The 57,671-nt window shown below is 42.1% G+C and carries 54 protein-coding genes; 33 read left to right on the top strand and 21 right to left on the bottom strand.

The window, feature by feature from the left end:
- Together GNF10_RS00005 and GNF10_RS00010 are read left to right on the top strand one after the other, a co-directional pair.
- Positions 1-824: helicase C-terminal domain-containing protein (locus tag GNF10_RS00005; RefSeq protein WP_369009404.1), on the top strand; the 824-nt coding region annotated here is incomplete at its 5' end.
- Between the two features lie 211 nt (positions 825-1,035).
- Positions 1,036-1,251 (top strand): DUF2839 domain-containing protein, encoded by a 216-nt coding sequence (locus tag GNF10_RS00010; protein ID WP_185585740.1) that lies wholly within the window; start codon positions 1,036-1,038, stop codon positions 1,249-1,251.
- A gap of 303 nt (positions 1,252-1,554) precedes the next feature.
- Here GNF10_RS00010 and GNF10_RS00015 read toward each other — a convergent pair whose 3' ends face one another.
- Both GNF10_RS00015 and GNF10_RS00020 read right to left on the bottom strand, forming a co-directional pair.
- The gene (locus tag GNF10_RS00015; RefSeq protein WP_185585741.1) at positions 1,555-2,607 is read right to left on the bottom strand and encodes a glycerate kinase; all 1,053 of its coding nucleotides are present in this window, start codon (positions 2,605-2,607) and stop codon (positions 1,555-1,557) included.
- Between the two features lie 44 nt (positions 2,608-2,651).
- Positions 2,652-2,984 (bottom strand): DUF565 domain-containing protein, encoded by a 333-nt coding sequence (locus GNF10_RS00020; protein ID WP_185585742.1) that lies wholly within the window; start codon positions 2,982-2,984, stop codon positions 2,652-2,654.
- A gap of 552 nt (positions 2,985-3,536) precedes the next feature.
- Between GNF10_RS00020 and GNF10_RS00025 the strand changes: the two genes are divergently transcribed.
- From GNF10_RS00025 to glmS, 3 genes are all read left to right on the top strand, one after another.
- Complete coding sequence (locus tag GNF10_RS00025; protein WP_185585044.1) at positions 3,537-4,160, top strand: hypothetical protein; 624 nt, start codon at positions 3,537-3,539, stop codon at positions 4,158-4,160.
- 435 nt (positions 4,161-4,595) lie between these two features.
- On the top strand, positions 4,596-4,841 hold the full coding sequence (psaC, locus tag GNF10_RS00030) for a photosystem I iron-sulfur center protein PsaC (protein WP_012411495.1): 246 nt from the start codon (positions 4,596-4,598) through the stop codon (positions 4,839-4,841).
- Positions 4,842-5,233: 392 nt separating this feature from the next.
- Entirely contained in the window at positions 5,234-7,114 is a 1,881-nt protein-coding gene (glmS, locus tag GNF10_RS00035; protein WP_185585045.1) for a glutamine--fructose-6-phosphate transaminase (isomerizing), read from the top strand.
- 277 nt (positions 7,115-7,391) lie between these two features.
- Here the strand turns inward: glmS and GNF10_RS00040 are convergent, their stop codons facing one another.
- The 3 genes from GNF10_RS00040 to GNF10_RS00050 form a co-directional block, all read right to left on the bottom strand.
- Complete coding sequence (locus tag GNF10_RS00040) at positions 7,392-7,838, bottom strand: hypothetical protein (protein ID WP_185585046.1); 447 nt, start codon at positions 7,836-7,838, stop codon at positions 7,392-7,394.
- Positions 7,839-8,147: 309 nt separating this feature from the next.
- On the bottom strand, positions 8,148-11,276 hold the full coding sequence (locus tag GNF10_RS00045; protein WP_185585047.1) for an efflux RND transporter permease subunit: 3,129 nt from the start codon (positions 11,274-11,276) through the stop codon (positions 8,148-8,150).
- Positions 11,277-11,281: 5 nt separating this feature from the next.
- Positions 11,282-11,569, bottom strand: a complete 288-nt coding sequence (locus GNF10_RS00050; RefSeq protein WP_260446038.1) for a hypothetical protein — start codon at positions 11,567-11,569, stop codon at positions 11,282-11,284.
- A gap of 13 nt (positions 11,570-11,582) precedes the next feature.
- On the opposite strand from GNF10_RS00050, the gene GNF10_RS00055 reads away from it, so the two are divergent.
- From GNF10_RS00055 to GNF10_RS00065, 3 genes are all read left to right on the top strand, one after another.
- Positions 11,583-11,969 carry a response regulator transcription factor gene (locus tag GNF10_RS00055; protein WP_260446039.1) on the top strand — a complete coding sequence of 129 codons (387 nt, stop codon included), beginning with the start codon at positions 11,583-11,585 and terminating at the stop codon, positions 11,967-11,969.
- On the top strand, positions 11,966-13,357 hold the full coding sequence (gene rppB, locus GNF10_RS00060) for a two-component system sensor histidine kinase RppB (protein WP_185585048.1): 1,392 nt from the start codon (positions 11,966-11,968) through the stop codon (positions 13,355-13,357). Before GNF10_RS00055 ends, rppB begins: the two co-directional genes overlap by 4 nt.
- 494 nt (positions 13,358-13,851) lie before the next feature.
- A complete protein-coding gene (locus tag GNF10_RS00065; RefSeq protein WP_185585049.1) occupies positions 13,852-14,166 on the top strand; it encodes a GIY-YIG nuclease family protein in 315 nt (104 codons plus the stop codon).
- 104 nt (positions 14,167-14,270) lie between these two features.
- On the opposite strand, the gene GNF10_RS38230 is transcribed toward GNF10_RS00065, so the two are convergent.
- Positions 14,271-14,570: a hypothetical protein gene (locus GNF10_RS38230; RefSeq protein WP_260446040.1), complete on the bottom strand. Its 300-nt coding sequence runs from the start codon at positions 14,568-14,570 to the stop codon at positions 14,271-14,273.
- A gap of 141 nt (positions 14,571-14,711) precedes the next feature.
- Here GNF10_RS38230 and GNF10_RS00075 point away from each other — a divergent pair, with 141 nt between their 5' ends.
- A complete protein-coding gene (locus tag GNF10_RS00075) occupies positions 14,712-15,071 on the top strand; it encodes a hypothetical protein (RefSeq protein WP_185585050.1) in 360 nt (119 codons plus the stop codon).
- 107 nt (positions 15,072-15,178) lie between these two features.
- Here the strand turns inward: GNF10_RS00075 and GNF10_RS00080 are convergent, their stop codons facing one another.
- The 3 genes from GNF10_RS00080 to serA form a co-directional block, all read right to left on the bottom strand.
- Complete coding sequence (locus GNF10_RS00080) at positions 15,179-16,474, bottom strand: hypothetical protein (protein WP_185607095.1); 1,296 nt, start codon at positions 16,472-16,474, stop codon at positions 15,179-15,181.
- Between the two features lie 214 nt (positions 16,475-16,688).
- Positions 16,689-17,609, bottom strand: a complete 921-nt coding sequence (gene prmA / locus GNF10_RS00085; RefSeq protein WP_185586471.1) for a 50S ribosomal protein L11 methyltransferase — start codon at positions 17,607-17,609, stop codon at positions 16,689-16,691.
- A gap of 102 nt (positions 17,610-17,711) precedes the next feature.
- A complete protein-coding gene (gene serA, locus GNF10_RS00090) occupies positions 17,712-19,292 on the bottom strand; it encodes a phosphoglycerate dehydrogenase (protein WP_114085299.1) in 1,581 nt (526 codons plus the stop codon).
- 624 nt (positions 19,293-19,916) lie between these two features.
- Between serA and GNF10_RS00095 the strand changes: the two genes are divergently transcribed.
- Entirely contained in the window at positions 19,917-20,657 is a 741-nt protein-coding gene (locus GNF10_RS00095) for a Uma2 family endonuclease (protein ID WP_185586472.1), read from the top strand.
- Positions 20,658-20,762: 105 nt separating this feature from the next.
- Here the strand turns inward: GNF10_RS00095 and GNF10_RS00100 are convergent, their stop codons facing one another.
- Together GNF10_RS00100 and GNF10_RS00105 are read right to left on the bottom strand one after the other, a co-directional pair.
- Positions 20,763-21,617, bottom strand: coding sequence for an HIT family protein (locus GNF10_RS00100; RefSeq protein WP_185586473.1), 855 nt, complete (start codon positions 21,615-21,617; stop codon positions 20,763-20,765).
- An 82-nt stretch (positions 21,618-21,699) separates the two neighbouring features.
- On the bottom strand, positions 21,700-22,503 hold the full coding sequence (locus GNF10_RS00105) for a Uma2 family endonuclease (protein ID WP_185586474.1): 804 nt from the start codon (positions 22,501-22,503) through the stop codon (positions 21,700-21,702).
- 149 nt (positions 22,504-22,652) lie between these two features.
- Between GNF10_RS00105 and GNF10_RS00110 the strand changes: the two genes are divergently transcribed.
- The 7 genes from GNF10_RS00110 to GNF10_RS00140 all read left to right on the top strand — a co-directional run bounded on the left by GNF10_RS00110 (position 22,653) and on the right by GNF10_RS00140 (position 28,105).
- The gene (locus GNF10_RS00110) at positions 22,653-23,213 is read left to right on the top strand and encodes a hypothetical protein (RefSeq protein ID WP_185586475.1); all 561 of its coding nucleotides are present in this window, start codon (positions 22,653-22,655) and stop codon (positions 23,211-23,213) included.
- 94 nt (positions 23,214-23,307) lie between these two features.
- Positions 23,308-24,408, top strand: coding sequence for a HEAT repeat domain-containing protein (locus tag GNF10_RS00115; protein WP_185586476.1), 1,101 nt, complete (start codon positions 23,308-23,310; stop codon positions 24,406-24,408).
- Positions 24,409-24,423: 15 nt separating this feature from the next.
- The gene (locus GNF10_RS00120; RefSeq protein WP_185586483.1) at positions 24,424-24,651 is read left to right on the top strand and encodes a type II toxin-antitoxin system HicA family toxin; all 228 of its coding nucleotides are present in this window, start codon (positions 24,424-24,426) and stop codon (positions 24,649-24,651) included.
- A complete protein-coding gene (locus GNF10_RS00125; RefSeq protein ID WP_163933256.1) occupies positions 24,648-24,872 on the top strand; it encodes a type II toxin-antitoxin system HicB family antitoxin in 225 nt (74 codons plus the stop codon). The genes GNF10_RS00120 and GNF10_RS00125 overlap by 4 nt, the downstream gene beginning before the upstream one ends.
- A 421-nt stretch (positions 24,873-25,293) precedes the next feature.
- Positions 25,294-26,379 (top strand): bifunctional DNA-binding transcriptional regulator/O6-methylguanine-DNA methyltransferase Ada, encoded by a 1,086-nt coding sequence (ada, locus tag GNF10_RS00130; RefSeq protein WP_185586477.1) that lies wholly within the window; start codon positions 25,294-25,296, stop codon positions 26,377-26,379.
- Positions 26,363-27,001 carry a DNA-3-methyladenine glycosylase gene (locus GNF10_RS00135; RefSeq protein ID WP_185586478.1) on the top strand — a complete coding sequence of 213 codons (639 nt, stop codon included), beginning with the start codon at positions 26,363-26,365 and terminating at the stop codon, positions 26,999-27,001. Before ada ends, GNF10_RS00135 begins: the two co-directional genes overlap by 17 nt.
- A 105-nt stretch (positions 27,002-27,106) precedes the next feature.
- Complete coding sequence (locus GNF10_RS00140; RefSeq protein ID WP_185586479.1) at positions 27,107-28,105, top strand: DMT family transporter; 999 nt, start codon at positions 27,107-27,109, stop codon at positions 28,103-28,105.
- A 340-nt stretch (positions 28,106-28,445) separates the two neighbouring features.
- Here GNF10_RS00140 and dapF read toward each other — a convergent pair whose 3' ends face one another.
- Positions 28,446-29,285: a diaminopimelate epimerase gene (gene dapF / locus GNF10_RS00145; protein ID WP_185586480.1), complete on the bottom strand. Its 840-nt coding sequence runs from the start codon at positions 29,283-29,285 to the stop codon at positions 28,446-28,448.
- Positions 29,286-29,354: 69 nt separating this feature from the next.
- Here dapF and GNF10_RS00150 point away from each other — a divergent pair, with 69 nt between their 5' ends.
- The gene (locus tag GNF10_RS00150) at positions 29,355-29,579 is read left to right on the top strand and encodes an RNA chaperone Hfq (RefSeq protein WP_185586481.1); all 225 of its coding nucleotides are present in this window, start codon (positions 29,355-29,357) and stop codon (positions 29,577-29,579) included.
- 143 nt (positions 29,580-29,722) lie between these two features.
- On the opposite strand, the gene GNF10_RS00155 is transcribed toward GNF10_RS00150, so the two are convergent.
- The gene (locus tag GNF10_RS00155; protein ID WP_185586482.1) at positions 29,723-30,925 is read right to left on the bottom strand and encodes a 3-dehydroquinate synthase; all 1,203 of its coding nucleotides are present in this window, start codon (positions 30,923-30,925) and stop codon (positions 29,723-29,725) included.
- Between the two features lie 474 nt (positions 30,926-31,399).
- On the opposite strand from GNF10_RS00155, the gene GNF10_RS00160 reads away from it, so the two are divergent.
- From GNF10_RS00160 to GNF10_RS00195, 8 genes are all read left to right on the top strand, one after another.
- Positions 31,400-32,263: an EboA family metabolite traffic protein gene (locus GNF10_RS00160; protein ID WP_185579895.1), complete on the top strand. Its 864-nt coding sequence runs from the start codon at positions 31,400-31,402 to the stop codon at positions 32,261-32,263.
- A 52-nt stretch (positions 32,264-32,315) separates the two neighbouring features.
- A complete protein-coding gene (locus GNF10_RS00165) occupies positions 32,316-33,281 on the top strand; it encodes a TatD family hydrolase (RefSeq protein WP_260445863.1) in 966 nt (321 codons plus the stop codon).
- 124 nt (positions 33,282-33,405) lie between these two features.
- Complete coding sequence (gene eboC, locus GNF10_RS00170) at positions 33,406-34,338, top strand: UbiA-like protein EboC (RefSeq protein ID WP_311774086.1); 933 nt, start codon at positions 33,406-33,408, stop codon at positions 34,336-34,338.
- A gap of 146 nt (positions 34,339-34,484) precedes the next feature.
- Positions 34,485-35,711 carry a metabolite traffic protein EboE gene (gene eboE / locus GNF10_RS00175; protein ID WP_185579898.1) on the top strand — a complete coding sequence of 409 codons (1,227 nt, stop codon included), beginning with the start codon at positions 34,485-34,487 and terminating at the stop codon, positions 35,709-35,711.
- A gap of 15 nt (positions 35,712-35,726) precedes the next feature.
- Complete coding sequence (locus GNF10_RS00180; RefSeq protein ID WP_185579902.1) at positions 35,727-37,100, top strand: alkaline phosphatase family protein; 1,374 nt, start codon at positions 35,727-35,729, stop codon at positions 37,098-37,100.
- A gap of 203 nt (positions 37,101-37,303) precedes the next feature.
- Positions 37,304-38,797 (top strand): catalase, encoded by a 1,494-nt coding sequence (locus tag GNF10_RS00185; protein WP_185579905.1) that lies wholly within the window; start codon positions 37,304-37,306, stop codon positions 38,795-38,797.
- A 255-nt stretch (positions 38,798-39,052) separates the two neighbouring features.
- Positions 39,053-39,325 (top strand): hypothetical protein, encoded by a 273-nt coding sequence (locus GNF10_RS00190; protein ID WP_221643387.1) that lies wholly within the window; start codon positions 39,053-39,055, stop codon positions 39,323-39,325.
- A complete protein-coding gene (locus tag GNF10_RS00195) occupies positions 39,322-39,498 on the top strand; it encodes a hypothetical protein (protein WP_185579908.1) in 177 nt (58 codons plus the stop codon). Before GNF10_RS00190 ends, GNF10_RS00195 begins: the two co-directional genes overlap by 4 nt.
- Positions 39,499-39,737: 239 nt before the next feature.
- Here GNF10_RS00195 and GNF10_RS00200 read toward each other — a convergent pair whose 3' ends face one another.
- The 4 genes from GNF10_RS00200 to GNF10_RS00215 form a co-directional block, all read right to left on the bottom strand.
- Positions 39,738-41,282 (bottom strand): tetratricopeptide repeat protein, encoded by a 1,545-nt coding sequence (locus tag GNF10_RS00200; protein WP_185607097.1) that lies wholly within the window; start codon positions 41,280-41,282, stop codon positions 39,738-39,740.
- Positions 41,276-42,715, bottom strand: a complete 1,440-nt coding sequence (locus GNF10_RS00205) for an ATP-binding protein (RefSeq protein ID WP_260446268.1) — start codon at positions 42,713-42,715, stop codon at positions 41,276-41,278. Before GNF10_RS00205 ends, GNF10_RS00200 begins: the two co-directional genes overlap by 7 nt.
- Positions 42,716-43,104: 389 nt before the next feature.
- Positions 43,105-44,280: an alpha/beta hydrolase gene (locus GNF10_RS00210; RefSeq protein WP_185579917.1), complete on the bottom strand. Its 1,176-nt coding sequence runs from the start codon at positions 44,278-44,280 to the stop codon at positions 43,105-43,107.
- A 155-nt stretch (positions 44,281-44,435) separates the two neighbouring features.
- Complete coding sequence (locus tag GNF10_RS00215) at positions 44,436-44,870, bottom strand: hypothetical protein (protein WP_185579920.1); 435 nt, start codon at positions 44,868-44,870, stop codon at positions 44,436-44,438.
- Between the two features lie 364 nt (positions 44,871-45,234).
- On the opposite strand from GNF10_RS00215, the gene psbQ reads away from it, so the two are divergent.
- The 4 genes from psbQ to hemJ all read left to right on the top strand — a co-directional run bounded on the left by psbQ (position 45,235) and on the right by hemJ (position 48,787).
- Entirely contained in the window at positions 45,235-45,690 is a 456-nt protein-coding gene (gene psbQ, locus GNF10_RS00220) for a photosystem II protein PsbQ (RefSeq protein WP_185579923.1), read from the top strand.
- Positions 45,691-45,823: 133 nt separating this feature from the next.
- Positions 45,824-46,933, top strand: coding sequence for an FAD-binding oxidoreductase (locus tag GNF10_RS00225; RefSeq protein WP_185579926.1), 1,110 nt, complete (start codon positions 45,824-45,826; stop codon positions 46,931-46,933).
- A gap of 174 nt (positions 46,934-47,107) precedes the next feature.
- Positions 47,108-47,959 (top strand): alpha/beta fold hydrolase, encoded by an 852-nt coding sequence (locus GNF10_RS00230; protein ID WP_185579928.1) that lies wholly within the window; start codon positions 47,108-47,110, stop codon positions 47,957-47,959.
- Between the two features lie 246 nt (positions 47,960-48,205).
- Entirely contained in the window at positions 48,206-48,787 is a 582-nt protein-coding gene (gene hemJ, locus GNF10_RS00235) for a protoporphyrinogen oxidase HemJ (RefSeq protein WP_114085322.1), read from the top strand.
- Positions 48,788-48,821: 34 nt separating this feature from the next.
- Here hemJ and GNF10_RS00240 read toward each other — a convergent pair whose 3' ends face one another.
- Positions 48,822-49,730: a peptidoglycan-binding domain-containing protein gene (locus GNF10_RS00240; protein ID WP_185579931.1), complete on the bottom strand. Its 909-nt coding sequence runs from the start codon at positions 49,728-49,730 to the stop codon at positions 48,822-48,824.
- Between the two features lie 247 nt (positions 49,731-49,977).
- Here GNF10_RS00240 and GNF10_RS00245 point away from each other — a divergent pair, with 247 nt between their 5' ends.
- The 3 genes from GNF10_RS00245 to GNF10_RS00255 all read left to right on the top strand — a co-directional run bounded on the left by GNF10_RS00245 (position 49,978) and on the right by GNF10_RS00255 (position 54,995).
- Positions 49,978-51,201, top strand: a complete 1,224-nt coding sequence (locus GNF10_RS00245; RefSeq protein WP_185579934.1) for a COR domain-containing protein — start codon at positions 49,978-49,980, stop codon at positions 51,199-51,201.
- A 457-nt stretch (positions 51,202-51,658) separates the two neighbouring features.
- Positions 51,659-54,670 carry a COR domain-containing protein gene (locus GNF10_RS00250; RefSeq protein WP_185579937.1) on the top strand — a complete coding sequence of 1,004 codons (3,012 nt, stop codon included), beginning with the start codon at positions 51,659-51,661 and terminating at the stop codon, positions 54,668-54,670.
- 115 nt (positions 54,671-54,785) lie between these two features.
- Positions 54,786-54,995 (top strand): hypothetical protein, encoded by a 210-nt coding sequence (locus GNF10_RS00255; RefSeq protein ID WP_185579940.1) that lies wholly within the window; start codon positions 54,786-54,788, stop codon positions 54,993-54,995.
- Between the two features lie 37 nt (positions 54,996-55,032).
- Here the strand turns inward: GNF10_RS00255 and GNF10_RS00260 are convergent, their stop codons facing one another.
- Genes GNF10_RS00260 through GNF10_RS00270 form a run of 3 tightly spaced genes read right to left on the bottom strand, consistent with a single transcriptional unit; the run spans position 55,033 to position 57,481 of the window.
- The gene (locus tag GNF10_RS00260) at positions 55,033-55,473 is read right to left on the bottom strand and encodes a type II toxin-antitoxin system VapC family toxin (RefSeq protein WP_185579943.1); all 441 of its coding nucleotides are present in this window, start codon (positions 55,471-55,473) and stop codon (positions 55,033-55,035) included.
- On the bottom strand, positions 55,470-55,766 hold the full coding sequence (locus tag GNF10_RS00265) for a transferase hexapeptide repeat containing protein (RefSeq protein ID WP_311774090.1): 297 nt from the start codon (positions 55,764-55,766) through the stop codon (positions 55,470-55,472). Before GNF10_RS00265 ends, GNF10_RS00260 begins: the two co-directional genes overlap by 4 nt.
- Positions 55,763-57,481: an NAD+ synthase gene (locus GNF10_RS00270; protein WP_185579948.1), complete on the bottom strand. Its 1,719-nt coding sequence runs from the start codon at positions 57,479-57,481 to the stop codon at positions 55,763-55,765. The genes GNF10_RS00265 and GNF10_RS00270 overlap by 4 nt, the downstream gene beginning before the upstream one ends.
- Between the last annotated feature and the right edge of the window lie 190 nt (positions 57,482-57,671).

A 57,671-nucleotide genomic window follows, 5' to 3' on the forward strand; every position in this document is an offset into this window, starting at 1 on the left:
CTGCTCCCCCTCCCCTCTTCTGGGCGACTATTGCCCATAGGCAAGGTTTATTTTCTTTGCACTATGCCCCAATGGAATTAAGGGAAATCCTCTCACCCTTGTGGCAGCGACAACCAGTAGTTTTAATTGGCAGTGCCATAGAACCGGAAACTGAGGCTCCTCTTTTTCGACAGCGCGTTGGTTTGGACGATTTAACTTGCCTGAAATTCTCCTCGGAGAGTCAAGCGGAAGCAATTCAACTGTATGTACCCTATAAATTACCTCTACCTAACACGCCAGAATTTCAAGCGGCATTTATTCACAAAGTCCGCACACTGGTTTGTCTAAGTGCTACAGCACCAGGATTAACAGTTGTTTTGGTGGGAGATGTTCCACTCAAGGCTCAAGTGGCGACAATTTTGGCTTCAGAATTTGGTTCGCGGGTGCAGGTAGAAAAAACTTGTTTAGATGAAAATGGTATTTTGATTAGCGGTTGGGAATTTTGGCGAGAACATCAACGAGTTTTGCCAGCACCCCATCTGTTAATTATTGCTACTTTACCTTTACCGTCTTTAGAAAATCCGCTTGTAGCTGGTAGGGTAGCTCTTTATAAGCGATCGCATCAAGATTGGTTTCGTTTATATTTATTGCCAGCAGCCTTGAATGAATTACAAAGAGCGATCGCGCCAGTCCGAGAAAGTCAAGGCATTGTTGCTTTACTTGATAGTCGTGTAGTTAATCGTAGCTACGGCGCTCAAATTCTCACCGCCTTAAGTCCTCTCGCCCGCATTAACTATCTCGATCCAAGTTTGTTTTCTAATACCGATGAGGAAAATTCTGCTTAAGGTCATTCTCATGAGTGCTGTTAGCGTTAGCGGGCTGTTTAGCCCGTACTGGGTAAGGAATCTTACTTTTTTACTCAGAAATCAGGACTTGGAACTATTTTGTCCAATTCCAATTTACATTTTATGAAGGTAATGCGATTCATTACCTCTCTATAGCCATGATTCCTGGCAAGATAAATTTAGAACCTAAGTAAAATTTGAGTTGCTGATTATGGGTGAAGCAAAGCGTCGTAAAACTACACAAGGGGAAACATACGGTCAAGAGACTCGCATCTTGCCTTGGGTTCCCATCACAAAAACTCAAGCCGAACAATTTGTTAGTTTGACAAGTCGTGGTGCCTGGATAGGTATTGGTCTTATGGTTGTAGGATGGGCAACTATTCGTTTTATCGGCCCAGCATTCGGTTGGTGGGAAGTAGTCTACTAAATTCTGCTGTTAATTTTCTCGCTCCAAGAAACCTTGAATCTTACTCCCCTTTCCTTGTGGGCTATCCATTAGTCTTATGTTTAAGTGAGTTGGGTTTTGTTGATAAAGATCCGCGTAATGGATAACCCGCAAGCAAGGAGGGCATTAAAAGGAGCTAGCGCGATCTTTCCCCAAATGCAGAGGCTAGCAATAAGGCGTTTGCCCAAGTGAGCAACTAGCATGAGGAATACATGACTTTGGGAATCATAACTATTACCCGCACATAATATTACGAATTACGTTAGCGTAGCGGGGCGTAGCCCATTACGAATTAGCCCGATCGCAATAAACTTCACCAAAGCTATGATCAGCATGAATTTCAACCACTAGATCAACTGCTGTTGCATCTTTTACCAACGGCTTGATAAATAATTCCGGGTGAAGCGATCGCCAAAAATAATTGACAAATTCTTCTATCTCTGCATTGCTCATTCCCGACTTACCCGCAGCGATCATTTGCTGTTCTGCCTGTTTGCGCCACTCCAAAGAACAGCGATAATCGGTTGGATATAGCACAATTAAGCCGTCCAATCGATCCCACAGTGGTAAATAATCGTGGAGGCGAAGATTCATATCACGAGCAAATGCTCTATCTTCATTTGTGACAATTGGCGGTGGTGCAGTATCAAATACATGTGGGTTAATTGGTCGTACACCCACAAACCAACCTTCAAATAGTACAATATCTATACCTGTAACCATTTCTGAAGTAGTGCGATCGCCAGCGCCTTTGTATGCAGATTTATCAAAGCGGGGAACCATAACTGAACTTTGCGACTGACGAATCTGATCTAGTACATCTAAGCCTAAATCTACATCGTGGGTTCCTGGTGGGCCGCGCCAAATCAAGCGGGGATCTTGCTGTGTTAAGACCAAGCGATCGCTGTAAGTTTTATATAAGTCATCCAAAGATAAACTCAGAGTCCGGTATCCCAACTGATTCAAAATCAAACTGAGAACCTTAGACATTGTAGTTTTACCAGTGCCTTGTCCTCCTAATATTCCCTGAATCAGAGGGCGTTCCAACTGTTGGCGCTGCGATGCTAGTTTGATCCCCAAAGGCAGCCACAAGTCCCACAGTACTTGTAACATTTTCTTGGGTTCGATTTGGAGGGTAGTTTGGCAGAATTGGCTAAAACCTGGGAAGACAGATTTTAGTAAATGCGATCGAAAAGCGATCGCTTCATCGACATTTTCCGGCGCGATCCCAAAAGCTTTTGCCCTTAACCTATCTGCTAGTGCTGCTTCTCTTGCTTGCTTCTGCCAAGTTTCACTTACAGTTTCTGAAATTAAAATTTCACCCAACCACAAACTCATAATTTCCCCTTATGCCCCTCTGTCCCCTGTCCCCCTGCCCATTCTCACGATCCCAACTTAAAGGCTTCGAGAAACAGGCTGTAGGTAAAACCAACTTTGAGGAGATTTAGTGAGTCTACGAAGAGCGATCGCCTAGTAAAAAAGCTCTGACTGTAAAATATCCTACTGGTAACTTCCGTTAACACTACTAAAAAACCAGCTACTACAATATCTAATTCTGCCCGCTGACCAGCTGTAGTGGAAGCTGCGTTTCCCAGAAAAAAACCAAACAAAAAACTAATTATCAGCAACGATAATCGCCGCCAAGGATTTAAAAACCATTGCCCTAAGCGTGTAGCAATGGCATCCAACAAGTTATTCAGACGAGTGTTTTGCATCAGATAGACTTCTGGGAAAAAGTCAAGATATCTTGAAATATCTTTATATTATTAAAGAATATGTTGATTGTAGCCTAAGCTTATTTGTTAATATTATAGATATATGCTGGGTTTCCAGCGTTGATTGAAATTTCCATATTTTATCATCTTTAAGGAAGTACAAGCGCTTTCAAGGCTGCTTGTTCTAACCCAAGATGAAATATATTTATCATCTGGGCTGGCAAAAGACACTTTGTTGTCTCTGGTAGTATTCTCACAATATTTTTATTTTTCTATACAAATACATTGGCTAGTTTGGTATCTAATTTTCTTGTTTTTATCCAAGCTTACGGTCAATACACAAAGTAATTAGTGTCTGGAACTGTTGTGTTTCGGACATCAATGAAATAATTTTCTCCAAATATTTTCTAATCAAAATGATACTTATAATACATTGATGTGCTTAATCTGAATAAAATCTATCTTAAGCTACTTTTCATAATTGTCTTTCGTGATAATAGGCTACTATTTGGTCAAGCCTAGACAAAATATTTATTTCTAAAAACTATCAATATGAAATCTTTAGTGTATCGTAACGTCGGTGTTACAGCTTGTTGCTTGGGACTGCTTGTTGCTCTGGTGGGATGCTTTGGAGTGAGTGTATCCTTTGAGTCCGCAAACCCAGATACATCTTCACAACTTCCAAGTGAAACTCAAGAGTGGGAAATAACTTCCTCTAAACCTCTTTCATCTGAAAAAGGCATTTCCGTTAATCTATCTACTCCAACCAATAAAGTAGAACATAGTAGTAAAGAGAATACTTATCCTGTCTTAGCAGAGCGTGATAAATCAGCAAGCAAAGCTAAGAATCAAGGGACTTTGCGGATGAGTAATCAAACCAATCAACCTGTACGCCTGGCTCTACTGGCGCGAGAGTCGGTAGCAAAAGGCTCTGGTACTAAACAGGCTAACTACGATGTACCAGCACATTGGGATTTTGCCCCCCAAGAAGGTAGTGAGAAGGGATTGGTTCTATCCCTACCTCAGAATAATTTAAAGCTGGAAAAGGGAGATATTTTAGTTGCCTTCGCACAAGATGGCTCCCGTCGTTATTGGGGCCCCTATGTTGTCGGTGAAACTCAATTACCTAAATGGAATTCGCAAAGCAGAGAATGGCAACTAGTGCTGAGTCCATAATCTATAGCAATCAGAATTGAATCTTTTGTTTGAAAATGTGCTTATTAAGAGTTATGAAAACCTAGAAGCTGTAGGGGCAATTTATGTATTGTTCCTACGCTAATCAAGTACAGCTTTACATAGAATCGGTATGAGGATTGCTAAATAGTTACCATAGATAACTTCTGCATTTAGTCTTGTAGATTGACTTTTGTTTAATTTACTTTTACTATTAAACCCCATTATGGTATAGGGCTAGAGTAAATACGCTCATCTGATGTTGCTAATAAATAGAGCAATCAGGGCAATCTCGGAAAAACGACTTATTAAGCGTGCTCATTACATTGTTTGAAGTTATGTAGCCTTTTGATTACGGCCTATCAAACACTGCGGTAAACTATGCGTTGATTATGATTCTTTCGCAGAGAAGAACACTCGAAAGGAGCGGTTTTTTCAATGTCTCACACCGTAAAAATCTACGATACCTGCATTGGCTGCACCCAATGCGTCCGCGCTTGCCCTACTGATGTACTTGAGATGGTTCCTTGGGATGGCTGTAAAGCTGCTCAAATTGCCTCTTCACCCCGTACAGAAGACTGCGTGGGCTGTAAGCGCTGCGAAACCGCTTGTCCCACCGACTTTTTGAGCATCCGGGTTTACCTGGGCGCTGAAACAACTCGCAGTATGGGTCTGGCTTACTAAAAAGCTGGTGCCGAGTGCTGAGTGCTGAGACAAAAAGAAGTAAATCAAAAAAGCTAATTTCTTGATTCTTCACTCAGAACTCGGAACTCGGAACTTAAGACTTTGAAGTGTGTCAATATCAAGCACCTTTAGCATCGTAGAGTGGACACTACCTGCTTTACGAAATTTTAATTTTAGATTGGGGATAAAAATCTCTGGGTACTTAAATCCTAGAAGCGTATTTGTACTGTCAGGTCAAAAGCTGACTGTGAATCTGCTTTAAAAGCCCAAAATCCATAGCAATACCTAGTGGTAGAGGGAGTAATATTACTCCCTTTTTTCTTTGCAAAACGTCGAGTTTGTGCTAAACACTATACTGGATTTAATTATCCTGAAAAAAAGCGGTGTGAACAATGTGCGGAATCGTTGGATATATAGGCACTCAAGCGGCGACAGACATTTTACTGGCTGGGCTGGAAAAACTAGAGTACAGGGGCTACGATTCTGCTGGAATCGCCACTGTTTGGGAAGGTGAAGTTAATTGTGTGCGGGCAAAGGGCAAACTCCATAACCTACGTTCTAAACTAGAACAAATAGAAACCCCCGCGCAGATTGGTATTGGTCACACTCGTTGGGCAACTCATGGTAAACCAGAAGAATACAACGCCCATCCCCATTTAGATACGGCAAAGCGAGTGGCGGTGGTGCAAAATGGCATTATCGAAAATTACCGCGACTTACGCGAAGAACTTAAAGCAAAAGGTCACAAGTTTGTTTCTGAAACCGATACAGAAGTAATTCCCCATCTCATAGCCGAATTTTTAAAGAATATTCCCCCCTCATCTTCCTCATCTCCCTTCTTGGAGGCAATTCGCCAAGCTGTTAACCACTTACACGGGGCGTTTGCGATCGCAGTTATTTCTGCTGACTACCCCGATGAATTGATTGTTGTTCGCCAACAAGCGCCTTTGGTAATTGGTTTTGGGCAAGGGGAATTCTTTTGTGCATCTGACACGCCTGCGATCGTTGCTTACACCCGTGCGGTGCTACCTTTAGAAAATGGCGAAATTGCCCGTCTCACACCTTTGGGGGTTGAGATTTACAATTTTGCTGGCGACAGGTTGAAAAAACAACCCCGCTTGCTCAACTTCAATCCTGCATTGGTAGAAAAGCAGGGATTCAAACACTTCATGCTCAAAGAAATCCATGAGCAACCAGGGGTAGTAAGAGCTAGTTTAGACGCTTACTTCAATCCAGCCGAATCTACCGAATCACCAATCAATCTTGGCTTACCTGCGGATTTATACACCGATTTAGAACAAATTCAGATCCTCGCCTGCGGTACAAGTTGGCACGCAGCATTAATCGGAAAATATTTACTCGAACAATTAGCAGGAATTTCTACTCAGGTACATTACGCTTCTGAGTATCGCTATGCACCATCACCCATGACGGCTAACACGTTGATTATCGGTGTTACCCAATCAGGCGAAACTGCCGATACCTTAGCAGCTTTAGCGATGGAAAAAGAACGTCGCCAAAATAGAGAACCTAAATATCAAGCGCGACTACTGGGTATTACTAATCGCCCCGAAAGTAGCCTTGGTCATTTAGTACCCCACGTTATCAGTACCTTAGCAGGAATTGAAATTGGGGTGGCGGCGACAAAAACTTTTACCGCTCAACTGATGGCCTTTTATGCTTTGGCATTGGATTTAGCAGCGCGTCGTCAGACTGTTTCAAAAGACACATTAGATAAAATTATTAACGGGTTGCGGCAGATTCCTAAAGAAATTGAGGCAACTTTGGAAAGTCAGGAACGTTTAACTGAACAGCTAGCCCACGAATTCGCCGAAACCCAAGATTTCATTTTTATAGGAAGAGGAATCAACTTCCCCATTGCTTTAGAAGGGGCGTTGAAATTAAAAGAAATCAGCTATATTCACGCAGAAGGGTATCCGGCTGGAGAGATGAAGCATGGCCCGATCGCACTTTTAGATGCGAAAGTACCAGTAGTTGCGATCGCAATCCCTGGTAGTGTGTACGAAAAAGTTATTTCTAATGCCCAAGAAGCCAAAGCCAGAGATTCTCGGTTAATTGGCGTGACTCCCGTCAACGATGGCGAAGCTGCGGAAATCTTTAATGATCTTCTTCCCATCTCTCATGTAGAAGAGTTACTTTCTCCAATTCTGACAGTAGTTCCTTTGCAACTATTGGCTTATCACATTGCCGCCCGTCGCGGTTTGGATGTCGATCAGCCTCGTAACCTTGCTAAAAGTGTTACCGTAGAATAGTATAATTCTATACATAATCATTAATGAATAATGGCTTCTGAAGAACTTCTATGGCTTGCAGAAGCCATTTTTATGGCAATTGTTATAAGTATAATATATTTATTAATACTTAAGTAAGTATTCGCTGGATTTGCAATAAAGGGTAAAATTATCCAAATGCGATCGTTTCATACTACACCTGGTTTACAAAGCCCTGCCAGAGAATTTTTTTAGCATATCATCTGATTTAAACCTAGTACAAATTGATGATATTCAATCTATGACCATTGAATTTAATCTAGCCTGCCAAACCAGGCAAACCCCGCATCTGACGCAGAGCATTTAAGCAGGGCGGGCAATCGCAGCCGAATAAAGCTATGGAAGTTTCACTCTCTTCATCAGTGAATTCTAACTCAGGAAGCTCTTGGATAGAGGCATAGGCTAACTCTACAGCACTACCCTGCTCTAGTTGGGCTTCGGGAGCGGTAAACTCTATAGCTCTATCCTCATTTTGTTGAGCTTGGGCTGGTTTCACTCTTGATGTAGATGCAGAAGCAATAGTATTGCTAACCCTTATGCAGACCATTTTCTTCGTTGCTGAGTGGGGGGATTGTATGCAAGAAAGACGGTTGCCTGCTGCATCCACTGTCTGATTTGCTTGAGATGGTTGAGTCATCATGACTATAGAGATCACAGACGCAAACAGTGCAGGGCTAGAAAATAAAGTGAGGAGAAATTTGTTCATTTATTTAAAAAATTTTGTGACTGCTCACACCTTTAAATTATTACTGAGTAATTTCTATATAAATATAGTTGATATCTCAATAAATAAAAATAATAATGGGCATTTTACCAGAGTTTGTTTATAACGTCTAGAGAACTTAGAGCTAGCGAGGCTTTACCAGGGGCGTGCGACTCACGCTCATGCACTGATGCTACTAATTTGTGTTTATAAACTTCCTCTGGCAATACCCACGAAAACTTTGCGGTCAACCCATCAATTTCTGCACTAGTCAAACCCGGTTGCAAACTTTGAGCAACTTAGGGTGCTTTATTAGTTTGACCATGTTTGGTTAATCAAAACAGGTTTCTGTTGAGGCATTAACTGTTTGCCAAATTTGGCGTAGAGAGCCGGAATAACTAATAAAGTCAAAGCTGTAGAAGTAAATAAACCGCCCAAAACTACAATTGCTAAGGGTTGCAGAATTTCATTTCCAGCTCCACTGGCGATCGCCAAAGGCAGCATCCCTAGCGCAGAAGTGAGTGCAGTCATCAGAATGGCGTTCACTCGTTCTAGAGAACCGTTGATAATTACATCTTTGAGGAGCATTCCCTGAGCAAACTTATTGTTGTAATTGTCTACCAGCAACAAGCCATTGCGGACAGCAACACCAAATAGGGTAATGAAACCGATTAGAGAAGCGATCGAAATCACACCGCCACTCAAGGCAATGGAGATAATACCACCCACCAAAGCCAAAGGCAGATTGAGCATGATGGTGATCGTGGCGGAAAGGGATTTAACGGAGAAGAACATCAACACGGCAATCAAGATCGCTGCCAAGATACTAAATACCAGTAGGTTATTAGTAGCACGCTGCTCTGACTCAAACTGTCCACCGTACTGGATGAAGTAGCCATTAGGGAGTTTGATTTTCTGTTGAATTTGGGATTGAATATCGCCGACAACACTGCCCAAATCGCGCTCGGCAACGTTTGCCGAAACGACAATCAGCCGTGACACATCTTCCCGATTTACAACATTCGCTCCCATACCGTAGTCTACTTTGGCTACAGCACCCAGTTGGATGGTTTGCCCAGTTGGAGTAATCAGAGGAATAGCGCGAATGGCATCTAAACTATTGCGGGCTTTCTCCGTCAAGGATATAGAAATATCAATAAGCTGCTGATTTTCTGCTACTTGCGACACTACACGACCATTCAGGGCAGTTTCCACCACGTTGGATAACTGCTCCATACTTAATCCATAGGTAGCGGCTGCCGCACGATTGTATTGAATTTGTACCTGACGAATGGGTAGTTGGGGTTCAAGCTGCAAGTCTACAACCCCAGCGATGGGCTGAATCACATCTCGCACTTGTTCACCAATCTTTCGCAGTTCGATTAAATCCGGGCCAAAGATTTTTACAGCGATCGCACTTCTGACCCCCGACAGCACTTCATCCATGCGGTGGGAAATAAACCCGCCAATGTTGGGAGCAACACCGGGTAATTTAGTGAATGCCTCACGCAATTGTTTGATGCTGGCTTCGCGGTCTTGGAGGGCGCGATCGCTCAGTTCTACATCCACATGAGCCATACTGACTCCAGCCCCATCTGCATCTCCTGGAGCGCGTCCTACCCGCAATTGCACCCATTCATATAGAGGATTATCTTTGAGCGTATTAGATAACGCTATCCCAGCCCGATTGGTCATATCCAGCGAAACACCCGGAAATAAAACCATTGAATTGACCAATGATTTCTCCTGAAATTCGGGGAGAAACACCCGTCCCAAGGAGGGAACGATGGCAAAAGCAGCAACCAAGGCTGCAAGTGCTACACCCAAAATAATTTGAGGCCATCGCAGCGATAGATTTAGCAATGGACGATACAACCGTTCTGCCCAACGCGAAATGAATGTACCTTCTTGCGGTAGGGTTTGGTTTGCCAGCAGAATTGCACAGAGGGCAGGCGAAAGGGTCATGGCCACCAAAGTAGACGCACAGATTGAAAGCAAATACGCCCAACCCATTGGTGCAAAAATGTTGCCCTCAACACCTGTCAAACTAAAAATTGGTGCAAACACGACTACGATGATCACCGTGGAAAAAATCACGGCTAATCGCACTTCCACTGAAGTGTCATACACCACCTCGGAGGGATGCTTCGGGTTGCCCTGTGCCTGATTAGTTCGGAGTCCGCGATAGCAGTTCTCCATGTCCACGATTGAGTCATCCACAACTGAGCCAATGGCTACGACTAAACCGCCCAAGGTCATGGTGTTAATGCCCAAGTCAAAAGCTTTCATGAACATTAAGCCAATCAACAGTGACAGAGGAATTGCACTTAAAGTAATTACGGCGGTGCGCCAATTCATTAGAAATAACAGCATAATCACCGTCACGATGATGATGCCTTGGATCAGAGAACTACTAACATTACCAATAGCAGTATCAATAAAGTTAGACTGCCGGAACGTCCGCGCCACTTGCACATCAGGGGGAAAGCTTGGTTGCAAGGATTGCAGCACCACTTCTACTGCTTTTGTCACCGTGGGAGTATCAACATCAGGCTGTTTGTTAATCATCATCACCACAGCCGGCTGCCCATTAAAACTAGCATCCCCTCGCTTTAGTGCTGCACCCGTTTTTACTTCCGCTACATCTTTGAGCAAAATCGGTTTACCATCTTGCACCTTTACCACAGATTGCTGCAAATCTGCAACTGATTTCACCTGCCCAATACCGCGTACTAACAGTTCTTGACCGCCGCCAATTAAGAATCCACCAGGAGCGTTGGAATTTGCGCCTCTGGCAGCATTGGTCACTTCGGTCAGGGAAACATTGAGCGATCGCAATTTCTCTGGATCAACTAGCACCTGTTCCTGTCGTTCATCACCGCCGTAGATCGTAACTTGGGTGACTCCTGGCACAGACAAAATTTGGTTGCTCAGGGTAGTATCCACCAGACGGCGCAAATCCATTAGCGAGGTTTTCCCCTGCCCATTCACCGTAAAGGCATACTGTAAAATCGTACCCAACGGCGATGCTAACGGTGAAATTTCCGGCGGATGCACCCCTTCAGGTAACTGATTTGTCACCTGCTGGAGTCGTTCTGTTACCGATTGCCGGGCTTTATAAATGTCGGCATCCTGGTCAAACACCACCTGCACCATTGACAGCCCAACTTTGGAGGAAGAACGCACCGTAGTCACCCCCGGCAAACCATTCACCGCGCTTTCAATTGGCACGGTAATTTGTGATTCCACTTCCTCTGGAGCTAGTCCTGAAACTTCGGTTTGAATATCTACTTGGGGGGGAGCAAATTCGGGAAAAACGTCCAGTGGCATCTGTGTGACAGTGAATACTCCCCACAGCGTCACTAAAATCGCACAAGTAACAATAAGCCAACGCTGGGCAATTGAGTTTTTGAGAATCTGATTCAGAATGGAGTTCAACATCTCAATTAAACTCCTCCCTTGTTCTTGCGATTGCCAGCAATAATAGCGATCGCTCCGCCCACAAGCACAACTCCACCACCAACTCCTGCTAAGATACCCATCGGCAATCCGCCCGATTGCTGAGTTGTTTCACCAGCCTGTGAGACGAGATTACCGCTAGTATCATGGCTATGAGGTATTCCTTTAGCATCTGCCTGAGCATGGGCTGTATCAGTTTTAGGAGTAGCGATCGCGGCTGGACTGGGTGCTGTATCGGCGGTTTGGGTTTTACGCGATTCGGCATAGAGCGACAAACTACCTTGGGTAATGAGCTTTTCCCCAACCGACAATCCTTTGGTAAGGCGATCGCCTCAACTACAACCATCCACGCTGACTGTTGCAGGTTTTACTCTGGATACAGCAAACAATGTCCTACGAGTAAATTCAGATGGATCTACACCCCTAGTCATTCCCTTAACCACCAAAGAATTTCAGCTACTCATGTATTTGATGCAGAACCCCAATCGCATCATTCCCGGTAGCAAATTGCGTCAACAACTTTGGGACATGGATGAAGAACCGATTAGTAATGTAGTTGCGGCGCAAATGCGCTTACTACGTCGCAAGTTAGCAAATCATGGCTGTCCCTGCCCGATTGAAACTGTTCCAGGTGCTGGCTATCGCTTTAACTCCCAACTTCATTCTCAACCATGAATAGCTACTCACTTTTTCGGCGCAGTCGTCTGCGGTTAGCCCTCTGGTATGCCGGAGTTATGGGCGTGATTTTGAGTGTTTCTGGCTTGGGGATGTATCGAGCAATGGTTCAGACAAACTGGGCAGCAATGGAGCGCGAAATTGAATCAATTGCTGGAACTTTACACGATAGCGTCGAACCACTGTTACCGCCTTCCGAAGAACCGACTGCTGTGCTGCAACAAATTTTTCCTGATCTTTGTTTAAGTGGACAACCCTGCAAGGCTACGCCGACGCTGATTCAAAGGCACACCATCGGCATCAGCGATCGCACCACATATTATATTCGTCTATTCAATCATCAAGGGAAACTCCTAGCTTTTTCACCCAATCAACCGCTATCTCTGCCGCCAACTCTCAACCGCACTTCATGGCAAACCTTTCGCACGGCTAACGGTATTCGCTATCACCAATTCACCACGATTTTGCATAGTGCCAATACCCATACTTTAGCTAATGAAGCCAATGCTGATTCATCCTGGGGCTATTTGCAAATTGGGCGCACCTTAGAACATTTTGATGCCGAAATCAGGCGAATTCAATGGATTATGGCGATTGGGTTGCCTATTACCCTGAGCTTGGTCACTATTTCCAGTTGGTGGCTCTCAGGATTAGCCATGCAGCCGATTTACCAGTCCTATCAGCAACAGCAACAGTTTACTGCTAATGCTGCTCATGAACTGCGATCGCCCCTTGCTAGTCTCTTGGCAACTGTAGAAGCTATCCTCCGCATACAGCAATCAAATCAGCAAGATATCCAAATGATGCTCCATACTGTTGAGCGGCAGGGGCGAAGGTTGAGCCATTTGATCGCAGACTTACTCTTGTTGACCAGTCTTGAGCAAAATTCAGGTGCAAAACCTTTTCAGCCCTGTTGCTTAAATGATTTGGTGAGCGATTTGACCGAAGAATTTTTAGAGATGGCCACTGCTGCTGATATTAACTTAACCTGCCAAATTCCCACTTGCGAGATTTATGCTCTAGGTAATGAATCGCAACTTTACCGTTTAGTGTCAAATTTGATTGCCAATGCCATCCAGTACACGCCCAGAGGGGGATATGTAACTGTTAGCTTAGTCAAGAGTGATTACACTGCTGTTCTTGCTGTGAAAGATACGGGAATTGGGATTGAGCTTGCTGAACAAAAGCGAATTTTTGATCGCTTTTACCGTGTTGATGGCGATGCCTACGGCGGGCTGCGCCTACGCTCTCGTAAAACCGGAGGTACAGGGTTAGGGTTAGCTATAGCTGTGGCGATCGCCCAAAAACATCAAGCGAATTTGAGAGTTGAAAGTCAAGCGGGAATAGGTAGCATTTTCACGCTAGAAGTAAAAATTGTATTGGTTTGAGTTATTTTCAAATTCCAATGTGAGCGATCGCGCTCTCTGCGATCGCATTTGTACTAAAAGCAATTAGAATGTTCCCTTCTACTAGAGTGTTCCCTTCCCTGCGGGACGCTACGCGAACGACTCCGCTCAGGGAACGTTTTGTTTAGGGAACGTTTTGCTCAGGGAGCTTGTGAGAACAGGCGATTGCTTCACTGGTATTTGCGGCTGCTCCCTTCGACTCCCTTCGACTCCGCTCAGGGAGCATTTTTGTGTGAGGGAGCGTTCTTTGCTCAGGGAGCGCTCTTTTGGCTCAGGGAACGTTCTTTATAAGGAGAAAGCGATCGCATAAATTAGCTTATGGCTTATATCTACATTACTTATATTTGCTGAACTCAGATTGGCTGCTGTTCAAGTTTTACAAGAATTATAGAAATTCAGTAGGGGAGTGTTCTCTAAGCGGAGTGTTCCCTTCGACTTCGCTCAGGGAACACTAAAGCGATCGCGCAAATCAACTTATGGCTTATATCTACATTCTTGAATGTGCTGATGGTAGTTACTACACAGGTAGTACAACGGATCTTGAGCGGCGGCTGTGGCAACATCAACAAGGTGAGGGCGCAAAGCACACGGCAAAACGGTTGCCTGTGAAGCTAGTCTTCTGCGAGTATTATAAGTCTGTAGTGGATGCTTTTGAGCGTGAGAAGCAAGTGCAAGGTTGGAGTCGAAAAAAGAAGCAAGCTCTGATTTCAGGAGATACAAATTTGTTGCATAATTTAGCCGAATGTCAAAATGAAACTCATTACAATAAATTGGCTAGATTTGACACTTAAAGACTTCGCTCAGGACACCCTTCGACTTTGCTCAGGGGACTTTTCGACTTCGCTCAGGGGACTTTTCGATTTTGTTCAGAGTACTTTTCGACTTCGCTCAATCATCACAAGAACGCTTGGCTCAACTTATCACAATAACGCTCCCTGAGCGGAGTCGAAGGGAGCAGATCAAATTTTCTCTGTTTTACCTTCCTTGTAGCAGCTTTTGCCTTCCTTGCAGCAGCTTCCGCCTTCACGTTTCCGTGTTTCGCGCACTCTGTAGCAATTTCCGTCTTCACATTTCCGTGTTTTGCGTACCCTGTAGCAGCTTTTGCCTTCCTTGCAGCAACTTCCATCTTCACATTTCCGTGTTTCGCGTACCCTGTAGCAACTTCCGCGATCGTTGCAGCAACTTCCGTCTTCACATTTCCGTGTTTCGCGTACCCTGTAGTAACTTCTGCTTTGACTGAGGCTTTTTCTCAAAAATCAACAATTTTACGTATGACAACCTTTTACAAAATTGTCCACTATAGAGTTATCAGTAAATTGGAAAATGAGTATTAAATATGGCGAGACTAAAACGCAACTCACGTACTCTTGGCAAAGCTGAAGTACGTTTAGCAAGCATTAAATCTATTAGTCCAACTCTTGATGTTGGAGAGGGATTAACAGTCAAAGATTATACTGAAAAAATTGCCAGCCTGAGAAAATCTCTAGAAGCATACAACACCACTCTCTCTACTATTGATGTCTTACGAACCCAAATCATTGAAAATGAACAAGATTTAGCAGACTATTCTGAAAAAATCTTAAGTGGGATTGCTTATAAATTTGGTAACAATAGCCATGAGTATCAGATGGCTGGAGGTACTCGGAAAAGCGATCGTAAGCGGGTTGTGCGTCAAAGTGTGGTTTTGCCAAAGTAATACCAATTGGAAAAAAGAAAGCGACAAATAGACCATTTGTAGAGACGCGATGAATCGCGTCTTTTACTGCGATCGCATTCAATTAACGATCCCATCAAAGTCTATAATTATTGATTTTGATTATTTGAGACCACAGTACTAGTTTTGTCATTTTCTAGTTCTCTCATTAAAGAATCAAAACCACTAGCGTTGTTTCCACCTTTAGACAATAAAGATTGAATTTTATTTATTATCGCACTCATATTGTCAGAGAAAAATCTACCAAGATTATTCACAAAGTTTTTCAGTTTCTCAAATATACTAATTTCTACAGTTGAGTACTTATTAACGATTGGATATACAACTTTTCCTTTTTCTGTTTCATAGTACTCTTGTTCAGGCATCAACATAGATGTAAGTGGTTGCATCTGTTTTGCCATATCTGCTTCAGTTCGCTTATGACTGAGGAATAAAACATCGTAAACCTTTCCGTTCCAGCTAGCCCAATAATGGTTTTGGAAAAACCACCGCTTACCATCATCACAATTAGGCTTTTTGCCTTGGTATGGTGTAACTCCAGCTTCACTCAAAAAAGGTTTGGCAATACTTTCAACTGTTATTTTCTCGATGCCAAAATATTCTTCTGCAACTTTTTTAAATGCACGAGCTAATGTCTGACAATCTCCTTCTGGAGAGCCTTTTAAGAGAGTTTCTTGGCTCTTACTCACCATTGTGTATTGAAATTGGATATTTCCAAAGTTTTTGAATAGTTGTTCTAGGATTTTATCTTCTGGTAATGTGTCGTCTATACCATTTACTAATGTTTTGGCTAGTGAGTAATCTTGTAAAAATTTTTGTTTTTTATTTGCCGAGTTATTTGCTGCTAATATTTCTTCAGAGCTTGCTTGGATGTTTCTGCTACCTGGTAAGGTCGTCTGTTGTCCTTCTTGGTTTTGCAAAATAGGTGGATTAAGTTGGCTAACTACAGAAGTAGCTACTCTATCAGCTTCTTGCTCATACTGATCTCCTGGTTGCCCAACAGTAAGTTTTGGCTGTATTATTGGTTCCCGAAGGGGTTGCATTTGTGCCAGCGATACAGTATCAGCACGTTTGATCGCCATTTTGTCAATGTTATGACCAAACTGAAAAGAGTGTTCCTTACCTTGCTGCAACGACTCATTCATTTTTGCCTGTAATACTGTGAGTCGTTCCTGTCCGTCTGGCGTGATAGTGCCATGCTTGGCTTGGATTTTGAGTTTTGTTGCCTCAAATTGATACTCTTGAAATTTCTGATTCTCTACTTTTGCCTGTACTATAGGCTTGTTGGAGCCAAGTTGAGAGTGAGTAGTTAAAAGGTGCTGACCTTGCTCTGACTTAGAAGCGGATGAGTCAGCTTTTTTGTGGATTTGCAGCCGTTCTTTCATCGCTGGTTTCAAAAGTCAATAGTGGTTAATCTATATATTATGTCACTTCAGATTGCTTGATTACTTATACTTAAGTCGAATACTGTTAAAATGTATCATCCATTTTTTTTACAAGACTGACGCAAACCATAGCTGAAAATGAAGATTTCAGCTATGGGCAATTCATTTAGACGCAAAGTCGCTTCTCGCAGGGTATTGCCCAGTTTTGCCTCAGTTAAGAACGCCGTACATTCAAGCAACACCATTCTTTTCGTTTCCACAGGGTAGCAACGACCCAACCATTTTGTTCTAAAGCGTCAGCAACAGCTTTAGATTGTTCTAGTAAAATACCACTGAAGATCGCCCAAGTTTCAGGTTTAGCGATCGCACTCATTTCTGGAACCAACTCAATAATTACATGAGCCAAAATATTGCAAACTATACCATCCACTGGTTTCTCAAGCAGTTTTGTCAAAACCTCTACACTTCCTAGTGCTGGTAGTAAACGTTCTGAGCCAATGTCATTTAGGAGACCATTACTGATAGTTGATTGCACCGCTAAAGGGTCATTATCTACTGCATAGACTTTTTCGGCTCCCAGTAGTAGCGCCCCAATGGAAAGGATACCAGAACCACAGCCAATATCTGCAATTACCAGATGTTCATGTTTGCCACTATTACCCACAAATGACTGAGACACTCCACTCAGTCGCATTTCTAGGGATTCCAAACATAGCTGAGTGGTGGCATGGTTGCCCGTACCAAATGCTACACCAGGGTCAAGACGAATTACCAACCGTTCTGTTGTTTCTGGTAATGGTAGCCACGCGGGGTTAATTAGGAAGCGATCGCCGATTTCTTGCGGATGCCAATATTGTTTCCAGCTAGTTGCCCAATCTTCCTCATCAATTAATTGCCATTGCAGAGAGGGAGATGAAACTCCTACACAAAGGGCATCTTGACGCAGCCACAGTGACAGTGCTGCCAAATCTAGTAGCTGTGTTTGAATTGTCGATAAATAAGCCCTAACTAAAGATGAATTTCCTTTGTTTTCACTAGCTGTCCCACGACAGCCAAAATCTTCCAGTCGCCAAAAGATCGATTCTTCTAGGTCTGGTTCACATAAAATCTGTAGTTCCCACCAGGTGTTTGCCATCTTTCAGAATGGGCTGAACGCCCCGCTATCGCTAACAGGAGTCAGAATTCAGGAGTCAGGAGGAATTATTTGTTTTGACTCCTGGTTCCTGACTCCTGACTCTTAAAGTGTTACTGTATATGCGTCCCGAATTCCAGGGACTTTTATAATCTCATCCAAAATGCCCTCTGGTAAAGGGTCATCTATACTCAGAGCCATTACCGCATCACCACGGACGATTTTACGGCCTACTTGCATACTGGCAATATTCACATTAAAACTGCCCAGTAAGGAACCAAGTTTGCCGATAATCCCCGGCATATCGCGGTGCAGGGTAAACAGCATATATTTGCTGGGTGGGACGTTAATGGGGAAACCGTCAACATCGGTCAGGTGGATTTCCCGCTCACCCAACAAAGCACCTGTGACAGAATGAGTACCCAAAGTACCCGTAGCTTCTAGATGAAGCGTTCCGGCATAGTCTCTAATAGAAGCATCGCGGGTTTCAATTACCCGAATTCCGCGTTCTTTGGCTTCTATGCTGGCATTGACGTAATTTACCCGTTCTCGCAAAGCTTGGTAAAGTAAACCTTTGAGGGCAGCTACTACCAAAGGCTGACTTTTGTTTGTCGCAAGTGCGCCTTGCAGCCGAATATTGAGTACTTCCACGCGTCCGCCAGCTAGCTGTCCTACTAGATTACCTAGAGTTTCTGCTAGCTGCATATAGGGTTTGAGTTCTTCCAACACATCGGGGCCGAGTCCAGGAATGTTGACGGCTGAACGGGCTGGTAGTCCTAAAAGTACATCCCGAATTTGTTCGGCAACATCAATGGCCACATTTACTTGAGCTTCTGCGGTAGAGGCTCCCAAGTGGGGGGTGAGGATAACTTCTTTGCCTAGCGATCGCAATTCCGATTCACCCAATGGTTCTGACTCGAACACATCCAGGGCTGCACCCCCAATCTTACCCGCTTTTAAAGCTGCTGCTAAAGCTACTTCATCAATGATCCCACCACGAGCGCAGTTGATAATCCGGGCTGTGGGTTTCATTTTTGCCAGGGTTGTGGCATTGATTAAGTGGGTAGTTTCTGGGGTTTTCGGGATGTGTAGGGTGATATAGTCTGCTTGCTGGAAGAGTAAATCTAGCTCTACCAACTGACAGCCAATTTGTTCGGCTCGTTCTGTAGAAATAAAAGGGTCATAAGCTAGGAGTTTCATGCCCATTGTCTTAGCTACAGCCGCAACATGGGAGCCAATTTTACCCAAACCGACAACGCCGAGAGTTTTCTTGTAGACTTCCGCGCCGACAAAGCTATTGCGATCCCACGCACCGCGTTTCACCGAAGCGTTAGCATCGGGGATGTGGCGAGACAAAGCCAAAATCATTGCTAGCGCGTGTTCGGCGGCGGCAATTGTGTTTCCCTCTGGAGAATTGACTACTACAATTCCCCGACGTGTGGCTGCGGGAACATCCACATTATCCACACCCACGCCAGCACGACCGATGATTTTTAGCTGAGTGCCGGCTTCAATGATTTCTTGAGTGACCCGCGTACTAGAGCGAATCATCAGTGCGTCATATTCACCAATAATTTCGAGCAGTTGGGCTGGTTTTAGACCTATTTTGACATCAACAGTAGCAACTTGCGAAAGAATGTCAATTCCAGCTTGGTCAATAGAATCTGAGACAAGAACCTTAGACATGATTACTTCATTTAAAGCTACAGGTTTTGCTGCACAAGACTTTTTAGTTTAGTCTTTATCTGTCGCAATTCAGCAAAAATTATTCGTTTTAATATCAACTTCACCTTTACTTACGCTACGTGCTGATGGTATCGAAGCGTGAGTTGCTCCCGGTGGGTACTGCCTCCTAAGTATTTAAAGATGAGTGGCCGTTTGCACCACCCTGTCGCTAAATATAAAGCATTAATAGCACTAAGCACCTATATATTTATTAATAGTTAAGAGTTACCAAAATTTTATTGCCTTAAGCAATTTCCTTTGTGGGGTAGAAACGCTTACAGTCTTGAGTGGGCTGCGACTTTAGCTGAGGCAATGCTCTGCACAACTAACAAATGAGCCAGTAACTATTTTATCTGTAAAATCTTAGTTATTTACCAATACCACAAGTGGTATCATTTAGTCAAAATAAAATATTTACATTATCAAGATTATCGGATCGCAATAAGTAAGTAGACGTAAATCCTAATCATTAATCTACGTGCGTTTCCAAACAGCCCTTTTGTAGATATTGCTAGTGGAGAAATCGCTATAATTCTGATGAGCCAAATGAAGTCAAATATCCTTTGATTTTTGGGGAAACCAGCGATGTTAAACTACAACTTGCCAAGGCACTTGCCCTCAGCCGAGGAACTACCAGACTCTGATGAAACGCCTGTGGATAATGAACTACAAGAATTGATACCAGGTTTGCTGAAGGCGATCCTGCTGATACTTTGGGCAGAACGTATGGACTGGCTATTTGCCATAGATATGGGTATTTATTATCACCCCGATAAACCGCCTATTGTGCCAGATGGATTTTTGAGCTTAGGGGTAGAGCGGTTTTATGATGAAGAGTTGCGTCCCAGTTATGTGCTGTGGGATGAAAATGTTGTACCGATTTTCGTGCTAGAAGTAGTTTCCCAAAATTATCGCAAGGAATACACGACTAAATTGGATGAGTATGAGGCTTTGGGCGTACTTTACTATGTGATTTATTCCTCCCGTCGCCGCCGCAAACCTCATCTAGAAGTACATAAGTTAGTTAATGGTAAGTATGAATTGCAAGAGGGAAATCCTGTTTGGCTACCAGAAATTGGTTTAGGAATTGGTTGCGAAAGGGGAAATTATTGTGGTGTAACGCGAGAATGGATGTATTGGTATGATGAGCAAGGACAACGATATCTCACGCCCGCAGAACAAGTAAAACAAGAAGTACAACGCGCTCAACAAGAATTGCAACGCGCTCAACAAGAATCACAACGCGCTCAACAAGCAGAACAACGGGTGCAACAATTGACAGAACAATTAAGAGCGCTAGGAATCGATCCAGATAATCTGGGTTAACTGAAATATTTTGCAATATTTTCGACAAGACTGATAAATCTGGTTTCTCAGATTTATGTATCTACTATAAATTCGGGTTTGCAACTGAAGCTGTCAACCAAAAAACTATTGCTTTTTAGGAATAACGTTCCTAATTCCACTTTTAGTAGAGACAGTATCACCTTTGTAACGAGGGATGATATGAATACTAGCGTGCATAATATTTTGACCTGCGGCTCGATTAATGTTCATTCCTACATTAAAGCCATCAGGCTCAAATTCACTTTTGAGAATTTCTTGTACTTTGTTCACCATAAACCAGCAGGCAGATTGCTCTTTAAATGGTAGTTCAAAATAGCTGCTAACATGGCGTTTAGGAATAATTAGAACATGACCTTTACTTATAGGGTAGCCATCAAAAATAGCATAAGCAGTTGCTGACTCAGTTAATAGCCTGAGAGTTTTATGGGGATTACAGAATATACAATAGTTAGATGAATTTCGCTGATGATTATAGTGAACATACTCATATACTTGCCGATATTCATCTAAGCAAATTGAAGTAAAGGGGAGTTTGGCAATACACTGATAAGTAGGTTTTTTGTGAACATAATGTTCTCGAAACCCTTCTTTTTTGATATCCCTTCTCACAGCATAATAAGCTTTACCTCCTGGTTTTAATAAATGTGATATTTCCATTAGGACATTAGTTTGTTCTTCGGTAAATAAAACATTTAAAACATAAAAGCAAATTATTGTATCGAATTTATTCTCAGGATATTCTGGAAAATAATAAGGGTCATAGCCTGTAATATCACAACCTTTTTGGCGCAATATTTTAACATCATTACCAAAACCACAACCAAAGTCTAATATTTTGCCTTGGAGAAGGTTTTGATTTAATAAAAACTGTGCTGGAAATGATAGATAACTTCTTTCGATCGCAGTAAGATGGCTGAACTGATTTTTTTGCTGTTTCATAGAATGAATTTTGGTGCTGATGTCCCAAAATTATTATTCCCAGCATTTCTTGAGTTTATGCGATGTTTACGACGGGCTACACCTACGCATCTGGGTCAACACCTAGCTCACGTAACTTAGCTGCTAATATATCAGCACGTTGGCGTTCCTGTTTAGCGCGTTGGCTTTCTTGTTCAGCGCGTTGGTGTTCTTGTTCAGCGCGTTGGCGTTCTTGTTCAGCACGTTGGCGTTCTTGTTGGGCTTGTTCGCTACTCCACAACAGCAAATTTCCTTCTGTATCCCACCAGCGCAGCCAATTCATGGTTTGACATAATCTTTCACCTTGCCAAATTCCGAGAAATAACTCTAACTCAGGAATCCAAAAGCGTCCATTAGCGTCTGCTTGCTGCAAGGTATATTGTCCATTTTGCAAGCATCGTATTTCTAAACTGGGTTCGTAAGGGTCGTAGGTTACGTATGTTGGAACTTGGAGAATCTTTTCGTAATAATAGAGTTTACCGTAGGGTGGAGTTGAGCGAACTGATAGTTCTCCACCTTCTGTGTCTGAAAGAAATTCCATCACTACAGCCACAGCAGCACCTTCTAAATTCGGGGTGTAGCTGCGACGAACTACATTTGTTCCCACAGGCTGCACTTGAGGAACGTAAAACCAGTCTGGGGCTTTGACAACGATTTTTTTGTTGACTGTGGCTACAAGCCCAAAGTTAGAGCCAATCAGCATTTGAGGTTGGATGCGTGCTGCGGTTCCCAAAGCATCGGTAAGCGCAGCAGCGATCGCAGGTTGTTGAATATTTTCCACTGGATCGTCTGGTAAAATGAAGTCGGCTGGAAGTGCTTCCCAAGTAACAATTGGTTCTTTTTGGATGGGGTTAACTTGTAGAACCATAAAATTACTCCTAATATCCATGCACAGTATATTAGTTATTTTTAACAAATCTTCAACCAGCATCGCTCTTAAGCTAAAAATCTAGAAATCTGGAAAGATTTCTCTGACAGGTGTATATACTCGTAGTCAAGCACTTAGCAGGCGTGAGTATGATAGTTGAGTGGTTCACTCTCTGGATAGGTCAAAAAGCGGTTGGATTTCTCGTCAAAACTATTATCAGCGAAGAATTTTTAGAAGATTTAGTTAAGGACTACGCTAAAGATTTTTTCAAACATATCTTTAATAATGCTGTAACTGCGCCCTTTAAGCAAGAACCGCTTCAGAAAGCTGTAGTTATGGCGCTGACAGAATTTTTGCAAGCGATGCAGCAACAGTTAAAGGTTCGTTGCAAACTTTCTGAAGCTGAAATTAAAAATTACGCTGAAGATATCAATAAATTTATCCGTGATAAATCGGTTAAAGAAATTATTGGTCAGGCTTTTGATATTAAATGTGATTCTCTAGATTTTAAAACACTAGCAGATAGTTGGAAAAGACTTCAAATCCAACCTCTACCACCTAAATTTAACTGGCAAACAATCACAGAGCAGTATCTCATACAAGTCCAAGATATTCTTTCGGATTCAGAAGAGTTACGCTATATTCTGGAACTTCAAAAGTTATCTAGTATTGATAAGACTTTAAAAGAAAACGCCAAAGTTTGCAGGTGATATTATTGATGATTTAATTGAACAATATGATGAACAAATAAATGAATGGTGTGAAGTAGAAGTTATTGACATACTTATTCTCGCATCTGAGTGTATGTCAGATGTAAGAAACCGCTTGGCGATTACATCAACTGATAATAAATTAATTGAACGTCTAAAAAAATTAGTTGAGGTTTATGCTCCGTACAGCGGAGAAGATATGGGTTCTACCTTCCCAGAAGAAGCAGCTAACTTAATCGATACAATTCGTACTAAGGTGATTTCAATTATTACAACTACATGGAGTAACCACGTAGAGACATTACCTTGGCTAAAAAATTTAGCTATGTATGGTTATGGATATATGGCACCTATGGCAGTGCAAAAATTAGCACGAGGTTGGAAAGATGACCCAGATACTTTACCAATACTCAAATCTCTTGCTCAAGCTATTCATTATGGAGAGAACACATATAGAGAGAACACATCTGCCTATGCAGCAATACAAGAATTAGCGCGAGGTTGGAAAAATGACCCAGATACTTTGCCAATGCTCAAATCCCTTACTCAATTTAGTGAGGATACAAGCATACAAACTATGGTAGTGCGAGAATTAGCAGGAGGTTGGAAAGATGATCCAGATACTTTGCCAATGCTCAAATTCCTTACTCAGTTTAGTGAGGATAAGAGCATACAAACTATGGCAGTGCAAGAGTTAGCACGAGGTTGGAAAGATGACTCAGATACTTTGCCAATCCTCAAATCTCTTGTTCAGTCTAGTAATGATTGGGTAGTACAAAATACAGTACTGCAAGAATTAGTACAGGGATGGAAAAATGAACTTAATATTTTATCTTTTGTCTTATCTTTCCTCAAAGAATCTGCTCAACTTGATAATTTCGGCTATCTAAAACACAATGTGATGGAAGAACTGATTAAGACTTGGCAGACTAGTTCTGAAATTTATGATTTTCTTTATGAGTGTGCTGTTGATGATTCTTTTAATCCGATATTTTTGGATTTCTCAACTGATAGCACCTCTAATAGCAATCAGATTTCTTCCCGGCAAATAGCACTTAAGGCAATCATTGAGCAATATCCTCAGTATCCCCAGTATCCCAAGACTTTACAACTGTTGCGCGACCTAGTAAAGAATGATCAAGATGAAAAAGTGCGAGAATTTGTTCAGAAAAAGTTAAAGCAGTGGGGAGAGTAAATGTAAGCTGAGTATATACCTAAGAAAATCAGAGAATTGAAAAGCTTGTTGCTACAAGCAGGGTTTACATACCGTCCTGGGAAAGGTAGCCACACTAATTGGTATCATCCCCTGCTATCTGGGAGAGTTACTATATCAGGTAAAGACGGGAATGATGCTAAAGCTTACCAGGAAAAAGATGTTAATAATGCACTTCAAAGGTTAGAAGAAATTAAAAAAGCTCAAGAGGAAGAACAAGAATGAATTCTCACTACACAATAATTATTCAGTGGTCTGATGAAGATGAGTGTTTTGTTGTGAGTCTTCCTGAATGGGGAGAGTTTTGTCATACTCACGGAGATACTTACGAAGAAGCTTTCAAAAATGCTCAAGAAGTTTTAGAAATGCTGATTGAATCATCTTTGGCAGACGGTCAACCTCTACCAGAGCCAAAAACACTAGAAAAGTCGTTAAAAGTAGCATAACTCTAAAGAGCGTAGTTTACCGCTGTAGGCATCGCTTGACACTCAAGACAGTAGCTACACAGCTATTCATTTGAAAACTGCTGTATAAACAGACTCTCAAAATTCCTCAAGAACTTTTAGATATATTGAATGAATCATCTTGAGCAGATATTCATGGTGAACTGTTACCCAAGCTGAAAACACGAGAACAGTAAAAAGTAGCAAAACTCCAAAAAAGCGATCGCTAAACATCTACCCAAATAATCCTAAATTCTCATAAATTATTCTCGAAAATTACGCACCCGAACACCGTCTAGCCGTAGTTGCAGTAAACAAAGCCGACTTCGATCGCAACAATCAGATAGAAAGTGGTTTTCAATCCACTTAATCTAGTGTTAGCAGCTTAGTAGATAGCGTAACAGAAAGGGCGGAGGTGGCATGAATGCAATTACAACAGACACAACTTTTTGAGGAAACTCTCTGGAAAGCCGTTCTCAATCGAGATGCCACAATTGACGGCAAGTTTTTCTACGGTGTTCGTTCCACAGGCATTTATTGCCGACCTATTTGCCCTAGTCGCAGACCAAATCGCAATCAAGTTTGTTTCTTCCAGTCGGTAAAAGAGGCTCAAAGTGCAGGTTTTCGACCTTGTAAGCGCTGTCAGCCACAATTTGAAACAGTTCCAAATCCAGCCAAAGCGAAAATCTTAGCAGTATGTCGATACATTGAAGCACAAAGCGATCGCATCCCCACCCTCTCAGAATTATGCTCTCAAGTGGAAATGAGTCCCAGTTATCTGCAAAAGCTATTCAAGCAAATAATTGGTGTATCCCCTTTTCAATATGCAGATGCGCTGCGTAGCCAACGGTTAAAGCAGCGTCTCCAGTCAGGGGAGGAAATTGCTCATGCAGTTTACGACACGGGGTATGGTTCAAGTAGTCAAATTTATGAAAAAGCACCTAAGCAACTGGGAATGACACCAAAAATTTACCAACAAGCTGGAAAGACAATCACCATTGTCTATGCGATCGCTCCATGTCCGCTAGGATATTTACTGGTGGCAACAACAGACAAGGGGATTTGTGCCGTTAAACTAGGTGATGAAGCAGACAAACTTGAACACATCTTGAATCAAGAATTTCACCAAGCGCACATCATACGTGATGACCACATACACAAAGAATGGATACAAGGAATCCTCGACTTGATTGCGGGAGATGAAACACATCTCGATTTACCACTTGATGTCCGTGGGACAGCATTTCAGAAACAGGTTTGGCAAGTATTACAAAAAATTCCCTATAGCGAAACTCGTACCTACACTGATATTGCTCGTGATATTGCCAAACCCCAAGCAGTCCGTGCGGTGGGAAATGCTTGTGGAGCTAACCCGATCGCACTGATTATACCGTGTCATCGAGTCCTGCGGAGTGATGGCAGTCTTGGTGGTTATCGCTGGGGGATTGAGCGCAAACAAAAACTGCTTATACAAGAATCGAAATTGAGCAAAGATGACTCAAATACCTGAACTAGAATCGTTGACTGAAGAAAGTCTCACCCGTGGTTTAATGGTGCTTGCCAATCTTGACAGCGATTTGGCTCGGATTTTAGAAACACTCGGGCCTCCACCAATATGGTCAAGAGAACCGGGTTTTGCAACGCTTTTGTGCATAATTCTAGAACAGCAAGTTTCCGTAGCGGCTGCAAGGGCTGTATTTAACCGTCTATGTGGGGTTGTTGTACCGCTAACGCCAGAAAATTTTCTGACATTGGATGATATTCAATTAAGAGGGATTGGATTCAGTCGGCAAAAGATTCTATACTGTCGTGGGTTGGCGAATGCGATCGCAAGCGATCAGCTTGACCTCAGCAAGCTGGAAAGAATGGACGAAACTACTATCAGAACTGAGTTAAAGCGCCTCAAAGGTATAGGAGACTGGACAGTTGATATTTATTTACTCATGGCGTTGCAACGTCCTGATGTCTTTCCTAAAGGCGATTTAGCGATCGCGATCGCTTTGCAAAAAATCAAAAACTTGGCGACACGTCCAACACCAGTTCAACTGGAAGCAATGACACAGCACTGGCAACCTTGGCGAGCAGTTGCGGCAAGACTTCTATGGCACTATTACCTAAGTAATCCTAAATAATTGCTCCTTCTCCCTTCTCTAACGAGACGCTGCGCGTTCACGTAGTGTCTCGTAGAGAAGGCGCACTTGGCGCACTTGGTGGTTCGTATAATAAATATAAACTAAATGGCAGAAAATCAATTAAGCCTAACAACAGAAAAGCGTGATAAAACTTTAAACATCCTGCCGATAATCATAGTAATAATTGCATTATTAGCTTTATCTTCAACAGCAATATTTATTAAAATTGCTCTTAGAGAAATGAGCGCTACTGCTACATTATTTAATCGTTTATGGATAGCGACTATTATCTTTGGATTATGGAGTGGAATTAACCAAGCACAAACTCATATTAAAGATGATGAACCTGTATTACCACAGCAGCCTTATCCAATCAAAGAGATATCGTTTTTAATAGCAGTTGGTCTAGTTCATGTATTAGGTAGATTATCTTGGACTTGGGCGCTAACCCAGACTGGTGCTGCTAATGCTAATGCGTTAGGTAGTCTTAATCCCCTATTTACTACATTAGGAGGATGGCTATTTTTTAATCAGATTTTTGGGCGCAAATTTATCATCGGTCTGATATTAGCCATAATCGGTGCGATCGCAGTTGGATTTGAAGATTTATTACGCTCTAATAATAATTTTACAGGTGATGCTGTTGCCCTAATCTCGTCGATATTTTATGCAGCAAACTTTTTACTGATCGAGCAAATCCGCAATAAGTTTTCAATTATTACTATCCTTCTGTGGCGCTGTGTCATCGCAACTTCATTGATGATTCCAGTAGTGCTAATCTTTGAAAAACAACCTTTGCCAGTTTCTTTGTCAGGGTGGTTAGTAGTATTTGCACTAGCTGCTATTTGCGAAGCCTTGGGTCATGGGCTAATTGTATACAGCCTGAAAACTTTTTCTTCAGGATTTATCTCTTTACTTTTGTTACTCAATCCAGTTATTGTTGCTATTCTTGCTTGGATACTTTTCTCGGAAAATTTGAGTATTTTTAACTTGCTAGGGTTGGCATTAATTTTAGGGGGTATATATTTAGCAATTTCTAACCAAGGATCTATCAAATCTAGCGTTAATCCACCCATACAATCTCTACAGGAAAGTGAATCTTAATAAGTTCGTAGTAAGGACTTTAGTCGTGATTTTCTAAGAGGCTGTTTTAAAAGTCCTCTTATCGGTAATAAAACGTTCTAGATCCCCCTAAATCCACGCCAGTTGCTCATGGGGGAAACCCCCTTGGCGCTAGCCTCTCCCTTTGGGAGAAGACCGCACTGGCTCCCCTTAAAAAGGGGGACTTTGATTCCGGTTCCCCCCTTTTTTAAGGGGGGTTAGGGGGGATCAATAAGTGCAAAGATACAACCAACCACTTTTCAAACATCTTCTAAGGACTAAAGTCCTTACTACAAACCCTCAAAATAACTCTAATACTTGCGTAATCTCGGTGGTAAATCGGTTACAGTTTCCCCGTGAAGACTCGTTCCGCCGGGCCTGTCATGTAAACCCGTTGGTCGATTTCTGACCATTCAATTTCCAAGGGGCCACCAGGTAATTCTACAGTGGCAGTGCGATCGCATTTCCCGGTTAACACACCAGCCACTAAAGAAGCGCAAGCACCAGTCCCACAAGCTAATGTAATCCCAGCACCCCGTTCCCACACCCGCATTTTTAAATAGTCAGGGCGCACCACTTGAATAAACTCGGTATTTATGCGTTGTGGAAAAGCTGGGTGATGCTCAAATTTCGGGCCTATGCTTTCTAGTTCAATTGCTGCTACATCTTCCACAAAGGTAATGCAGTGAGGATTTCCCATATTTACACAAGTTACATCCCAAGTTTTGCCCGCCACCTCCAACGGCTGAGAAATTACTTTTTCTTCAACAGGTGCAAGAGTGGTAGGAATTTCGCCAGCGAGTAATCTGGGTAAACCCATATCTACTTTAACTAGACCATCAGATAAGAGTTGGGGAGTCATTACACCACCCAAAGTATGAATCCGATATGAATCTTTATTTCGGGATTGACCTTCTAAATCTGCCAAAAAGCCAGCTAAACAGCGAATGCCATTGCCACACATTTCTGGTTCCGAACCATCAGAATTAAAAATCCGCATGGTGTAGTCAGTGCCGTTTTCTCCAGGCAGGGCAAAAATTACACCATCAGCACCGATACCAAAATGGCGATCGCACAACTGGATGGCTTGCTCTGGAGTCAATACGGGCAAAGATGACGAGCGATTGTCAATCAGAATAAAATCGTTGCCCAGACCATGATACTTAGTAAATTCGATTGCCATTTTCTCAAGGATGAATTATCAAGGATTAGTTACTCTTTATTTTGCCTTGTAGGTTCATCTTTACTAAAAATGCTTACCGAATTTGACACCACTTTACCCAGTATTAGACTTGTCCAAAACCTGATTAAACAAACAACGCCAGTTGAGTTAAAGCTGGTGACTCAGGATGTACTCACAGGAAAGGTTGTATGGCAAGATCCACAGTGTATCTGTATTGCTGATGAAAACAGTCAGCAAACCACCGTTTGGAAACAAGCGATCGCATACATCAAACCGAAAACAAGTCAGGAATAGAATTTTGGTTGCGATCGCTATAAGATTTTAGTTAGCGATCGCTCGTTTGTATACAATACACCCTGGTATCATGATTCATTCTGTGAGCGGTAGCGGGACGTTTAGCGCATTCTGACTCCTGAATTCTGCTTGATAAGAGAAAATCAATGCGAAAGTTCCCAATCTTGCAACATCAAAATAGCATCTCTATACAAAGACAAATCCACCTGGTGGACTTCCATTCCCTGCCCAATTCCTTCTAGAAGAGTGATTGTCAAATTTCCTCCCAAGTGTTCGCGGAACTCGGTAAGCCCCCTAAATAGACAATCGGGATGGTCTAGTTGATCTAATTGCTCTGAAAGTGCCGATACATACAATGTAAACCCCAACTTACTGAGCGTATATAGAACACTTTGCCACTCAGATTTCAAGAGTTGACCTGTTAAATATGAATAGGTCGTATCCAAAGCAATGCCGATCGCTACAGCTTCACCGTGACGTAAACTGTAATTAGTTAAATGCTCTAGTTTATGAGCAGCCCAGTGTCCAAAATCCAAAGGACGCGATGAACCCATTTCAAAGGGATCGCCGCCACCAGCAATATGCTCTAAATGCAATTGCGAACAGCGATAGATCAGTCTTTCCATTATGTCCATATCCCGATTAGCCAATTTATCGGCATTAGTCATAATGAAATCGAAGAAATCTGCATCTTTAATCAGCGCAACTTTCACCGCTTCTGCAATACCCGATCGCCAATCTCGATCGTCAAGGCTAGTCAGAAAATCAAAGTCATTTAAGACAGCATAAGGCGGCATGAATGTACCCAAAAAGTTTTTCTTGCCGAAAGCATTGATTCCGTTTTTTACCCCTACACCCGAATCGTTTTGCCCTAATACTGTTGTCGGTACTCGTAGCAGCCGAATTCCTCGATGAGCCGTTGTTGCTGCGTATCCCACCATATCTAGGACGGCTCCACCTCCAATTGCTAAAACATAAGAGTGACGGCACAATCCAGCCGCATTGATTCGCTGATGAATTTGCTCTATAAATCTAGAATCGTTCTTAACCCCTTCTCCACCAAGAACTACTATCGGCTCACCGCTCAGTGTTAGTACATCTTCATAATACTCAGCATAGACTGATAATTTTTTGAGTAAGCCATCCTGATACTGTAAAAATCCTCCATCTACGACTGCTAGTACTTGCTTTGGAGTTGTTTCCCCATCTGCGGCAATCACTTGTGCAAATAAAGGATTATCTAATTGAAACAGACCTCTAGTGAAGTGAACATCATAGTTGAAGGTCACGCGGACACATTGGTTAATTGGTTGCAGATTAAGAGCGGTTTTTTGTTTAATAGCCATTTAAAGTATTATTATTTTTTAGTAACTGTGAATATATGCACTAATGCAATTACAATTGACACTAAATTCAAGATAGTAAAATATCAAATAGTTCAGCCTTTAGATGATTTTTAAACAGTTAAAATCATTAAACTAATCGTACTTTTAAATTGCATTCATCGTGGTAGATAAAGTTAAAAATAATATTAATTTACACTTTTATTAATGCCTATGCTTTATATCTGAAGTTAGCAATGGATATTCTTATTTAGATAAGATTCTAATTTTTTTCCGTAAGTTAATTCTAGAGTTTATCTAATTAAAATAGGATCTTTACAATATCTTCTCTAAAATCGGGAAAATTTTATAGATTCAGTAAAGTTACGAACTCAGTAGTATATTATTAGCTGTTTTAAACACAAAGTATCAAGTTTAGTGGTAGATTTTATACTTAGTTGTCACAAAAAAGTTGGGCAACTTCTCCTGAAATTTATCATGAGTAAAGTAAACAAGTTACTGCATCACTGGCTGTTAAAGTCTGTTTCAGAGAAAGCTTTTGCTTGGCTACAGCAGAAGCAGGCACAAATTTCTAGCGGCGCTGCTGAAAGAGTTTTTTTCACGGCATTTAGTGCTGTACCGCGTTATCTAAGTAAACAGGATTTGCAGCTAACATTCCAGGACTTGGAAGCAGCAGAAGATGTGATTCCCGGTTGGTATCCTGGTAATTGGAGTGTAGATCAAGCAGGTCGCACACTCTTGCTTCTAGCTTTGCCCCACGATGATGCCCAGGGGTATGTGCGCTCGCTCGATCAAGTCTTCTCCACTGCCGATATGGGGGAGTTAGTTGCTCTTTATCAAAGTTTGCCGCTATTACCACATCCAGAGTTACATCGCCACCGCGCTGCTGAGGGAATCCGCAGCAATATGAGTAATGTATTCCAAGCTATAGCGCTACGTAATCCTTATCCAGCGAATTATTTAGACAATGCTGCTTGGAACCAGATGGTACTGAAGGCTGTGTTTGTCGGCAGTCCTTTGCATCTAATTTGGGGACTAGACCAACGTGCTAACCCAGAATTAGCGAAGATGTTAGCAGACTATGCCCATGAACGTTGGGCAGCTAAACGCTCAGTTACACCAGAACTTTGGCGACCTGTAGGGCGGTTTGCGGATAGTGCCATCATCACAGATTTGGAAAAAGTACTGGCTAATGGCGATACAGTCGAACAAGAAGCCGCAGCGTTAGCTTGTGCTGAGTCTCCTTTACCCCAAGCGCAAGCATTACTTTCTCGTTACCCAGATTTACAGTCATCCATTCAACAAGGTAATCTGACTTGGAACAGTTTTAGCCGCAAGTGAGTGGGGAGTAGGCAATGGAGATAAGGGAGATGAGGAGAATAACCCATTCCCAATGCCCAATGCCCGATGTCCAACAATATCCAATGCCAAATACCCAATTATTGAAACCATGATGTATATCGATCCTCACATTCACATGTGTTCCCGTACTACTTACGATTACTTAGTAATGCGGGAATATGGCATTGTCGCCGTTATTGAACCAGCCTTTTGGTTAGGACAACCCCGAACAAATGCTGGCTCCTTTAAAGACTACTTCAGTAGCCTTGTAGGCTGGGAACGGTTTCGTGCTAGTCAGTTTGGCATCCAACACTACTGCACAATCGGCCTAAATCCGAAAGAAGCTAACAATGAAGCGCTAGCAGATGAAGTTATGGAACTGCTGCCACTTTATGCCTGTAAAGAAGGAGTTGTTGCCATTGGGGAAATTGGCTATGACGATATGACAGAAGCAGAAGATAAGTACTTTTGTCAACAGTTAGAATTAGCCAAAGAACTTGATACGTTGGTACTAATTCATACGCCTCACCGCAATAAGAAGGCGGGTGCTATTCGGAGCATGGAACGCTGCATTGAATATGGCTTAGATCCTTCACAAGTAATTATCGATCACAATAACGAAGAAACCGTTGAAGAAGTATTAGGACGAGGTTTTTGGGCAGCTTTCACAATTTACCCACAGACGAAAATGGGTAACGCCAGGATGGTAGAAGTTGTCCGTAAGTATGGATGTGATCGCATCATTGTAGATAGTAGCGCTGATTGGGGTATCAGCGATCCTTTGGCTGTCCCGAAAACGGCTCAGTTGATGTTAGATAGGGGCATTCCTGAAGAACATGTGCGAGCAGTTTGTTATGAAAATGCCCTAGCTGCTTACAGTCAAACTGGGCAGATGAAAGCTTCAGACTGGCTCAATCCCCAATCTATCGATCAGCGTCAGATGTTCAATGGTAATTCTGTATTGCGGGGACAAGAACCAGGAATCAAATCAGCTTCAGATTTTGTGTTGATTGAATAGAAAATTGGGGAGAGACGCGATTAATCACGTCTGTACTAGGGAAGAGGAATTGCATAAATATCTAATTCATTTGCAATATGCGGTTTATTTTAAAAAATTACTAGGCATGGAGGCAGATAAATAAGTGAATGTTGCAAGCTTAAATTTTCAAAGCTGGCGGGGTTATCTGGAATTGATGCGTCCGGCTAATATTGTTACTGCATGGGCGGATATTCTTCTCGGTTTTGCTGCTTCTGGCTCTGGGATTATTTTTGTTCAATTAATTAATGGAGAATCAAATTTTCCTGTACTAATTCCATTAGCTTGGTTGTTATTGGCTACAACTGGTTTATACGGCGGCGGTATAGTTTTTAATGATGTTTTCGATGCAGACTTAGATGCAAAAGAACGACCAAATAGAGCAATTCCTAGTGGTCGCGTATCTCGTCAAAATGCTACTTTATTGGGAAGTACACTGTTTGCGATCGGGATTACAGCTGCTTTTCAAGTATCCTGGTTGAGTGCTGCGATCGCTATATTTATCACTCTTTCATCCCTTTTATATGACTCACTTGCCAAACATCATCCTTTTTTTGGCCCTTTAAATATGGGTTTGTGTCGTGGCAGTAACTTATTATTAGGTGTAAGTGCTGTACCCGCAATAGTCTGGGAACTTTGGTATTTAGCACTAATTCCTGTTCTTTATATTGCTGCTATCACCGCAATTAGTCAGGGTGAAGTTCACGGTGGTAAGAAGATTACGGGAGTACTGGCACTATTGCTAATTGCAATAGTTTTGACGGCAGTTTTAGCTTTAGGATTATTAGAAGAGTATACAGCGATCGCAGCACTACCATTCGCTGTTTTATTAGCGATCAGAGTCTTGCCTAATTTTATCAAAGCTGCCCGTGAACCGATAGCCGATAATATCCGAAATGCTGTAAAAATAGGCGTTTTATCTCTAATAGTCTTAGATGCAACCGTTGCATCTGGTTTTGCTGGTTTGTATTACGGTTTATTCGTTCTAATTTTGCTACCATTTTCGATGAAGTTAGCAAAAGTATTTGCTGTTACTTAAATTTGAATGCATACACTCAGTAATACCATTAGTCGGCTGTAGGGGCGCATAGATGTGCACCCCTACCCATGAATATGTAGCAAGTATTTTGTGAAATAGTTTAAGCCAAAGGAAAGAGATTACATATACAAGGAGAGAGCTAGAAAATGAAAATTACAAAAAACAATAATTTTCACTTAACTTATTGCAGCAATATTCATCCTGGTGAAAGTTGGCTAGAGGTTTTCGATAATTTAAAAAATTATATTCCCAAACTCAAATCACGTTTATCACCTACAGAACCTTTTGGTATTGGCTTGAGGTTAGCAGATGTTGCTGCAAAAGAGCTTTTACAAAGTAATAACTTAGCTATCTTTCAAGCTTGGCTGACTCAAGAAGATTTATATGTTTTTACCTTAAACGGATTCCCTTATGGCGGATTTCATCGACAGGTGGTAAAAGACCAAGTTTATGCACCAGATTGGTCTACACAAGAACGGGTTAATTATACATTAAACTTGGCACATATTTTAGCTAGTCTATTACCCCAAGGACTTGATGGCGGAATTTCTACACTGCCATTATCCTATAAACCTTGGTGGGTAAAAGACCAAGTAACTTTCGATACTGTTCTGAAAAAGAGTTGTTTGAACATAGCATCAGTTGTTGTAGAAATGATTCGAATCCATGAAAAGACAGGCAAGATACTTCATATTGATTTAGAACCTGAGCCTGATGGTTTAATTGAAAATACCTCAGAAGTAATAGATTATTATCAAAATTGGTTATTGCCAATCGGTAGTAGTTATTTATCAGAGAAATTAAATATTGAGCAGAGTTTAGCAGAAACTAAATTGCTAGAACACGTTCGTATTTGCTATGATACCTGCCATTTTTCGGTCGAATATGAAGAACCACAATCTGTATTTGCACGTTTGCAATCAGCAGGAATTAAGATTGGAAAAATTCAAATTAGCGCTGCAATTAAAGTAAAAATACCTGCTGAGGTTGAGAAGCGTAATTTGATAGTTGAACGTTTACGTCCTTTTGCAGAATCTACCTATCTTCACCAGGTAATAGAACGTCGCAGCGATGGTACACTCCATCACTATCCTGACTTAATAACTGCATTACCACATTTAGAGCAATCTCTAGCTGAAGAATGGCGCACTCACTTTCATGTCCCAATTTTTATTCATGATTATCAAATTTTGCAATCTACCCAAGATGATATTGCTACTGTTTTGCATCTACTTCAAACAAACGATGCTTGCTCACATTTAGAAATTGAGACTTACACTTGGGATGTATTGCCATCAGAAATGAAGATAGATTTGCTGACTTCTATTCAGCGAGAATATGAATGGGTATTAAAAGAATTCGCCGCAAATTAAGAAGGGACTAAGTTTATGAAAAAAACAGTTATTCTAAATGTCGTAGGATTAACGCCCAATTTACTAGGAGAAAACACGCCGTTTTTATCTTCTTGGGCGGCTATTGGGCAAGTCGTTCCCATCAAAAAAGTGCTACCTGCTGTAACTTGTTCGGTTCAGGCTACTTATTTAACAGGAAAATTGCCTGATGAACATGGAATTGTTGCTAATGGTTGGTACTTCCGCGATGAATGTGAAGTTAAGTTTTGGCGACAATCTAATAAACTAGTGCAGGCTCCCAAAGTTTGGGAAATAGCTAAATCAATCGATCCAAACTTTACTTGTGCCAACCTTTTTTGGTGGTACAACATGTACTCTACGGCAGATTATGCGATTACGCCGCGCCCGATGTATCCCGCAGATGGGAGAAAATTACCTGATATTTATACACATCCTAGTGATGTGCGATCGCAAATTCAATCTGATTTAGGAAACTTCCCTCTGTTCGATTTCTGGGGGCCAAAGACTTCCATTAGTTCTAGTCAATGGATTGCCAATTCCGCAAAATGGATTGAGGAACGCTACAGCCCAACATTATCAATGGTTTATCTACCACATTTAGATTACTGTCTGCAAAAATTTGGTAACAATCAAACACAGATTCAAGCAGATTTGCGAGAAATTGATGCTGTTTGTGGGGATTTAATTGAATATTTTCAAGCACGTAATACTCAGGTAATTATTCTTTCTGAGTATGGCATTACCCCAGTTTCTAAAGCTGTGGATTTGAACCGCGTACTACGGGAAAATGGTTTAATCGCTGTGCGAGAAGAATTAGGGCGAGAACTGCTCGATTTTGGTGCTAGCATTGCCTTTGCCGTTGCCGATCACCAAATTGCTCATGTGTATGTGAACGATCCGGCGTATATCCCAAAAGTGCGATCGCTTTTAGAAGCAACTGAAGGCGTAGCGCAGGTATTGGATGAAGAGGGTAAACAAGCCTACCATCTCGATCATCCTAGATCGGGTGAGTTGGTAGCGATCGCTCAATCTGACACTTGGTTTACCTATTATTATTGGCTCGATGATGCGAAAGCGCCTGATTTTGCTAGAACTGTAGATATCCACCGCAAGCCTGGTTACGATCCTGTAGAACTTTTCCTTGATCCGCAAATTAAATTTCCTCAAGGAAAAATTGCTCTTAAACTACTTAAGAAACAACTCGGTTTTCGCTACTTAATGGATGTGATTCCTCTGGATGCTTCTCTGGTGCGTGGCTCTCACGGTAATATCACCACTTCCCCAGCTGAAGGGCCTCTATTTATCACCCATCAAACTCACCTAGTTGATGAAAATCGCATTGAGGCGACAGATGTTTGCTCGTTGATTCTCAAACATTTAAATACCTGAAAGGCAGTGTAGAGAAGATATATCGCCTCTGCATCTTACCAAAATAGAAAAAAATTTATGGTAATTCATAATCATTTCGAGTATGATTTATATATAAACTCGTTATGACTATGAATTACATTGTTCTATCAGTAGGTATCTATCTACTGACTAAAATGTACTGTGGGCAATCTGAGTAACTTACATGGAGAGCTTCTTTACCGATGACTGAACCCCAAAACTTGACAACTGCTGATGGTATTCCAGTTAGCGATAACCAGAACTCACTTACAGCTGGAGCGCGTGGCCCTGTATTAATGCAGGATTTCCACCTCATAGAAAAGCTGGCTCATTTCAACAGAGAACGTATTCCTGAAAGAGTTGTTCACGCTAAAGGTGCTGCTGCTCATGGTACTTTGACTATTACCAATGACATTACCCGCTATAGTAAAGCCAAACTTTTTTCTGAAATTGGCAAGAAAACGGAACTTCTCTTGCGTTTCTCTACAGTCGGAGGAGAAAAAGGTTCAGCAGATGCCGAGCGTGACCCTAGAGGTTTTTCCCTCAAGTTTTATACTGAGGAGGGTAACTGGGATCTTGTAGGTAACAATACCCCTATTTTCTTCATCCGCGACCCTTTGAAGTTTCCTGATTTTATCCATACCCAAAAGCGCAATCCGCAAACCAATTGCAAAGACCAGAATGCAAAGTGGGATTTTTGGTCACTCAGTCCAGAATCGCTTCACCAGGTGACGATCCTGTTTTCAGATCGGGGAATTCCCAAAACCCATCGACACATGGACGGTTTTGGTAGCCACACCTTTAGTTTAATTAATGCTGAAGGCGATCGCGTTTGGTGCAAATTTCACTTTAAGACTCTGCAAGGGCATCAAACCTTGACTGAGGAAGAATCAGCTAAGATTAAGGGCGAAGATCCAGATCATGCAACTCACGATCTGTTTGAAGCGATCGCTAAAAAAGACTATCCTAAGTGGCGGATGTGTATTCAGGTGATGACCGAGGAGCAAGCGGAAAAACATCCTGATAATCCTTTTGACTTGACCAAAGTTTGGAAACAAGGCGAATATCCTTTAATTGAAGTCGGGATATTAGAGCTAAATCGTAACCCTGAGAATTATTTTGCCGAAGTAGAGCAAGCTGCTTTTAGCCCTAGTGCAGTGGTTCCTGGCGTTAGTTTCTCTCCAGACAAAATGCTGCAAGCTCGAATCTTTTCTTACCCAGATGCTCAACGGTATCGCTTGGGTGGTAACTATCAGCAACTACCTGTCAACCAGCCCAAATGTCCAGTGATGCATTATCAGCGAGATGGCTTTATGGCATCGGGGAACAACGGCGGTAGCGTTCCTAACTATGAACCGAATAGTGCTGAGGGTACGCCCAAAGAAAATCCAGCTTATGCAGAACCACCTAGTCATTTAGGCGATGTCACAGTCGATCGTTACAGTCATCGTGAAGGAAACGACGATTATACCCAAGCAGGTAATCTCTATCGGTTACTAACTCCTGAACAGCAAGAGCGGCTTGCTAAAAATATTGTCGGTAGTCTCTCTCAAGCAAGGGAAGACATCCAAATGCGCCAACTTTGCCACTTCTTCCGGGCAGATATTTCTTATGGTCGTCGTGTAGCTGAAGGATTGGGCATTTCAATCGATCCATCAATGTTTTCTCATGATGCTCAACCTGTAGGTAACTGGTAGCCTTATCCAATTTTGTGGGGTGGGCATCTTGCCCGCCTTAGAGGATGTTTGAAAAGTTATTTTCTTGGTAGCAAAACGTTTTAGATCCCCCTAAATCCCCCTTAAAAAGGGGGACTTTGATTCCGGTTCCCCCCTTTTTAAGGGGGGTTAGGGGGGATCAATAAGTGCCTAAAATCACAGCGAAACACTTTTCAAACAACCTCTTAAAGCAAATTCCTTTGATTAGCTTACAAACTAAATCGAGGTAATTTAAACATGAAATTAACAGCAACAGAAAAAGGCTTATTAATTCCTAAAGAACTATTAGGAGAAAACCAAGAGTTTGAGATTATTCAAGAAAATGGAAAAATTATTATTACTAGCATCAAACAAACATCTTCTATTTGGGATTTAGGTTCAAATCCTGTGGAATGTGATGTAAAAGATGGTGCAATTAACCACGATCGCTATTTCTATAACCCGTTAACCGAGATAAAAGCTTCGTTAACGGAGCTAAAATACTCGTTAACGGAGATAAAAGCCTCGTGAACGGAGCTAAAAGCCTCGTTAAGGAAGATAAAAGCCTCGTTAACGGAGCTAAAATACTCGTGAACGGAGATAAAACACTCGTTAACGGAGCTAAAATACTCGTTAACGGAGCTAAAATACTCGTGAACGGAGATAAAATACTCGTTGACGGAGTTCAGAGGCTCATTAAGTAGATAAACAAAAATATTTACAGTTATTGCGATCGCACCCTTCGCAAAGCATATCGTAGAGAAGTAGTTCTAGGCGTTGCGATCGCACTATTTTGCTTCACTGCATTTGCACTGACATTGTGTAATTAATTATGTTGCTTACTTCTTAGACTAGGATTTGAATCCCAGGCGGGTAATGCAGCCGGTGCAGCTTACCTAAATTACTGAAACCAACGCCAGACACAAGCAACCATTCTCCTGAATCAAGGCTGACGATTCCGCCGCAAGTCTTCCAGATTTTCACGAAAGGTTATTGTATCAGGATGATTTGCCCCTAAGCGTTTTTCAGCAATCTCCAAAGCATCAATATATAAAGGTTCGGCATCGCTGTACCTTCCCTGTGAATTGTAGAGTCCTGCTAAATTGTTCAGGCTTTTTGCTACATCGGGGTGTTCATCCCCCAGCAGGCGTTTTCTCATCGCCAAAGCTTCGATTAACAAAGGTTCGGCATCGTTGTATCTTCTCTGTGAATCGTAGAGTGCTGCCAAATTGTTCAGGCTAGTTGCCACATCGGGGTGTTCATCCCCTAGCAGACGTTTTATCATCGCCAAAGCTTCGATATATAAAGGTTCGGCATCGCTGTACCTTCCCTGTGATTTGTAAAGTGTTGCCAAATTGTTCAGGCTAGTTGCCACATCGGGGTGTTCATCCCCCAGCAGACGTTTTCTCATCGCCAAAGCTTCGATTAACAAAGGTTCGGCATCGCTGTATCTTCCCTGTGATTTGTAAAGTGTTGCCAAATTGTTCAGGCTAGTTGCCACATCGGGGTGTTCATCCCCCAGCAGACGTTTTCTCATCGCCAAAGCTTCGATTAACAAAGGTTCGGCATCGCTGTATCTTCCCTGTGATTTGTAAAGTGTTGCCAAATTGTTCAGGCTAGTTGCCACATCGGGGTGTTCATCCCCCAGCAGACGTTTTCTCATCGCCAAAGCTTCGATTAACAAAGGTTCGGCATCGCTGTACCTTCCCTGTGATTTGTAGAGTAATGCCAAATTGTTCAGGCTAGTTGCCACTGAGGGGTGTTCATCCCCCAGCAGATGTTTTCTCATCGCCAAAGCTTCGATAAACAAAGGTTCGGCATCGCTGTACCTTCCCTGTAATTTGTAGAGGAGTGCCAAATTGTTCAGGCTAGTTGCCACTGAGGGGTGTTCATCTCCAAAACGTTTTTTAGCAGCTGATAAACATTGTTCATGCCACGGTAAAGCTTGGACGTATGCTCCTTGACCTTCGTAAAATCTAGCCAAGCCTACAAAAGGCCAGATTAAATCATCATCGCTTAACCACGCTTGGTAAAGTGTGGCAGCTTCTCCAAGGTGAGGGATGGCAAGAGTTGCTTGAGCAATTTCTATCAATGTGGGTGTCTGAGGAATATCTTTTGCTACGGCTACCATTGCTTGACAATAGCCACGCTTAAGTTCGTCAGCTTCAGCCAAATCTTCTAACTTCTGCTGCAATAATTCCCGAATGCGTTCGTGAACTTGGTAGGTGTCCTCTGCCAATTCTTGCAGCAAATAACGCTCAACTAAAATAGTGCAGTTAGCTTTGAGGTCAAATTCCAAATCGCTAGAACTTGCTGCTGATTCTACCAAAGACCAAGGGATAGGAGCCAAAGCAAACAAACTCAAAAGACTTGCCAATTTTTGCGCCTCTGGTTCCAAGCTTTGCCAATTCAACTCAAAAGCTGCTGCTACACCAGACTCACCTGCTGATGCTTGCTTTTGTAGCTGTGCGAGAATATCTGCTAGCATGATTCGCTCCCTGGCTCTTGCCGCAGTCCTGCTATTAGGTAAAGTCCAACAGGTACATAATTCACAAATTGGCAAAGTCCCTTAGCAAATTCTAATTCCTTTTCAACCCTATCTTTTCCCAGCAGGGTTGTTAATAATTCTAAGGCTGCATCTGCTGACAATTTACCTAACGGCAGTGATGGATATGCTAACCCTGTGTTTAGACGAGTGGTAATTAACACCTTAAACCGAGAACCTTTAGGTGGTAGATAGGGTTGAATTAGCTTCCAGTCTTTGACATCATCAAATATTAATAGAACTTTGCCAGCTTGCCACTTCTTCCAGCAATAAGCAACTTGACCTGCTAGGCTTAATCCATCAGGAAGATTAAAGTTAGGTAAATTAACAACTCCAAACTCTACTAACTGGGTTCCCAAATCAATACCTTGGGGATTTAACCAACAACACCCGCCCGAATAATCTTCTAAATATTGCCATGAGTATTGAATAGCTAACTCTGTTTTACCCACGCCACCTTGTCCAGTCACATCGCTAATTACTACAACATCATTTGCTTGCAATAGCTGATGCAATTGTTCTATTTGCTCATCCCTCCCGACAAACTTACGAGCTTGACTCTGTGGGATATCATGCGGGATATCAAACGGATTAAAATGAGATTTTTCAATATCTCCATCCCAACTGCGGGAATAAAAATAAGTCGGCAGTTGTTTTTTATCTAAACCGTTAAATCGCTGCTTAACTGCCTCAGTGACTTCCCTCATATTTGGCGGAAAAGTCCCATTAGCTGCTGCAAAAGCCTCCCGCACAGCTTGAGAAAAGTATCCTGTTTTATTTTCAGAATTTACCTTAGCTTGCTCTCCTTCTCGCGTAGCCAGTAACACAAATTGTTGACTATCTTGCTTTGGCTGACCACTCAAAAAAGCTTTGCCGCCTAAATTAGTTGGTCTTCCCTTGGACTCTAAAACATAATTGGCACAGGCATCAATAATACAAATATGATTACGAATCTGAAATTTATCGGAACCCAACAAAACTAATAAAGAATCTAAATCTAAATTCTGCCAATTCTGTTTATTAGCATCAGCACAAAGCAACCGACGCTCTCGTTCTGAGGTAATCAAACCATGTCCCGCCCAAAAAATGTAGAGTAAATCCCCCGACTTTGGGGATAAAAAGTTAGTCACAATGTCGGAGATATTTTGCTCTGTTGCTAACTCTACAGTTAACCCACATTCCCCAATTAACTGCTGATTTTCTTCCAGCGCTGATAAACATAACCGGATATTCTCCCTCGGTACACCGTGCAGATGCAGCCAATGAGCAAATTTCAGCGCGTCATCGGCTGGCCCCCCACCTGGCACGTTCCAAGCAGTTTCGTGGTACTTTTCAATACCCACAATTAAGCCAAATGTTCGCTCAGGTTTAGCCATCAACTGCATGATGACTTAGCCTCTCACGTTATGGGGAAAATGACCTAACCCGCTAGGGCGTGTTTTCAAACCTTTCTTGAAGCACCTGAGTCTTTGGAGATCCCCCCAACCCCCCTTAAAAAGGGGGGCTTTTAGAGTTTCTTTTCTCTCCTTTACAAGAGGGGTTAGGGAGGCTTTTAGAGTTTCTTTTCTCCCCTTTACAAGAGGGGTTAGGGAGGCTTTTAGAATTTCTTTTCCCCCCTTAAAAAGGGGGGTTAGGGGGGATCTTCGAGTTTGAAAACAGTCCCTAACCCCCTTCCTTACTGGAGAAGGGGGGAAATTTAAAGCCTTTCTCCTTGTAGGGGAGAGGTTTGGAGAGGGTTTTTCTAGATACCGTAAAAAGTAAACCATTATGGCAACCTCGAAATAATCGCCTCCCAGGTTTTGGCATTTGTCCAATAAGCACCGTGGGAACGGGGAAATGGTTGTCTGCTATCCACTGGTACATCCTGCACTCGCTCAGGGAAAATTCTATTACCCACATAACTGAGAAAATCGCGTAAATCGTAGATATTCAACCATTGCGGGAAATGCTCTGGTAATAACTGCCCATATTCTAAGCTGTAGAGGGCGTTAATCTCATATAAAAATGGTGCTTGGGAACCAACTGTTACCAATAATTCCACCTGAGACAACTGTTGCTGCACTAGCAAATCTACACAAGCGATACCTCCCAAACTATGGGCGATTAAAACTACTGGCGGTTCTGCTTGGGCAATTTGTTGCTGGATAAATGCCCTGATTTTTTCACCCCGCGTCTGATACAACAAAATATCACCAGGCATAGGCGAAATTTTATCAGTTAACTCAAGGCGGTTTCCTCTTATATAATTTGTTCCGCCGTGCTGCGCTAGTTCAACAAATGGCTTTAATAACCAGCTACCCAATCCTAACTCCGCCTCTCCTAAAGCCAGAGTCAGCAATTCCACAACATCATCCCGCAATTGGGCATCGGTGAGTATGGGGGGAAATTTTTCTTGCTGTTCGCTAATAAACATTGCTTGAGCCACAACTGCTCTAGCTATTGGTGCATAATATTCACTCAAATCAGATTCGGAAACTGTGAGCAACGCCCGTTCATAAGGTTCACTGTGGATAACCGCCTCTCGTGCTGGCTCAAATACCTCTGCAATTCCCGCTTCTTGCAATTTAGCTTCCAGTTCCAATGTCGGAGTGAGACTCGCTACACGAGATTGTAAAACATCCCCTGGTTCTTCCCCAAAGGGATTTCCTGACTCAATCGGTTTCAAGGACAACAGCCGCAACTCATACAGAGGATCGCGGTATAATTGCCCCCACAATACAATATCTGCGTCTTCTTCTGACTCAGATAAAGCTAGTGTCGAATTCTCCAAGGGTACTGATGCCCGATTATCATTGAATTTTGCACCTAATACACCCCAAAGGCAGGGAGAAACTTTGATATCAGGACGTTGAGCGTGAATCTTTTGCTCAATTATCTGAAAAGTTTCGTTGTATTCTCTTTCCCTAATGCCAGTGCCATGTACAAATATTACGGTAGTCACAATAATTCGTAATTTATAATTCGTAATTTTTACTCCATACCTGAAGTTAGGAGCTTGAAATAATGATACTACCCGTTGTTATATTTCCATTGATGAATCAAGGGGCTTGTACCTATTTAATTACGAATTACGAATTACGAATTACGAATTACGAATTAGTAATTATCACTTGGTTTATTAAAAACTTCTAAAATCTGTCGGCAAATCTGTTTGAGCTTATCTTCAATTTCACCAGAAGGCGAAGATGCGCCGACAACACTCCAGTTTTCTACCGTAGAAAGTCGCCACGCTTCACCGCGATGATCGAATCCAGCTACCTCCACACCGATCGCACGGCGGGAATTATTTATGGGATCTTGATAAAATCGGATTTGAATTAAAATACTGCGACTTCGCCAAGATTTGCTGATACCAGGAAAGTGAAAGCCAATATCTATAGAATCTGGATCAACTAACTCCCTGGTTTCCGGGTCATTTTTCCAGGGTTTGAGATCGGATTTGGCATCAGGAAACTCGAATTTGAACAAGTTAACCACCGTAGCAATGTTGCTAGCGAGTTCAAGGTTCGTTGCCTGTTCAGCTGCATTCACTAAAAAACACTCCTATAATTGCGTCGGCATCTTCGGGGATCTGAAGATAGAAAACCGCCAGAAGGCTTATATTATTGGTGTTTCAGCTTATCAAGACCTTTGAGATTTAGCAACTCTAAATCAGACTTCCCTAACAATGCTGGTAACTAAGTAGATGTGAAAAATAGCTTCTTGTTGGGACTGTCTAACACCTATTAAGTAATTGTACTTAAAAACTTCTCAAAAGCAGATGAAACTCTGCCCTTTATAAAAAATATCAAGATTTTCTGCAAGATCCTTGGCAGACAAGAACGATAAATTGCACTAGCGACGATCTAAAATGACACTGTGAATCGGTAAACAAAAAGCAATTAAGTTCATTGTCATGGCGCGTCAACGCTCGATTTTTTCATTTGTTTTAGTATTATTAGCCACATTCCTCATGAGTTGTGGCGGCCCTAGTGCTTCAGTAACACCTCCAACTTACACAGCGACTCAACTTGAAAGAATTCAGGCTTATGTTCCTGAAATTCAGGCTGTGCGCGATCGCTCAGATGAGTTGAAAACCCTGATCCAAAAAGGTGATTGGATCAATGTGCGTAACTTTATACATGGGCCCATAACAGAAGCAAGGCTGAACTTGACTTATGTTACTCCCAACCTGCTACCCAAAGACCAAGCCGCAGCACGTCAGATAACACGAGATTTGTTTAACGACTTAGTTAAGCTTGATAAAGCTACTAGTGCTAGCAATCCTCTAGTTGCCTTGAATCAATCCCAGGCTGCTTTCACAGACATTGACAAATTCCTCGATCTGCTTCCTAAAAAAGAAGAAGGTTAAAAGTTAGAGACGCGATTAATTGCGTCTGTACAAGAGTTAGGAGTTAGAGATGCGATTAATCGTATCTGTATAGGAGTTAGGAATTTTAAATTTTTAACTCCTAACTCCTAACTTCTCACTTCAAGCACAAGTCATGAATGTAGTTATTATCGGTTGTGGTGTAGTTGGGGCTGCGATCGCTTATGAACTGAGTCTAGTAAAAGGGCTGAAAATCACAGTTTGCGATCGCCAACCACCAGCGCAAGCTTCTACGGGCGCTGCACTTGGCGTTTTGATGGGCGTAATCAGCCAAAAAATCAAAGGTAAAGCTTGGCAGATGCGACAAACTAGCATCCAGCGCTATGAAACTTTGATTCCAGAACTAGAAGCTTTAACTGGTCGCAAAATCCCTTTTAATCGCCAGGGAATTCTCAGTCTTGGTTTGGAAGAGGAGAATTTGGCAGCATGGGAAAAACTTGTAGAAATTCGCCACTCTCAAGGCTGGCATTTAGAAATATGGGACACGGCTAAACTCCAGAATATCTGTCCTCAAGTGGATTGTGAAAAAATTACTGGCGCTGTCTATTCTCCCCAAGATCGTCAACTCGATCCAACTGCTCTCACGTTAGCTTTAGTTGAGGCTGCCGAGCAAAACGGTGTAACTTTCAAATTTGGTGTGACTGTTTTGGATGCCCAAACCTCATCACCTGAGTCTTCCCCGCAAATTTGCGATCGCCTTGAGACTACAGAAGGAAAAATAGCCGCAGATTGGTTTGTAGTCGCAGCAGGGCTAGGTTCAACACCACTGACGGCAAAATTAAATCAGATAATTGACATCCGCCCTGTACTGGGACAAGCGTTGCAAATGCACGTAGGGCATCCATTAGGCAATCCCGACTTCCAGCCAGCGATAACGGGTAATGATGTGCATATTGTTCCCATAGGCGGCGGAGATTATTGGGTAGGCGCGACAGTAGAATTTCCCAGCGATGGAAATGAGATACCGCCAAATCAGGAATTACTGGAATCTGTTAGAGAACAAGCGATCGCATTTTGCCCAGAATTAGCCACAGCAAAAATTATCCGCACTTGGTCAGGCTTACGTCCCCGTCCTGAAGGTCGTCCAGCCCCAGTTATTGGTAAGTTGCCAGGGTTTAGTAACATCCTCTTAGCTACCGGACACTATCGCAACGGCGTTTTACTAGCACCCGCTACAGCTTATGCAATTCGTGAGATGATTATTTCTCAGGAAGTGGGGAGATGAGGGAGCAGGGGGAGCAAGGGAGGCAGGGGAAGCAAGGGGAGTAGGGAAAGAAAGAATAACTAATGCCCAATGCCCAATGCCCAATGCCCCATTCCCAATTCCCACTTGCCCTGAGCGACTTGTACTGAGCGTAGTCGAAGTAAGCCGAAGGGATGCCCAATATAGGAAAATAACGTGTCAATAACAGAACATAAAATCAATGTAGATTCACTGGAATGGTTTTATCGAGAATCTTTACCAATCGGCAGAACTGACTTAGCGCCTGTGTTGTTGTTACACGGCTTGGTTTCACAAAGTTACAGTTGGCGTAATATTATACCGGCTCTAGCGAATCAAGGTACAAGAGCGATCGCACCAGATTGGATTGGTTACGGCTTTTCTGCAAAACCAGAAAAACGAGATTTTGCTTATACTCCCGATGCTTTTATCACAGCTTTAGAAGGATTTGTCAGAGCTTTAGAACTTGAACATTTTTCTTTAGTTGTCCAAGGCTTTTTAGGTTCTGTAGGATTGCAATATGCTTTGCGTCATCCTGAACAAATTGCCAACTTAGCTATTTTAAATACACCAATATCAACTGCTGCCAAATTACCCTGGAAAATTAAACAAATGGGTTTACCTTTGGTAGGTGAAGTAATGACTCAAGACCCCTTATTAGTTGACCGAACCCTAGAAGCTGGTAGCCGTTATCGCATAGGAGATAAGGAATTAGATATTTATCGAAAACCATTTTTGAAAAGTTCTTCATCTGGGCGGAGTCTGTTATCAAGTATTCGCAATTTACAGCTTGATTCAGCAATGACCGAAATTGAATCTGGTTTTAAAGAATGGCAACAGCCAATTCTGATTCAATGGGGAATGATTGACCCTTGGTTATCTGTAGACGTTGCCCAAAAATTTACAGATTTAGCACCAAATAGCGAATTAATAAAACTTAATAACGTTGGACATTATCCTCAAGAACATTACCACGAGACGATTTTAGAAGACCTTTTACCCTTTGTGCGTCGTAAAGATGCTCATTGACAATATACCTTTGGCAAAAATCGATATTATAAAAATGAATGTCAAAATTCAGAATTCAGGAGTCAGAATCAATTAGTAAAGGGTGCAAAATCATCACTGTAGTCCACTAAATGGAAGATTAAGTGGCAGTATTCAAATGTTATTTCTTGTGAAAACTCATCCTTTAATGGGTGGAATATTCTGAATTCAGAATTCTGGCTCCTGACTACTTTTTATTACCATTACAAGTAAAGGAGATTATGATTCATGGCTTATTCTTGGTTTAAAGCATTTCATATTGTCGGATTTGTAGTTTGGTTTGCCGGATTGTTCTACTTAGTACGCCTTTTTATCTATCACGTTGAAGCGAACCTTGAACCTGAGCCAGCGCAAACGATATTGAAAAATCAATATCAAATTATGGAAAAGCGTCTCTACTATATCATCACGAATCCAGGAATGTACGTGACGATCGCAATGGCCATCGGTTTAGTAACCACTGAACCAGACGTTTTAAAAGAGGGCTGGTTACATATAAAACTGCTGTTTGTGGCTATTTTAATTGGTTATCATCATTACTGCGCTCGGCTGATGAAGAAATTAGCAGTAGGTGAATGTGGCTGGAGTGGTCAGCAATTACGTGCTTTAAATGAAGCACCTACAGTTATGTTAGTAGCGATCGTTCTGCTGGCTGTCTTTAAGAATAATCTCCCTACAGATATCGCTGCCTGGGCTATTTTTGCCATGATTATCTTGATGGCAGTCACTATTCAACTTTACGCCAAAAAACGCAGACAAGATAAAGAGAAGCTGACAGCACAGATAGGGCAACCACAAGAACAAAGTTAGAAAAATTGGGGTAGCATATCTGTGCTATCCTGCCTTATCCTGGAAACGTTTTCAGTAAATCATCGCCAGGAATCACGGTAGTGTAAAAACTATATTTGCGATTAGCGACATAACGGCGGTCTTGTTTAACAATCGCCATAAACTCTCTATGCCCCTCACGGGTACGTCCCACTAAACAACCTGCACTAGCAAGGCGAATATCATTCCGGGGAAAATCAAAACCGTAGTGTTGATTAACGTAAAAATTATCACCTGTATCAAGTTTATCGCCAGTCCGTTTAAAATCTTTATTGAAATCTCTACAAACAGTTATATCTCCAACTTGCACTAAAGCTTCGTGAGGTTCTGCTGTGCCGTGAGTGCCAACAGCCCAAGCTTTGTATTGTCCAAACTGAATCCTAGCGGCTCCTTTGGAATTCATCGGATTATAAGTGTAATACTTTCCTGGTTCTGTAGTTGCTTCCCAGTGGTCTACAATTTTGGGAACACCATTTACTACTTCAATCACAATCCGGCGATCGTTAAATTCATTGGGTGTATCACTGTTAAGAGTCCAGTCTGCATCTATGCCCTCTACATAAACAATGTTGTATTCTTTGGGATTGGTAAATACCTGATAACCTTTGGCTAGCATATATTTCACAATCTTACTAGCGATGTCATTGCCTAGTTTTAAGGGGGGTTTAGGAAGATCATCTATTTTGGTTTCAATCAGTTTTTTGGCTGTGACTGCTCCTAAAAAGCCACTCTCTTCAACCTTTGTTAATTCTTGAAATTTTTTGAGAGCTATCACAGAAACAGGGCCAAATTTGCCATCGGCTGGAGGTTCCAGCAAAACTAAGCCGATTAATACTATCTGAATCTGACGAGCCAAGTCTGCATCCTCAGCGATCGCATCAAATGACCATTTCTCATCTTTTCCCAAGAAATCTTGTAGTTTCATTATGCACCTGCTTTAATTTACTTACTTCTAAGTATAAACATCATTTTAAAAATTGATGTTGTCTGAAACTATACTCTAAGGTTAAATATGATGTCAGCTGGAGCCTGCGATGTTTACGACAAGCTACGCTAACGCACATTGCTTCAATGCAATACTTCATACAGGGTACATTATTAATTAGCTCAATTTCTTTGCTGCGCGTCCAAGCAGCAACTCGTCGTCAGGCATCACCTCTGTCAAACCCGAAATGACTAACGAAGAACTGCTGCAAATTACTGTTAACCAAAATCTAGGTTGTTTTACCAAAGACGATCTCAAAGATATTTGGCAAGACGACGAATATGCCCAAATGCGCGATGAATTACTTCAATTAATGATGCGGTTCAAGCTTTGCTACAAAATTCCCGGTTGTCCTGATACTTATATTGCGCCTCAATTTCTTCCCATTGAAAAAGCTAAATATACTTGGGACAATTCTAAGAACCTCATCTTGTGCTATACCTATCAATCCATGATACCCAAAGGTATGTTCACCCGCTTTATTGTCGAGATGCACCCTTGGATTGAACAGCAAAAACTCGTTTGGAAAAGTGGTGTTGTTCTTAATAAAGACCAAACTCGTGCAGAAGTCATTGAAAACTACAATCAACGGGAAATTAAAATCCGTGTAGCTGGAAACCGCAAAAAAGAATTGATGGCTGTTGTCACCCATGAACTCGAAAAAATCAATAGCTCTCAGGAAGGTTTGCAATATGAAGCCCGAGTTCCCTGTAACTGTGAGACTTGCAAAAACCTGCCGAAACCTCATTTCTATTCTCTGGACTTACTCAAAAAACGCTTGAATGCTAGCCACTATTACATTGAGTGCTATGAAAGCTATAAAAGGGTAGATGTCCGCAGCTTAATCGATGATGATGTCATGTTACAACCTGTTAAAGCAGATGGGGAAAACAACCCTGAAGTTACAGCGTTGGAAAGCGAACTGGAGCGCAAGCCAGATGAATCATTTAAAACAGTAACCAGAAATCAAGTTTTCATTAGCTATAGTCATAAAGATGAGGAGTGGCTTTCCAAACTCCAGGACTGCCTCAAACCAATAATTCGCAACCAAAAAGAGCTGGTTGTGTGGGACGATACTAAAATCAAAGCTGGTGATCAGTGGCGCAAAGAAATTGAAAATGCTTTAGCACTAGCAAAAGTAGCAGTATTGTTGGTTAGCCATAACTTTCTAGCATCAGACTTTATTCATGAGAATGAGTTACCCCCATTATTGGATGCAGCTAAAGCCAAAGGACTGACGATTATTTGGATACCGTTGAGTTCTAGCAACTATCAAGAAACAGAAATTAACAAGTATCAATCAGCGCACCCTCCCAATCAACCTTTAAAGAGCCTGAGTTCAGCACAAGAGGATGAAGCTTGGGTGGATATCTGTCAGAAGATCAAAAAAGCAGTAGCAGTCCCTCAGTAAAAGAGAGAGAAGATTTTTTCGCTGTGGTAATGTAGAAAAATGGTGTATTTTGCTCTTAGATGCAAGGTTTTTCTTGATTAGGGATGCTCAAAGTAAAGTTATTGAGCGTGCAAGGGATCGCATAAATCAATACCAACGTAAGTCCTGAAGATTTTAAGCGATTTAGATAGCTATATTATGGTAAAAGCAAAAATTTCAGTCCACTTCAGTGGACAGTAAGCTCTTAGCCAAGAAATTTATTTCTTGGCAGGATGTTCGTCAGCGCGACTTAACTTTGTTACAAAAATGTCGATAACGACAAAATCTGAGATCGAGCATAGACGCGTAGGAGTCTGCAATGATCGCACATTGCCTCAATGCAATCCTTGATACAGGGTACATTATTAATTAGCTCAATTTTTCTGCTGCGCGTCCAAGCAGCAACTCGTCGTCAGGCATCGCCTCTATAAAACCCAAAATGACTAACGAAGAACTGCTGCAAATTATTGAACAAGCTGTCAGAGACAATGTGACAGAATTAGACCTTTCTGGCAAAAGCTTAACAACGCTGCCAGAGGAAATTGGACAACTCACCAACCTGCAAATCCTCGACCTCAAAAGAAATCAACTGAGCAGTCTGCCACCGGAAATTGTCCAACTCACCAACCTGCAAACCCTCAACCTCAGCAGTAATCAACTGAGCAGTCTACCACCGGAAATGGTCCAACTTACCAACATACAAACCATCCAACTCTGGGGTAATCAACTGAGCAGTTTGCCACCGGAATTTGGCCAACTCACCAACCTGCAAACCCTCCAACTCTGGGATAATCAACTGAGCAGCCTGCCACCGGAAATTGTCCAACTCACCAACCTGCAAACCCTCGACCTCAGTAGTAATCAACTGAGCAGTCTACCAACGGAAATTGTCCAACTCACCAACCTGCAAACCCTCGACCTCAGCAGTAATCAACTGAGCAGTCTGCCACCGAAATTTGGCCAACTCACCAACCTGCAAACCCTCCAACTCTGGGATAATCAACTGAGCAGTCTGCCACCAGAATTTGGCCAACTCACCAACCTGCAAACCCTCGACCTCAACAATAATCAACTGAGTAGTCTGCCACCGGAATTTGTCCAACTCACCAACCTGCAAACCCTCGACCTCAGCAGTAATCAACTGAGTAGTCTGCCAAGGGAATTTTGCGAACTCACCAACCTGCAAACCCTCGACCTCAACAATAATCAACTGAGCAGTCTGCCACAGGAAATTAGGAAATTGTCAAACCTGAAAAAGTTGGATCTTCGTAGAAATCCAGTCCCCATTCCACCTGAGATTTTGGGGCCGAAGGCTTACTACAAAGATCCGGGTGATGTGAATGAAATTCTCGATTTCTATTTCCGGGTGCAAGACCCAGCCGAAACAGAACCCTTTTACGAAGCAAAATTCTTAATTATTGGCGAAGGAGGAGCCGGGAAAACCTCTTTAGCTAAGAAAATTGCAGATGAAACCTACGAACTCCAGCCAGATGAGGAATCAACGGAAGGCATTGACGTGATCCAGTGGCATTTCACACAGCCCAATGGCAAAGATTTTCGTGTCAATATCTGGGATTTTGGCGGTCAGGAAATCTACCATCAAACCCATCAGTTTTTCCTTAGCAAGCGTTCTCTATACGCCTTAGTTGCCGACACTCGCAAAGAAAACACCGATTTTTACTGGTGGCTGAAGGTTGTCGAACTCTTAAGCGACAAAAGCCCAGTTATCATCATCAAAAACGAAAAACAAGACCGTCAGTGCGAAGTCGATGGGGGCCAGTTACGAGGAGAATTTGACAACCTGAAGGAAATTCTGGCAACCAATTTAGATACTAATCGCGGTTTGGCAGAGATTAAAAAGACTATTCAACTTTACATCAGCAATCTTGACCATGTTGGTACACCTCTACCAAAACTCTGGGTAAGAGTCAGAGCCGCCCTAGAGAACAATTCCCGAAATTACATCAGCGTTGAAGAATACTTTACCCTTTGCCGAATCAATAATTTAAATGACCGTAAAGATATGCTGCGTTTGAGTAGCTATCTGCACGATCTCGGCGTTTGTCTCCACTTTCAAGACGATTCTACACTCAAACACTACGTTATCCTCAAACCGGAATGGGCGACAACAGCCGTTTACAAAGTTTTGGATAACCAAACTGTGAACCAAAATCTAGGTTGTTTTACCAAAGACGACCTCAAAAATATTTGGAAAAGCGGCGAATATGCAGATATGCGAGATCAACTCCTGCAATTAATGATGCAGTTCAAGCTTTGCTACGAAATTCCCAGTCGCCCTAACATTTATATTGCACCGCAATTGCTATCTATTGAAAAAGCTGATTATACCTGGAGCGATCGCCACAACCTTATCCTGCGCTACACCTATACATTCATGCCCAAAGGCATCCTCACCCGCTTTATTGTCGAGACGCACCCTTGGATTGAAGAGCAAAAACTCGTTTGGAAAAACGGTGTTGTTCTCAACAAAGACCAAACTCGTGCTGAAGTCATTGAAAACTACAATCAACGGGAAATTAAAATCCGTGTAGCCGGAAACCGCAAAAAAGAATTGATGGCTGTCATCACCCATGAACTCGAAAAAATCCATAACTCTTACGAACGTTTGCAATATCAAACCCTAGTTCCTTGTAACTGTGAAACTTGTAAAAATCTGCCCACACCTTATTCCTATTCTTTAGACAAACTCAATAAGCGTTTGAACGATCACCGTTACCAAATTGAGTGCGAAAACAGCTATGAAATGGTAGATGTCCGTAGGTTAATTGATGATGTCATGTTTCAAGGCATTAAAGCAGATGCGGAATTTAATCCCCAAGTTGCACAGTTGCAAAGCGAACTGGAGCAAGAGAGAAATGAATCGTTGACTATCAATAGTCAGGAAATTTTCATCTCTTATGCTTGGGGCGGAGAAAGTGAGCAATTTGTTAATCAGCTGGATGAGAATTTGCAGGCAAAAAGAATCAAAATTATCCGCGATAAACGCGATTTGGGCTACAAAGGACTGATTAAAGCCTTCATGGAACGGATTGGACGCGGGAAATGTGCGATCGCAGTTATTAGTGACAAATATTTAAAGTCTCCCAATTGTATGTTTGAGCTAGTGCAAATTGCTAAAAATGGTAAATTTTATGATCGAATTTTCCCGATTGTGTTAGCAGATGCCCAAATTTATAAACCTGTTGCTAGACTTAAATATATTAAGCATTGGGAAGACGAAATTAAAGCATTAAATGAAGGTATGAGAGAAGTTGGTGCAGCTAATTTGCAGGGATTTCGTGAAGAAATTGACCAATATACAGAGATTCGCAACACGATCGCAGAACTAACCAACCTGCTAAAAGATATGAACACCCTCACCCCTGATATTCACAGCAAATCAGACTTTGAGGAATTGCTGAATGCGATCGCACAGCGTTTAGATGAGTAAAAATAACCTATTGCTTGGGTTTAGAGATTAAGCAATGTCTCCGACTGGCTAGACCTACGCCCTTTTGACTCGATAATTTTTGTTCTGAAATACAACCTTTAAGTTCAGAAGCAGAATGATGAGGGTTAAAGGTGCAACTTTGAGGGTTAAAGGCGCAACTTCGAGGATAAAAGGTGCAACTTTGAGGATAAAAGGCTCAACTTCGAGGGTTAAAGGTGCAACTTCGAGGATAAAAGGTGCAACTTTGAGAGTTAAAGGTCAAGCGATCGCCCTTTTAACTCGACAACTCGTGTTCAAAGGTGCAATATTTGAGTTCAGAAGTTAAACAGTGAAGGTTGAAAGTAAATCTTTGGCTCTTTAATTCACTTTGGAGTTTCCACTGTCCAATCCTGTGTCATCAAGTTTGGAACTTTGCTAAAGTCGCTAGTGTTGCGAGTCAATAATACTAAGCTTCGTGAAAGTGCGATCGAAGCTATTCTTAAATCCATCGTGGCTATGCGAACCCTTTGCGCTCGTAACCCTTCAAATATCGTTACTGCTCCAGCATCGAATGGTAAAATTGGTGCTGCCGAAAACCCCTGAATGATTTCCATTAGCAGAGTATATCCCCGAACTACATCACGAAGTGTTTGGGAACGAGTAATAAAGGTATGAGCGCCAATTACTTGCTCATGGAAACTAACAATAGAAAAAGCAAAATCTGTAGCTTGATGCTGGGCAATATGAGCAGCTAATGTTAAAAACTCTGTTCCTGAGCATCTTTGAAGAAAACTGATATGGTCAGTGTCCAGTAGATATCTCACAGTTGTTCGCCAGTCTCTTCTGTAAATATGTCAGCGTGGCGTAATGACCGACCATACTCTAAAGCTTCCAAAAATGCTGGTTCATCAGAGATTGAGCCAATAACCTTTTCCAGCCAATTACTATAGGTAGGCGCATCAATGACTCGATGTTTGATATCTGCAACTGTTTGTTCAAGAGTCGCTAAACGTTGTTCAAGATTTGCTTCATCTAACATAATTTTCTTTGAGACTTTAGTTTTAATGGTAATACTTATCCGCGCCTGGACAACGCGGATGAGCATCTTGTCTATCACAATAAACTAAGGTTAGGTGTAGCTGTAGTTTTAGCCTGGTAAGCCTTTTTGACACCAACCCAGTTACTAGCAATTGGCATTCGCCAACCGGTTCCAAAGGCGCGATCGGTGATTTTCAATCCCGGCGGTGCTTGTCGCCGTTTAAATTCAGCCCGCGCCACCATTTGGATTACTCTATCTACAATCACCGCATCGTGACCGGCTGCAACAATTTGCACTGCTGATTGGTGGTTGTGAACCAGGCGTTGCAAAATATCGTCCAAAATTTCGTAAGGCGGTAGAGAGTCTTGATCCACTTGGCCTGGTTTGAGTTCGGCGCTGGGTGCTTTAGTCAAGACGTTTTGCGGGATGATTTCGCGATCGCGATTTAACCAATGGCAAAGTGAATACACACGGGTTTTAGGAACATCTGCAATCACAGCTAACCCGCCATTCATATCGCCGTAAAGAGTACAGTAACCCACAGCCATTTCTGACTTGTTACCTGTAGATAAAAGCAGATAGCCAAATTTATTAGCGATCGCCATTAATAAATTACCCCGAATTCGGGACTGTATATTCTCCTCAGCCAGCCCAAACTCCGTACCCGCAAACAAATCACCTAAAGTTTGATCGAAGCCTTGCATTAACTCACCAATTGGTAAAAGATTAGTCTTAATCCCCAAATTTTCGGCTAATGCCAAAGCATCACTAATGGAATGCTCGGAACTGTAAGGGGAAGGCATGAGAACACCGAGGACATTTTCTTTACCAAGTGCAGCAGTTGCGATCGCAGCTACTATTGCCGAGTCAATTCCGCCACTTAAACCCAACACTACTTTAGAAAAGCGACACTTACGAGCATAATCTCGCACTCCTAAAACCAAAGCTTGCCAAATTTCTTCATCTTCTGATTCATAGACAGGTGCTACAGAACCCAATAGTAAATCGCTTTGTACCTCATCAAATTCAATTACCATTAAATCGGTGTCAAAGCCACGGGCGCGAGACATAATTTCACCTTGACGATTTAAGGCAAAACTACACCCATCAAAAATTAGATCGTCATTTCCACCAACTTGATTAGCATAAATAATCGGTTGTTGAAAACGCACTGCACTATGACTGAGCATTGTTTCTCGAAACTGTTGCTTGCCGACAGTGTAGGGCGAAGCAGACAAATTGACAATCAAATCTACACCCAGAATTGCTAAGTCAGCAATTGGATTTACTGCGTAACTCCGTTTGCCCCAAAATTCCTCATCGTTCCATAAATCTTCGCAAATAGTTACGCCAATATCGATATTATCTAAAGTAAAATAATTAGCTTGCAAACCTGGTTCAAAATAGCGACGTTCATCAAATACATCATAAGTAGGCAAAAGTCGCTTGTGAAAAACTTGCTGTACTTTGCCATTCTCTAACAAAGCCATGCTGTTAAATAAGGTTTTACCGCCACTAATATATGCATTGGGGTTCGGTTCAACAGTTCCTACCAACACAGCTAAATTTGGTGGTAAATCTTGAGCCAAGTTTTGTAGAGTGATGCCCATCGCTTCCACAAAACTAGGATTTAGTAATAAATCTCGTGGTGGATAGCCACATAAAGAAAGTTCTGGTGTCAACAACAAACGCGCACCGCTAGATGCTGCGCGTTGTGCCGCCTCCAGGATTTTTTGGGCATTTAAAAGCAAATCACCAATAGTAGGATTAATTTGAGCGATCGCAATTTTCATATTATTTGTTATTAGTCATTGGTCATTTGTCAAGAGTCAAAATAAGTTACTCAGGACTTTGGATGCAAAGTAAGGTGAGTTTGACAAGTCTTATTTGACCTCTCCCCCAGCCCCTCTCCGACACGAAGCTACGGTGTACACACAAGTTACACAAGTTACACAAGTTGTCGATACTACCAGCTCTCGAATT

This window comes from Nostoc sp. UCD121 (assembly GCF_014222285.1).
Classification (GTDB): Bacteria; Cyanobacteriota; Cyanobacteriia; order Cyanobacteriales; family Nostocaceae; genus Nostoc.

Excerpts from the sequence above, each read along its gene's own strand:
- GNF10_RS00095 (WP_185586472.1), top strand. The coding sequence starts at position 19,917 with ATGTTAAACTACAACTTGCCAAGGCACTTGCCCTCAGCCGAGGAACTA.
- GNF10_RS00255 (WP_185579940.1), top strand. The coding sequence starts at position 54,786 with ATGATGAGGGTTAAAGGTGCAACTTTGAGGGTTAAAGGCGCAACTTCG.
- GNF10_RS00155 (WP_185586482.1), bottom strand. The coding sequence starts at position 30,925 with ATGGCTATTAAACAAAAAACCGCTCTTAATCTGCAACCAATTAACCAA.
- serA (WP_114085299.1), bottom strand. The coding sequence starts at position 19,292 with ATGTCTAAGGTTCTTGTCTCAGATTCTATTGACCAAGCTGGAATTGAC.
- hemJ (WP_114085322.1), top strand. The coding sequence starts at position 48,206 with ATGGCTTATTCTTGGTTTAAAGCATTTCATATTGTCGGATTTGTAGTT.
- GNF10_RS00075 (WP_185585050.1), top strand. The coding sequence starts at position 14,712 with ATGGCGAGACTAAAACGCAACTCACGTACTCTTGGCAAAGCTGAAGTA.
- rppB (WP_185585048.1), top strand. The coding sequence starts at position 11,966 with ATGAATAGCTACTCACTTTTTCGGCGCAGTCGTCTGCGGTTAGCCCTC.
- GNF10_RS00245 (WP_185579934.1), top strand. The coding sequence starts at position 49,978 with ATGACTAACGAAGAACTGCTGCAAATTACTGTTAACCAAAATCTAGGT.
- GNF10_RS00125 (WP_163933256.1), top strand. The coding sequence starts at position 24,648 with ATGAATTCTCACTACACAATAATTATTCAGTGGTCTGATGAAGATGAG.
- GNF10_RS00065 (WP_185585049.1), top strand. The coding sequence starts at position 13,852 with ATGGCTTATATCTACATTCTTGAATGTGCTGATGGTAGTTACTACACA.
- GNF10_RS00200 (WP_185607097.1), bottom strand. The coding sequence starts at position 41,282 with ATGCTAGCAGATATTCTCGCACAGCTACAAAAGCAAGCATCAGCAGGT.
- GNF10_RS00020 (WP_185585742.1), bottom strand. The coding sequence starts at position 2,984 with ATGCAAAACACTCGTCTGAATAACTTGTTGGATGCCATTGCTACACGC.
- GNF10_RS00055 (WP_260446039.1), top strand. The coding sequence starts at position 11,583 with ATGAGCTTTTCCCCAACCGACAATCCTTTGGTAAGGCGATCGCCTCAA.
- dapF (WP_185586480.1), bottom strand. The coding sequence starts at position 29,285 with ATGGCAATCGAATTTACTAAGTATCATGGTCTGGGCAACGATTTTATT.
- GNF10_RS00010 (WP_185585740.1), top strand. The coding sequence starts at position 1,036 with ATGGGTGAAGCAAAGCGTCGTAAAACTACACAAGGGGAAACATACGGT.
- GNF10_RS00165 (WP_260445863.1), top strand. The coding sequence starts at position 32,316 with ATGCCCAATGCCCGATGTCCAACAATATCCAATGCCAAATACCCAATT.
- GNF10_RS00045 (WP_185585047.1), bottom strand. The coding sequence starts at position 11,276 with ATGTTGAACTCCATTCTGAATCAGATTCTCAAAAACTCAATTGCCCAG.
- GNF10_RS00025 (WP_185585044.1), top strand. The coding sequence starts at position 3,537 with ATGAAATCTTTAGTGTATCGTAACGTCGGTGTTACAGCTTGTTGCTTG.
- GNF10_RS00135 (WP_185586478.1), top strand. The coding sequence starts at position 26,363 with ATGACTCAAATACCTGAACTAGAATCGTTGACTGAAGAAAGTCTCACC.
- GNF10_RS00015 (WP_185585741.1), bottom strand. The coding sequence starts at position 2,607 with ATGAGTTTGTGGTTGGGTGAAATTTTAATTTCAGAAACTGTAAGTGAA.
- ada (WP_185586477.1), top strand. The coding sequence starts at position 25,294 with ATGCAATTACAACAGACACAACTTTTTGAGGAAACTCTCTGGAAAGCC.
- GNF10_RS00100 (WP_185586473.1), bottom strand. The coding sequence starts at position 21,617 with ATGAAACAGCAAAAAAATCAGTTCAGCCATCTTACTGCGATCGAAAGA.
- GNF10_RS00190 (WP_221643387.1), top strand. The coding sequence starts at position 39,053 with ATGAAATTAACAGCAACAGAAAAAGGCTTATTAATTCCTAAAGAACTA.
- GNF10_RS00180 (WP_185579902.1), top strand. The coding sequence starts at position 35,727 with ATGAAAAAAACAGTTATTCTAAATGTCGTAGGATTAACGCCCAATTTA.
- GNF10_RS00150 (WP_185586481.1), top strand. The coding sequence starts at position 29,355 with ATGCTTACCGAATTTGACACCACTTTACCCAGTATTAGACTTGTCCAA.
- GNF10_RS00105 (WP_185586474.1), bottom strand. The coding sequence starts at position 22,503 with ATGGTTCTACAAGTTAACCCCATCCAAAAAGAACCAATTGTTACTTGG.
- psbQ (WP_185579923.1), top strand. The coding sequence starts at position 45,235 with ATGGCGCGTCAACGCTCGATTTTTTCATTTGTTTTAGTATTATTAGCC.
- GNF10_RS00040 (WP_185585046.1), bottom strand. The coding sequence starts at position 7,838 with ATGAACAAATTTCTCCTCACTTTATTTTCTAGCCCTGCACTGTTTGCG.
- GNF10_RS00225 (WP_185579926.1), top strand. The coding sequence starts at position 45,824 with ATGAATGTAGTTATTATCGGTTGTGGTGTAGTTGGGGCTGCGATCGCT.
- GNF10_RS00140 (WP_185586479.1), top strand. The coding sequence starts at position 27,107 with ATGGCAGAAAATCAATTAAGCCTAACAACAGAAAAGCGTGATAAAACT.
- prmA (WP_185586471.1), bottom strand. The coding sequence starts at position 17,609 with ATGGCAAACACCTGGTGGGAACTACAGATTTTATGTGAACCAGACCTA.
- GNF10_RS00250 (WP_185579937.1), top strand. The coding sequence starts at position 51,659 with ATGACTAACGAAGAACTGCTGCAAATTATTGAACAAGCTGTCAGAGAC.
- GNF10_RS00270 (WP_185579948.1), bottom strand. The coding sequence starts at position 57,481 with ATGAAAATTGCGATCGCTCAAATTAATCCTACTATTGGTGATTTGCTT.
- GNF10_RS00240 (WP_185579931.1), bottom strand. The coding sequence starts at position 49,730 with ATGAAACTACAAGATTTCTTGGGAAAAGATGAGAAATGGTCATTTGAT.
- GNF10_RS00160 (WP_185579895.1), top strand. The coding sequence starts at position 31,400 with ATGAGTAAAGTAAACAAGTTACTGCATCACTGGCTGTTAAAGTCTGTT.
- GNF10_RS00110 (WP_185586475.1), top strand. The coding sequence starts at position 22,653 with ATGATAGTTGAGTGGTTCACTCTCTGGATAGGTCAAAAAGCGGTTGGA.
- GNF10_RS00115 (WP_185586476.1), top strand. The coding sequence starts at position 23,308 with ATGTCAGATGTAAGAAACCGCTTGGCGATTACATCAACTGATAATAAA.
- GNF10_RS00205 (WP_260446268.1), bottom strand. The coding sequence starts at position 42,715 with ATGGCTAAACCTGAGCGAACATTTGGCTTAATTGTGGGTATTGAAAAG.
- GNF10_RS00080 (WP_185607095.1), bottom strand. The coding sequence starts at position 16,474 with ATGAAAGAACGGCTGCAAATCCACAAAAAAGCTGACTCATCCGCTTCT.
- glmS (WP_185585045.1), top strand. The coding sequence starts at position 5,234 with ATGTGCGGAATCGTTGGATATATAGGCACTCAAGCGGCGACAGACATT.
- GNF10_RS00185 (WP_185579905.1), top strand. The coding sequence starts at position 37,304 with ATGACTGAACCCCAAAACTTGACAACTGCTGATGGTATTCCAGTTAGC.
- eboE (WP_185579898.1), top strand. The coding sequence starts at position 34,485 with ATGAAAATTACAAAAAACAATAATTTTCACTTAACTTATTGCAGCAAT.
- psaC (WP_012411495.1), top strand. The coding sequence starts at position 4,596 with ATGTCTCACACCGTAAAAATCTACGATACCTGCATTGGCTGCACCCAA.